Source organism: Streptosporangiales bacterium, from assembly GCA_009379825.1.
In the GTDB taxonomy this organism is placed as follows: domain Bacteria; phylum Actinomycetota; class Actinomycetes; order Streptosporangiales; family WHST01; genus WHST01.
Genome location: WHTA01000030.1, coordinates 1 through 57,671, shown reverse-complemented (window position 1 = coordinate 57,671; position 57,671 = coordinate 1). Strand labels below are relative to the sequence as shown.

Below are 57,671 nucleotides of genomic sequence, written 5' to 3'. Positions count from 1 at the left end.
CGGCCACCCGTTCCGGCCCGAACCGGTCGAGCAGCCCGCCGGTGGTCTTGAACACCCCGCCGGCCGCGGCGACGTCCTCGCCGAGGAAGACGACCCGCTCGTCGCGCTCCAGCTCCTGGGCGATGCCGCGCGCAACCGCCTCCCGGTAGGTCAGTTCCGCCATGCCGCGCCTCCGTCCGCCCACACGTCCTGCTCCACCAGCGCGACATCGGGGGCCGGCGCCGCCTTCGCGGCCTCCGTCGCGGTGTCGATCTCGCGGGTGGCGTCGTCGTCGATCGCCGCAACCGTTTGCTCCGGTACGCCCGTGTCGAGCAGGTGCTGCCGGTACGTCGGCACCGGGTCCCGGTCGAGCCAGGCCTGGATCTCCTCGGCCGGCCGGTACCTCCCCGGGTCGGCACGGGAGTGCCCGCCGTGCCGATACGTCTGCGCCTCGATCAGGCTCGGCCCGTTGCCCGCCCGCGCCCGGCCCAGCGCCGTGGTGGCCGCTTCGTACATGGCCGTGACGTCGTTGCCGTCCACGGCCACGCCGGTCAGGCCGTACGACCCCGCGCGGTCGGCCGCCGGCCGCGGCACGGCGGTGATGTCGCCGATCGCCGTGTACTCCATCCACTGGTTGTTCTCGCAGACGAAGACGACCGGCAGCCGCCAGATCACGGCGAGGTTCAACGCCTCGTGGAAGGCACCGATGTTCGTGGTGCCGTCGCCGAAGAAGCAGACGGCGACCTGGTCGGTACCGCGCAGCCGCGCCGACCACGCCGCACCGTTCGCGATGGTGAGGTGGGCGCCGACGATTGCGTACGAACCCATCATCCCGTGCTCGACGCTGGTCAGGTGCATCGAGCCGCCCTTGCCGGCCAGCAGCCCGCTGCCCCGGCCGAGCAGCTCCGCCATCACCGGCGTCATCTCCGTGCCGCGCGCCAGCGTGTGGGCGTGCCCGCGGTACGTCGCGAACGTCCAGTCGTCGGCGCGCATCGCCTCGCCGAACGCGGCCGCGACTGCCTCCTGGCCGAGCGAGAGGTGGCTGGTGCCCTTCACCAGGTTCTGCATGAACAGGTCGTACGCGCGCTTCTCGAAGCGCCGCAGGCGCACCATCAGGGTGTAGAGACGGAGCCCCGTCTCGGCGTCGACGTGATGCGCGAACGCGGGGGTCGCTGGCAGACCCAGCTCAGTAGGCGTTGGCAACGAACAACTCCTCTGCAGGGAACAGGGTGAGCACACGGCAGCCGTCTGCGGTCACGACGACCTCCTCCTCGATGCGCGCGGCGGAGTAGCCGTCCGTGGCGGGACAGTAGGTCTCCAACGCGAAGACCATGCCCTCCTCCAGCTCCACCGGATGCTCGAGCGAGTTCAACCGGCTGATGATCGGACGCTCGTGCAGCGCCAACCCGAGACCGTGCCCGAACTGTAGCCCGAACGCGGCCATCTCGCTGGGGAAGCCGAAATCCTCGGCACGCGGCCACAGCCGCGCGATGTCGTCGGTACCTACGCCCGGCTTCACCATTTCGATCGCCGCGTCGATCCACTCCCGTGCCTTGACGTACGCGTCGCGCTGCATCTGCGTGGAACGGCCGACCGCAAACGTGCGGTAGTAGCAGGTGCGGTACCCGTTGAACGACTGGATGATGTCGAAGTACACCTGGTCGCCCGGCCGGATCAACCGGTCGGTGAAGTTGTGCGGGTGCGGGCTACAGCGTTCGCCCGATACCGCGTTGATCGCCTCCACGTCGTCGGAGCCCATCTCATAGAGGCGCTTGTTGGCCAGCGCCACCACTTCGTTCTCCCTGATCCCGGGCTTCAGCGCGTCGACGATCGTCTGGTACGTGCCGTCGACCATCGAGGCGGCGGTCGAAAGCAACGCGATCTCGTCCGGCGACTTGATCTGCCTGGCGTCGAGCATCACCTGCTGCCCGTCGCGGACGTCCAGACCCAGCCGTTGCAGCTCGAAGATCATCGGCGGTTCGCCGACGTCCACACCGACGGGCATGTCTGCCACGCCGGCCTGCTCGAGCAATTCCTTGATCTCACGGGCGGCGAGCTCGAAGAGCCCGGCGGGGGGTGCGACGGAGCCGCGCAAGCCGAGCATCCCCGCCCGTGAGTTCTCCGGTCGCAGCCACGGCGCGTACAGCTGGTGGTGCTTGGCCGCGGAACCGAAGTCCCACACCACCGGCTCGGCCTCGCGCGCCAGCAGCGCGTAGCGGGCCATCTTGTCGCGGGCCCACTCACCGATCATGGTCGACGTGAGGTAGCGGATGTTGTTCACGTCGAACACCAGGAGCGCACCGAGCTCGGACGCGTCCAGCGCGGCACGCGCCCGGCCGAGACGGTAGTCGCGCAGTCGCCCGAAATCGACGCGCTCCTCGAAGTCGACACTCATGCGTCCGGGCGAGGGTGTGAGCGCAGTCGCCGGAACAATCATGCGATCGCCTCCTTAGTCGCTTGCGAGGCCGTCGTCGACGTCGCCTTCCTCGGGTTTCAGGTCGAGCCCGGCGCTGGCGGCCTGCTGGTCCAGCAGCACGGCGAAGTCCTCGTCGGCCCGCCCGCGGCCGATGGTGCCCTGCACCAGCTGCTTGGTCAGCGCGGCGAGCGGCATCGGTACACCGAGCTCGTTCGCCGCCGCCAAGCCGAGGTCGAAGTCCTTGCGGAGCAGCACGGGCGTGAAGGTGGGCGTGTAGTCGAGCTTGATGAACTGCGGTGACTTGTACCTGGTGAACGTCGAGCCCATGACGCTGTTGTTGAGGAAGTCGAGGAACGCCGTACGTGAGACGCCGCCCTTCTCCGCCAGCACTGTGATCTCGGCCATCGACTGCGTGACCACACCGAGGAAGAGGTTGTGGCAGATCTTCACCAGATGCGCCGCCTCGTCCTCCCCGACGTACGTCGCCGCCCGGCCGATGCACTCGAGCAGCGGCTGCACGCGCTGGAACACGTCCTCAGCGCCCGAGGCGACGAGGCTGAGCTTGCCCGCCTCCACGACCTTGCCGTTCCCGCTCACCGGTGCGGCGAGGAACTCGACGCCCCGGTCCCGCGCGGCGACGCGCATCGCCGCGGCCGTCTCGATGGAGACGGTGGAGCAGTCCACGACGATGTCGGGCTTGGCGTCGGCGTCGGTCAGCAAGCCACCTTTGCCCGTGAGCACCTGGGCGAGGTCGTCCGAGGCGGCCACCATGGTGAACACCACGTCGCGGTCGGCGAGGTCGAGGACGTCGTCGACCACGGTGGCACCGTCGGCCTGCAACGGCTCGGCCTTGCTACGGGTGCGGTTCCAGACCGTAATATCCACCCCGCGGCGAGCGAGCCGACGCGCCATCGGCGCGCCCATCCGGCCGGTGCCGATCCAGCCGACCCGTAGCGGCGGCAGCGTTCGGTCGGCCATCGAGTCCACCTCTTGCCCCGTTCGTTCGCACGATGATGAATGCAATCGATTGCTACGACGGTAGACGAGACGCGACGAGAGCGTCAAGTGGCCTGCAACCGAGTGGCCAGCCAGTCCGCCGTCTTCTGGCGATGTTTCGCCGCAACGTTCATGCAGCCGTGGTTGCCGTCGTCGAGCAGGAGTAGCGTGGTCGGCCCCGCGGCTTCCGCGGCGAGCCGCTGCGCATGTTGGTACGGAATCAGTCGGTCAAGCTTCCCGGTGACGATCAGCAGCGGGCACCTGATCGACGACGTACGGCCGGCGAGGCTGAGCCCGTGCGCCGCCTCACGCGCCGCCCCGTCGTCCGCCGATCGCGACCGCACCCGGAACGCCTCCCTGGTCAACGCGGGCAACACCGGCCAGCAGGCACCGAAGTCGTACGGTCCGGCCAGTGCGACGCACGCCCGCACCCGGTCGTCACCACTGGCGATGCGGGGCGCGTAGTAGCCACCGAGGCTCACGCCCCAGACGCCCATGCGCTCCTGGTCGACCTCGGCCAGAGCGGCGACCGCATCGAGGATCGCTTCGCCCGGCACCTCCCAGTCACCCTGGATCGGCAGGTCGTACTCGGCTTCGCCCTGCCCGGGCCCGTCCACGCTGAACGTCGCCAGTCCCCGCTCCAGGAACAGCGCCTCGGTCGACCTGAACTCCTCCTTCGCCGAGTCCAGCCCGGGTACGAGCACTACCAACGGTTGCGGGCCGTCGGCGCCGGACGGCAACCGCAGGATCCCCACCAGGTTCGACCCGCGGTACGGAATCTCGATCCGCCGCCCGGGCGGGTCCAGGTAAGGTAGCGCCACGTCCAGGCACCGCACGGCCGCCTGGTGCGCCTCGCGCAGCTGCGCCCGGTCGTGCACGAAGAGGTACTTGGCGAAGTGGTAGTAGACGGCGGCCCGCGCGTAATGCTGCCCGGCCGAGCGCAACCGCTGCTCGTGCAGCGCTTCCGCGGCGAGCGCCTCGTGTTCGGCAGCGACGGCGCTCCATGCGGAACACCAGTCGTCCCACCGTCCGACGCTGCGGGTCACCCGCTCGAAGTCGCTGACCGCCACACCGTTCGTGGTGAACCGCGGTGCCCAGTTCGCGATCGCCGACGCCACCCGGTCGTCCATGACACACCCACCTATTGCAATCGTGTGCATAGTCGCCGATCATCGACGTTGTGTCAACGACGTCCCAACTGCCGAGCGCACCTCCGCCGTTCAGCCGCGGCGAGTTGCTCGCTCGCCGGCGCCGGCTCGTCGAGGCTGCGGCCGCCGCGGGAGCCGACACAGTGGTCGCGTACGGCGCCAACCGCTCCGGTACGGCGATTCCGTGGTTGACCACCTGGCCGGTCACCAGGGAGGCGGTGGTGGTGCTGCATCCCGACCTGACGGCCGACCTGCTCGTCGGCTTCCCCAACCACGTGCCGGACGCCCGCAGGACGGCCGCAGCCGCGGGCCTCGGCGACCGCGTGGCGCAGCTGGACGGCAACACCCCCACGGCGACCGTCGACGCGCTCACCCGCGGCAGGCAACCATGCACAGTGGCTCTGGTCGGGCCGCTACCGCGGCCGGTGCGCGACGCCGTCTGCGTCTGGGCCACCGACGTCGTCGGCCTCGACACCGCGTACACCAGGCTCCGGATGACCAAGTCGACAGAAGAGCTCGGCTGGCTGCGGCATGCGGCCGCGTTGACCGACCACGCCGCCACCGCACTGCTCGACACGGCCGCGGGCGGCGCCAGCGAACAGGAGATGGTCGCGGCAGCGGAGTTCGCGTACCGGCGCGCCGGTGGCACGCACCACATCTGCTACGTCACCACGACCGCCATGGACGCGCCGGATCGGTGTGTGCCGGCGCAGTGGCCGTCCGCGCGCCGCGCCCGTCCAGGCTCGGTGGTCGTCTTCGAGCTCAGCGCGGGATGGGGCGCCGACTACCCGGCACAGCTGCTGCGTACGGCAACCATCGCGGCGCCACCCACACCGCTCTACGACCGACTGCACGAGGTTGCTGAGGCAGTGCGCGACGAGGCACTGGCGCGGCTGCGCCCGGGCGCTGTGCCGGCGGAGTTGCTCGCCGCCCTGGCACCCGTACGGTCGGCGGGTCTCGTGACGGTCGACGACCTAGTGCACGGGCTCGGCGGCGGCTACCTGCCCCCGGTGCTCAGCGAACGCCACGCCGAGCCGGCGGGACTGCACGCGGAGCCGTTGCGGGTGGGCACCACTCTCGTGGTGCAGCCGAACGTGTGCACACCCGATCTCAAGGCCGGCGTCCAGACCGGCGAGATGGTCGTCATCACGGAACATGGTTACGAATCGCTGCACCGGTTCCCAACCGGCCTCGTCGCCTTGGGAGCCACATCATGACCGCGGCGGATGCGGAGATCGTGGTGATCGGCGGCGGCCACAACGCGCTCACGTGCGCGGCATACCTCGCGGAGGCAGGCCTGCAGGTGCTCGTCGTCGAAGCGGGCGCGCAGCTCGGCGGCGACACCATCACCGAGGAGCTCACCTTCCCCGGCTGGCGGCACGACTCGTGTTCCAGCGCCCACGTCGTCGTCCAGTCGAACCCACTGATCCGCGACGACGAGCTGGGGCTGCTCGCCCGCTACGGACTGCAGTACATCCACACCGATCCAGCGGTCGTCATGCCGTTGGACGAAGAAGCGGTCGTGATGCACCGCGACGTGGACGCCACCGCCGACGAGCTGGCGCGCTGGTCGACTGCCGACGCAGCCGCCCTGCGCACGATGATGGCCGACTGGCGCGACTGCCTCGCCGGCCAGCACGCCCGGTGGTCCGCCGGCCTCCCGCCGACCGGCGACGCCGGCCGCCGTTACGAGGAGCTGCGCAGGCGAAGCGCGTGGGACGTCGTGCACGACACGTTCAGCCATCCGGTGAGCCGCGCGCTCATGACCTGGCTGGCGTTCGCCACCATCCAGCCGCCGCAGCGCCCAGGGACGGGCGCATTGCCCGCCGCCATCACCGGTGGCCGACTGCAGTACGGGTGGGCCACACCGGTAGGCGGGTCGAGTGCGCTCCCGGACGCACTCGCCCGGCATCTCGCCGACCACGACGGCACGGTGGTGACGTCCGCACAGGTCGCGCGGATCCTCATCCACGCCGGCCGCGCGGTCGGCGTGGAGACCACCGACGGGCGTAGGTTTACGGCTTCGGTCGGCGTGGTGTCGTCCGCGCACCTGGCACACCTGCCCGAGCTCTTGCCGACACCGGTGCCGGCGCCCCTACAGCAGGCGGCCGCAACTTGGCGTCCTGGACTGGCGCTGTTCGCCGTGCACGTCGCGTTGCGTACCGACATCCGCTACCGCACGGCAGACGGAGCTACCACAGCCGTGGCTGGTGCGCTCGGCACACCGGCGGGGCTGCGACGACAGGTCGACGGCTGCTACGCGGGGCACGCGGAGACCGACGACCCCTGGCTGCTACTCGTCTCCGCCACGGCCGTCGACCCGGCACGCGCACCTGGTGGCGTGCTCAAGCTGCTCACCGCTGCGCCGTCCCGACTGTCCGACGACCGGCCGTGGGACGACGACGCCACCGAGGCGTACGCCGAACGGTTGCTGACCGTCGCACGGAAGCGGGTGATCGGGCTGCAGTCGTCCGACGTCCTCGCGGTCGTACCCGAGTCGCCCGCGAGCCTCGCCAGGCGCAACCCGCACAACGTCGGCGGTTCCTGCCACGGCGGCGAGTTCGACCTCGGCGACGACGGCATCGTCCCGGGCTGGCCGACGCACCGTACGCCGATTCCCGGGCTCTACCTCACCGGCGCCACGACGCATCCGGGCGGCTCGGTCTCCGGCCGCCCCGGCCGCAACGCCGCGCGCTGCGTCCTCGAGGACCTCGGCATCGAACCGGCCACGGTCATGCCCGCACACTGACCGACATCGGCCGGTCACGTGGGAGGTTCGTGGACCCACTGCACTGCGACGTCGACATCCGCGTCCCGTACGAGGTTGAAGACCGGGCACCTGGCCTCGGTCTCCTCGACCACCTCGGCCAACCGTTCGATCGGTTCCTCGGTGACGACGATGGCGCGCACCCGTACGGTACGGAAGTGCGGCCGCACGGCGCGGTCACCGGACCGGCCTCGGATGTCGATGGTGAACGAGCCCTCGAAGTCGATCGACGTATAGCTGAAACCGTACTCGGCCGCGGTGCGGTAGAAGGTCACCGCCTCGCAACCGCACAGCGCGCCGAGCACCGTTTGCAGCGGCGAAGGACCGGCGCCGGTGCCACCGTGCGCTTCTGGTTCGTCCATCGTGAACGTGCCGTACTCACCGGCGTCGACGACGGTCCGCATCGTGGCGTCGTTGTGTGCGATGAGCGCCTTGCGCCTGATGAAACCTTCGTCCGTGTCAGCGCGCCCAGCGACTGCGCTGCTCATCGGTCGCACCGCCTCTCGTCTCGTAGTTGGCTACGTCGAGTCCGTCGTCGCAGCTGCCGGTGCTCCACCGAGGTAGAGCGTGGCTATCTCAGGGTTGGCCGCGACCTCGCCGGCCGGACCGGTCAACCGCACCCGACCGCCTTCCATCACCACACCGTGCGACGCGAAGCCGAGGCCCAGCCGCAGGTTCTGCTCCACCAGCAGCATCGTGGTGCCCGCTTCGTTCAGGCGCCGGATCAGCTCGGTGACGGCCGCGAGACTGCGCGGATCGAGGCCGAGGGACGGTTCGTCGAGGAGCAACAGCGTGGGCTCCAGCATCAGGCAGCGGCCGATCTCGACCATCCGGCGCTGTCCACCGGACAAGTTGCCCGCCGGCTCGCCGCGGCGCTCCTTGACCAGCGGCACCAGTTCCTCCACCGCCGCGTAGCGGCTGCGCAGGAGCGCCCGCTCGCGGCGGATGAGGAAGCCACCCATGAGCACGTTCTCGCGCACCGACATGGAAGGGAACAACGCCTGTGCCTGCGGCACCTGGGCGACGCCAAGCCGCAGGATCTCGTCGGGCTTGCCGCCACCGATGGCACGTGTACCGAGCCGCACCTCACCGGATCGCGGCGACAACAGCCCGGAGATCACGCGCAGCACCGTCGACTTGCCTGCCCCGTTCGGCCCCACGATGCAGGTGATCGAACCTTCGGTGCAGTGGAAGTCGACGCCCTGCAGGACGTCACCACCGCCGTACCCCGCGTACACGCCTTCGAACGTCAGCATGACCGCACCGATCCCTGCTCGGCCGAGTAGTCCTCGCCCAGGTACGCATCCAGCACCGCCGGATCGTTCCTGATGGTGTCCGGCGGCCCGACGGCGATCGGCGCACCGCGCGCGAAGACGACCACCGGGTCGCAGAGTTCGAGCACCATGGGGATGTTGTGCTCGACCACGAGGAAGCTGACGCCCTGCTGGTTCAGGTCCCTCACGATGTCGGCCAGCCGGGCGACAAGGCTCGGGTTCACCCCACCGGCGGGCTCGTCGAGCAGGATCAGCTTCGGCTCCATCATGAGCACCTGCACCAGCTCGACCAGCTTCTGCTGGCCGTAGGAGAGCGACCCGGCCGGGTCATCGGCCAGCCCTTCCAGGCCGACGAACGCGAGCAGCTCGCGCGCTCGATCGACGGCCTTGCCACCGCGCGCTCCCGCGTACATGGTGCGCCAACGCCCGTCCGGAGGTGGAGCGACGACGTTCTCCAGTACGGGCATTTCCTTGAACAGGCGGGTGGTCTGGAAAGTTCGGCCGAGCCCGAGGTGACCGCGGGCCCACGGCCGCAGCCGGTCGATACGGCGCCCGTCGAACCAGATCTCACCGGCGTCCGCGCGCATCGCACCGGTGACCAGGTTGAACAACGTCGTCTTGCCCGAGCCGTTCGGACCGATGACCGCGGTGATGCTGCCCCTGGCGACGGTCAGGTCGGCATCCGCAACCGCACTGAGACCGCCGAAGCGCTTGCTGACTCCCCGCACCTCGAGCAACGGACGTTCCGACGCAGCGTCCGCGTCCGTACGCGGCGAAGCCGCCACCTCCAACCGGGTCGGCGCCAGCGCCTCGCTCTGCTCGATGTACTTGACCTCCGCCGGATGCCTGGCACGCCACCAGCGTTCGATCGTCGGCAGCAATCCGGCCGGCAGGAAGAGAACGACCACGACGAGCAGCACGCCGAACATCAGCACCCGGGCGTTCGAGCCGCCACCGGTCACCGTGGCGAGCTCGTTCACGCCCTGCACGATGAACGCGCCGATTACCGGCCCCCACAACGTCCCACGCCCACCGACGAGCGCCGCCAGCACGATCATGACGCTCGCCAGGATGTTGAACGCTCCGATCGGGTTCAGGAACGTCTGGAAGTACGCGTATCCCGAACCGGCCACCCCGATGAAGAACGTACTCACGCAGTAGGCGAGCACCTTGTAGCGCGTCGTGTTCACGCCGATCGCGGCAGCCTTGCCCTCGTCTTCACGTATCGCCACGAGTCCCGCACCGAACCTGGAGCGTCTGATCGCAGCGCTCACGGCAATCGTTGCGAGCAGCAACACGAAGAAGAAGTAGTAGAACGGCAGGTTCTGGATGTCGCTCGACCAGAACGGCATCTCCAGCGTGATGCCCTCGGAGCCGCTCGTCAGCCCCGACCAGTTCAACGCAACGATCTGTGCCGCAAGCAGCACGGCGATGGTGATGATCACGAACGCAGGGCCACGAGTCCGAAGCACCACAATGCCCACCACGAACGCGGTCACGACGGCCACCAGGCCGGCCACCGGCGCGACGATGAACGGGTTCACACCGGTGTGCAGTCCGACGATGCCTGTGGTGTAGGCACCGATGCCGAGATAGGCGCTGTGCCCGAGCGAGATGTAACCGGCGTAGCCGGAGATGATGTTCCAACTGACAGCCTGGATCGCCAGCAGGAAGGCCAACAGCAAGACGGCCTGCGGGTAGCTGTCGTACGGCCGGATGACGGGGAACAGTCCGAGCACGACGAGGGGCGCGGCGACGAGGATCCGCCGCGAGCGCAGGAGCCGCCGCAGGGACGTCACGTTGCCATGTCCTCCCGCAATCGAGTACCGAACAAGCCCTGCGGCCGCACCAACAACACGAGCATGATCACGATGTAGAAGACCAGCGTGGACCACCGCAACGACCAGTACGTCGCGGTCAGCGTCTCCGCCATGCCCAGGATCAGCGCACCGACCAACGCACCCGGCAACCTGCCCATGCCGCCGAGCACGATGATGCCGAGCAGCCGCGCGATCCAGTCGTAGTGCGACGCGGGGAAGAACGGGTACAGCACGGACATGATCGAGCCACCGACGCCCGTCGTGGCCGTACCCAACGCGAACGCCAGGGTCGCGGTCGTCGTCGCGCCAACTCCGACGAGCGCGGCGCTGGACGGATTCTGCGCCGTCGCACGCAACGCCCTGCCGGTCCAGGTCACCGACAACATGACGTAGAAGATCGCCAACACCACAACAGCAGCGAGGAAACCGTAGACCTGCGCCTTCGGCAGTGCGATGCCCGCCACCCGGAACGACTCCTCGAAGTACGACGGGGTCGCCGAACGGAACCTGTTGCCTGCGGTCACGTTCAGGGCACCTTCGATGGTCAGCGCCAGACCGAACGTGAGCAGCACGTACATCGACGGCGAAGAACCCGTCAGCCGCAGGACGAGGGTGCGGTAGACGAGCCAACCGAAGCCGAACATCAGCGGGGTGGTGATCACCGCGCCGAGGATCGGGTCGAGCCCCGTCATCCGCCACATCCACCAGGTGAGCATGGCGACCAGCACCAAGAACGCGCCGTGTGCCACGTTGACGATGCGCATCACGCCGAATATCAGCGTCAACCCGGCAGCGAGCAGCGCGTAGACACCGCCGATCAGCAGGCCGAGCACCACCGTCTGGACGAGCTGCGCCACGGACGATCACTTCCAGCCGGGCTTGGGATGCACCACTTTCTCCGTGGTGGCCCGACCGGACGGCGCCACGATCTGCACCTTTCCGCTCTGCCACTGCGCCAACAGGAACTTCGACTGCGGTGCACCGGTCTCGTCCCAGTTGAGCTTGCCGAGAATGGTCTGCACCGAGTTCGCGTGCAGCCAGTCGGCAAGCGCCTTCTGGTCGATCTTGCCGACGTTCTCCACGGCCGCCTGCAACACCTGCGCCGCGGAGAACGCGTCTGCGGCGTCCTCGGCCGGCGTGGCGTTGTCGTACATCTTCGCGTACTGCTCGACGAACTCCTTGTTCTTCGGGGTGGTCGCCTTCTCGTTCCAACTCACCGTGTAGAAGACGCCCTCGGTGTTCTCGACGCCCACGCCGTCGCTGTACTGCCCCGCGTTGCTCGGCGCAGAGGTCTGGAAGAGGAGATCCGGCGAGTAGTCGAGCTGCTTGAGCGACCGGACGAGACCGACACCGTCCTCGAAGACCGCGCCCTGCGCGATCATGTCGGGCTTCTTCGCCGCTATCGAGTTGGCGATGCTCTGGAAGTTCGTCGCGTCCGGCGGATACACCGTGTTGTAGACGGTACGGACGCCGAGATCCTCGAGCTGCTTGCGCATGGTGTCGATCACCGGCTTGGTGAACGGGTCGTCCTGCGTGGCGTACGCAACCGTCTTCGGCCGCTCCGCCTCCGGCAGCGACTTCACCCAGTCCACCAGTACGTCGGCCTGCTTCGGCGCGATGGCTGGCTGCGCATAGATGAGGTACTTGAAGCCGCGCTTGAAGATCTTCGGATCACCGCCGGCCGGCTCCACGTAGAGCATCTGGTTCTTCTCCGCCACCGCGGACGCCGGGTAGTTCAGCAGCGAGGAGAAGGTGCCGAGCAACAGGTCGACCTTGTCCTGGTTGATCAGCCTGGTGTAGTCGCTGACCACGGTGTCCTGGTTGCTGGCGTCGTCGGTGATCTTCAGCTCGACCTTGCGATCGAGCAGTCCACCGTTCGCGTTGACCAGCTTCGCCCAGACTTCGTAGCCACGCCTCGCCTCCTTGCCCGGCTGAGAGAAGTCGCCGGTCAGGGGGAGCGAGATGCCGATGGTGATCGGCTTGTCGGAGTCGTTGGCCCGCTCGCTCTGCGGCGTACCGCATGCGGCGAGCACCACCATGCTGGCCGCGCCGGCCGTCCCGGCCCGCAGCACGTCGCGCCGTGTCAGTGGCATGGGGTGGCCTCCTTCGTTGGCTAACCGCCCGACAACCGAGACTCATTGCAATCGATTGCGTTCCCCGTATCATGTGACGGACCTCATCGTCTGTCAAGGCCGTCGCCCCGGTACGCGCTGTCGGTTGCACCGACGCCGACCGATTACGATGCCGGACGTGGGAAGGCCAACACTGCGAGACGTGGCGGACCGTGCCGGAGTGCACCCCGCGACGGCGTCGCGCGCCCTCAACCCGAACACCCGCCACCTGGTCAACGCAGAGACGGCGAACCGGGTCAACAACGTCGCCGAGACGCTCGGCTACCGGCCGAACCCGATCGCACGCAGCCTGAAGACGTCCCGGTCGGCGAGCATCGGCCTGGTGGTGCCCGACCTGACCAACCCGCTGTTCCCACCCATCGTCCGCGGCGTCGAGGACGTGCTCGCGACGGTCGGTTACAACGCCTGGATCGTGAACACCGACAACGACAGCGAACGCGAGATCGGTGTCGTGGAGTCGCTGCGCGACCGCAACGTCGACGGCTTCGTCTTCGCGACCGCGCGGCTTGACCACCCGCTGCTCGAAAAGCTCGCCGACGCGCGTACGCCGATGGTCCTGGTGAACCGCAAGGTCGCCAAGGCCGGCATCCCTGCGGTCACCGCGGACGACGCGACCGGTGTGGCGTTGGCGATGCGCCACCTGGTCGAGCTCGGCCACCGCAAGATCGCCCACCTCGCCGGCCCGCAGAGCCTGTCCACCGGGGTCGAACGGCTGCGCGCGTACCGCCAGGCACTCGACGACCACGGCTTGGAACACTCGGCCGACCTCGTCGTGGAATGCGAGTCGTGGACAGAGTCGGCCGGCGCGGCGAGCCTCTCCGCGCTGCTCGACTCCGGCGCCGACTTCACCGCCGTGCTCGCCGGCAATGACCTCATCGCACTGGGTTGCTACGACGTGCTCGCCGACCGGGGGCTGCGCTGCCCGGCCGACGTGAGCATCGTCGGCTTCAACGACATCCCCGTGATGGACAAGCTGAAGCCGCCGCTGACCACCGTCCACATCCCGCAGTACGAGATCGGCGCCGAGGCCGCGCGGCTGCTGCTCGAGGAGCTACGCGAACCTGACCGACCCCCGCGGTCGGTCACCCTGCCGCTGACACTGGTCGTGCGCGCGTCCACGGCAGCACTGTCGAAACGCAACAGCAGTCGTTCGCGCCGCAGCTGAAGCTACGGCGACGCAGCATGCTGGCCGGCGGCGCCCGGTAGGTGGGCGAGGAGGCGGTCGACGTTGCCCTGCATGATCAGGTTGCGGTCACCGGCAGACAGCCCGGGTATCGCGTCCACGGTCGCGACCGGGTCGGGGTCGCCCATCTCGAACGGGTAGTCGCTGCCCATCACGACGTGCTCCGCACCGACGAAGTCGACCAGGGCGGCCAGCAGCGCCGGCGCGTGCATGACCGTGTCGAAGTACAGCCGCCGCAGCCACGCACTCGGGGGACACGTCAGGTTGCCGGCCGTACGTCCCGCAGCAGCCGTATACCCGCGGTCGAGCCGACCGCTCTGGTACGGCAGGAAACCCCCGCCGTGCACCACACAGACCCGCAGGTCGGGATGGCGCTCGAGCACGCCACCGAAGATCAGGTGCGCAACGGCGATCGTGGTCTCTGCCGGGTTGCCGACGAGGTTGTTGAGGAAGTAGCGCGACACCTCACGCCCGGCAAGCGCGTTGTACGGATGTACGACGACGAGGCAACCGAGCTCCGCCGCGGTCGCCCAGAACGGGTCCAGCGACCGGTCGTCGAGCTCCCGGCCGTCGACCGTCGTCGCGATCTCTACGCCCACCGCGTCGAGCCTGTCCACGGCATACCGGAGCTCCCTGCCCGCGTCCGCCGGCGACTGCAACGGCACCGTGCAGAGCGCACGGAAGCGGGTCGGGTGCGCAGCCACGGTCTGGGCGAGCAGCTCGTTGAACAGCCGCGCGTAGCGCGCGCCTTCATGCGCCAGCAGGGCATACGCACTGAGGTCGATCCAGCTCGAAAGGAACTGGGTCTGCACGCCAGCTCGATCCATGGCGGCGAGCCTGGCGTCGACGTCGGCGAAGTCGGCGCGCAGTGGTCCCGCGTCCACGCGTCCGGCGATGCGCACCGTGGTGCCCGCCTCGGCGTCGAGCACCTCGACGCCGTAGCGGTCGCCCTCGCCGCGCAGTGCGTCGAGGAACCCGAGTGGCACGCAGTGCGCGTGCACATCCGTCGTCATAGGGCAGCCGTCCGCAGGCGCGCGGCGAGCTCGTCGTCGGGCGCGAGCACGTAGACGCCGCCCGACACCCGGTCGGAGACGAAGATGCGCAAGTCGGCGGTGACGAACACGTCGTTGATCTGCGCCGCCCGCTGGCCCGCCGGGGTCGCCGGCACCCAGTGTGCGATCTCGACCGGGTTCGCCGGATCGGCGAGGTCGTAGACGCGAAGCCCTGCGTTGAAGTACGTCGTGAACACCACCTGCTCACTGCGGTAGCTGCCGGGCTGGTTCTCGTGCAGGTTGTGCGGCCCGAACCGCAGGCCCCTGGTGGCGAAGTCGCCCTCGGGTACCGGGCACGTACCGACCACGGCAGGCGCACGCTCGTCGCCGATGTCGACGACGTGCACGTAGTGCGGTTCGCCGGCCGTGCCGTCGTACGTCACCTCGTCGGTCACGACGGCCAGACCACGTCCGGGCAACGGCATGACCGTATGTGTGTCCCCGCCGGGCGACCAGTTGAGCCTGGACACTTCCTTCGGTGCAGTACGGTCACCGATGTCGAGGATCACCATGCCCGCGTCCCCGTAACCGAGGTACGCGCGGTCGCCGTCGACGAGCGCATGGTGTGCCGCGTAACGCTTCCCCTCCGGTACGTCGGCATGTTCGCCGCCGCCGCGCCATGTTCCCGGCCACCACCAGCGGCCCGCCTCGCGCGGCTGCTCCGGGTCGCGCATGTCGACGATGACCCAGATCCGGTCGTCGAAGCCGTCCGGGATCGCCGAGACGTACGCGTAGTCGCCGCCTGTCCAGACGATCCTGTGCACGCCGAGACCGGTCGACCTGAAGTAGCCGATCTGCCGCGGGTGCAACGGATCGGCCAGCGAGTAGACCGCCATCCCGGCCGCGTACGGATCGCCGCCGCGGAAGCGTTCCTGGTTCACCAGGAGCAACCCGTCGCCGACTTGCACCTTGTGCGTGTGGGTGCCGGTCGGCGACGGCCACTGCTCCACCACCACGGGCGCCGAAGGATCGCTGACGTCGAGCACCGACGTACCCATTCCCGTCGGGCCGAAGTGACCGACGTAGAGCACGTCGCCGACGCAGCTGACCTGCATGCCGTCGCCGTACCCACAGAGGTCGCTGTGCCCGATGGTCCGCAATCCGCTGGCATCCGCGGTGTCTGTCACTACTTCACCTCGTCCCGCGCGGGGTTCATCTTCAGATCGAGCTTCTTCTGGGCTTGCCACAGGCAGCTGAAGTCGACGTGGTCGGTCCACTCGTAGCTCTTCGGCACATCGCCCGCTTCGATCATGTAGTCCGTCCACTCGTCGAACGTGTCCGCGGGAGCGCCGCCGTCGAGTGACCAGTTCTTGGTCATCTCGTTCTCCCATTCTTGGATCTCACCCTGGGAGGGCTCGCGACCGTACTCCTTGCCGAGCTCGATGGCCTTCTCCCGGTTGGCGTCGTGGTTCTTGCCCGCAGACAGCCACTGCTTGGCTCCGACCCTGCCCTCGACGTAGGCGCAGACGGCGTCCTTGTTCTCCTTCAAGGTCTTCGCCGTGACGACCCAGGCCTCCTGGGGCACGACGTTGTACTCCTCGTAGATCATCTCGCCGCCGGCCTTCTCCAGCTCCGCGACGTGCCGCGGCTGGAGCACGGCAGCGTCGATCTTCCCGGCCAACAACGTCTGGAGGCGCTCGTCGGAACCGCCGGCGACCGACTTCCAGTTCATCTTGTCCGGGTCGACGCCCATGTCGTCGAGGATCTCTCTGCCCACGGTGATGTTGCGGTCACCTGGTGGCCCACCGCTGATCCGCTTGCCTTCGAGGTCGTCCTCGCTGACGCCCTTGCGAATCCCGAGGAACCAGGCCTCGGTGTCCTTCTCGACGCCGACGATCTTCAGGTTCACGCTGCCTTCCGCGGTCGCCGGCCAGATGTCGGAGCTCTCGCCCTGTGCCACCCAGACGTCACCGCCGATCAGACCGGCCATGTAGTCGGACGTCGCCACCACATGTGCCTTCTCGCTGAACCCGGCCTTCTCCCAGTACCGCTTCTCGGCTGCCATCCAGCCGATCTGGTTCATGTAGTCCTCGTTGTCCATCGCCATCCGGACCTGGTCCAGCGACAGCTCCCCTTCCTCGTCGGAACCACCACCGCCACACGACGCCCCGAACAGGGCGACCACGAACGCCAATCCGATGACTCTCAGACTCTTGCTCCCGGGCATGTCGACCTACCTAGTCCACTGGTCTTGTATGAGTCACGTCGATCGCCACAACGACGCCTTGCCTTCCAGCCATTGGGTGAGACCAACGACGGCGACGCTGAAGCCGACGAAGATGAACAGCATGAGGTAGACCCGAGCCGAGTCGAAGCTCCTTCCTGCCGTCACCATGATGTAGCCAACCCCGTTTGCCGCGGTGAACAGCTCACCGATGAAGAGGCCGATGAGCCCCCGCGAGACACCCATCCGTATCCCCGTTGCGATGAACGGGACCGTGGCAGGCATCGCCACGTGAGTCAGGACCTGTAACCGATTCGCGCAGAACGAACGGGCGGCACGTAGCAGGCTGCCGTCGACGGTCTTCACGCCGTCCATCACGACAACCACGATTGCCGGGACGGCGCTCAACACGATCAACGTCACGCGCGCCGCGTCGTTGATGCCGACCCACAGCAGGATGAGGGGCATCAGGATCAGTCGCGGCAGCGTGTACAACGCCCACATGTACGGAGCGAGCAACCGGTCGATCACCTGTACGCCACCGATGATCAGCCCGAGAGGCACCGCGGCCACGATGGAGATCGCCATCCCGAACAGGTACAGCTTCAGGCTGATCCAGATGTTCGGGAGCAGGATCCCCTGGCGTTGCATCTCCGGGATCTCGGCGAGCACCGCGCTGAACTTCGGCACCAGCAGGCTCGGCATTCCCGTGACACGTACGAAGACCTCCCATGCGACGCAGAACAACGCGAGGTTCGCGACCGTCAGCAGCACCTTCTGCCTGCGCGTGAACTTGCGCGGGCTCAGCATCTTCGCAGCGCGCGGAACCCGTCGCTCCTCGTTGCGCACGGCCGTCACAGCGACACCTCCTCACGCCACCTGGAGGCGTAAGACTCCAGCCGCTTGGAGATCGTGATGAGCACGACCGCGATCGCGACGAGCACGATGACGAACGCGAACATCCGTGCCGTGTTGAACTGGCGCATCGCGTACATGACCTCGCGACCGAGACCTGTCGTACCCACCGTCATCTCGACGACCAGCACACCGACGAAACCGCGCGAGATGCCGTTGCGTATCCCGGTGGCTATCGAGGGGATCGTGCTCGGCATGATCACCTTGACGAACACGTCGCGGCGGTTGGCGCAGAACGACGCCGCCGCACGAAGCAGCGACTGGTCGATCATCCGCACGCCGTCCTTGCAGTTCAACGCCAACGGGATCGTGACCGCGAGGAACACCATGCCGATCTTCGTCGTGTCACCGAAGCCGAACCACAGGATGACGATGGGCACCAACGCGATGTCCGGCGTGGAGAACAGGCCCCACATGTACGGCGAGGTCGCCAGGTCGACGCGCGGGAGGAGGCCGATGAGCAGTCCGAGCAGGATGCCCGCCACGACACCGAGCAGCAGCCCGACCCCCAACGCGTACATGGTGGAGACGAACGCGCTCTGCAACAGGCCGACCTGCCATACCTCGCCGAGCTGCTCGACGACCCCAGCAGGCCCGGGTAACAGCGTCGGGTTGATGTCGCCGACCGTCACCACCAACTGCCAGGACACAGCGATGGCGACGAGCAGGACGAGGCTGGGCAACCGGACGGCCGCGAGGCGGCGCCAGCTGGCACCGCTCCGCATCGGACGGGCCCGCAACCTTTCCGGCGCCGTGACCACAGCTACACGCCTGCTTCCACCTGAGGGTCGCTGGACGGCGTGTCGTTCCCCAGCAACGACCAGATCCGTTCGCGCAACTTCGTGTACTCGTCGAGGTTCCTGATGTCCCGGCCTCTGGGGCGCCGGATGTCTACCGCCAGCGTTTCCTTGATCCGACCGGGCCGGTCCGTCACGACGGCGATCCGGTCGGCCAGCGTGATCGCCTCGTCCACGCTGTGCGTGATGAACATGACGGCGGGCCCGGCTTTGGCGACGATCTTCGCCAGCTCGTCCTGCATGAGCTCGCGGGTCATCGCGTCGACGGCGGCGAGCGGCTCGTCCATCAACAGGATGCGGGGATCTGTAACAAGCGCCCGCGCCAGGCCGACGCGCTGCCGCATGCCGCCGGACAGCTCACGTGGATACGCGCGCTCGAAGCCGCTGAGGCCGACCATGGAGATGAAGTGAGCGATCTTCTCGGGCGTCGACGCGTCGACACGTCGCTGCATCTCCAGGCCGAAGCGTACGTTCGCCTCTACGGTGCGCCAGGGCATCAAGGCGTAGTCCTGGAACACCACCGCGCGCTCAATGCCGGGGCCGCGGACGGCCTCACCCTCCACGTACACCTCGCCGGCCGCCGGGGACACCAGCCCGGCGACGACGTTCAGCAACGTGCTCTTGCCACAGCCACTCGGCCCGAGGATCGCGAGGAACTCGCCCGCCTGGATGTCGAGGTCGAGATCCTGCAGGGCAACCAGGGTGTCCTTCTCGCGGGCCCGCTCGAACTCGACCGTCACACCCCGCACCCGTACAGCGGGCGGCGTCTCCTGCATGTCGTCCGGCAAGGACCTCACCCCTCCTCCCGGCGGCGTTGCTCGGGATGATGGGCCCCAAAAGGGCAATCGTTTGCATCGGAGTATAGGAACGACCCAGGCAGGTGTAAAGACCGCCGACCGCCACGCGCACCCGCCCCCACCGTGCGCCACCGCGGCCGGCCGGGGCCGAGACGCGTGCGCGCAGGTCAGCCATCCGGGACACGGCCGAGGGCGCGACTCAGTGGCGGGATGATCAAGGCGGAAGTGGGCGGGCTCAGGGGCGGGGTGATCAGGGCGGAAGTGGGCGGGCTCAGGGGCGGGGTGATCAGGGCGGAAGTGGGCGGGCTCAGGGGCGGGGTGAACAGAGCCGAGGCGGCGGCTCAGGGGTGGGGTGGCGCGGTGGACTTGCGGACGACGAGTTCGGGGCGTAGGGAGACCGAGCGGGGTGGGCGGTCTCGGTTCGCAGTCAGTTCGAGGAACAGGTCGGCCGCGGTGACGCCGATGTGGTACTGCGGCACCTGCACGCTGGTCAGCGGCGGTGAGAACTTGTCGCAGAACGGGATGCCGTTGTAGCCGACGATCGACACGTCGGTGGGGATGGACAGGCCGCGGGCGGTCAGCACGTCGTAGCCGCCGAGTGCGATGAGGTCGTTGCCGCACACGACTGCAGTGAACTTTGCGCCCCGGTCGAGCAGCTGCTCGAACGCCGCCACGCTGCGTTCCTCCTGGAACTCCTCGGCGAAGCAGATCCGGCGGTCGTCGAGCTCCAGGTTCTCGTTGTGCAGGGACGACACGAACGCCTGGTACCTGTTCAGGCCCGTCGACAGGGTCCGGGGTCCGCCGACATAGGCGATCTCGCGATGTCCGAGGCGAACCAAGTGGCCGACCGCAGCACCGATGCCCGCGTAGTCGTCCGGGGTCACCGAGGACGCGGACGGTCGCTCGCTTGTCCGGTTCACGAGCACCAGCGGCAGGCCGGTCTCGAGCACCTCGTCGAGCAGCGGGTAGTCGCGGCGTGCCGTCGCGAGGATCAGGCCGTCGACGCGCTGGGCGAGCATGTTGCCCAACAGCTCGCCCTCCTTCTCCTCGTCGTTGTCGGTGTTGGTGATCAACAACGTCCAGCCGGCTTCCCGCAGCCGATCCTCGATCCCCCTGACGATCGGCGGGAACAGCGGGTTCGTCAGGTCGGGGATCAGCATGCCGACGGTGGACGTGCTGCCGACCTTCAGCCCCCGCGCGAGCGGGTTCGGCTGGTAACCCAGCTGCCGGGCGGCCTCGAGCACCCGGCTGACCGTGGCCGGGCTGACCTTGCTCTGCGCGTCCGGGTTCAGCGCGCGCGACACCGTGGACGGGTGCACGGCAGCCAGCGTGGCGACGTCGATGATGGTCGGCTTGCCGCGGCGGCGGCTCGCGTCGACCGGCGTCTGGCGGCGCGTCATGGACCTGTCTCCCGGGTGGGACGGCGCAGCCGTCGCACGAGTGCAGCGGACACAGCCGTGGGTCACGGTCGTGTCACGAGCTGAGAGTACGGCCGCTGCAACAGAACTGCAATCGTTTGATCAGCTCTCCGCCTGCCGGGTCCTCACCTGCTGCAGCCCCGCCGCAGCGGCGACGGCGACCGCTGCGGGCAGCGCGGCCACGACGAGCACGGCGACCGCCTGCCCGTGGACGCTGTAGAGCCAGCCGCCGAGTACCGGGCCGATGATCATCCCGATGTCGCCGAAGAACCGGAAGCTACCCAGCCTGCGCCCGACGGCGCCGTAGCGGCTGCGGTCGGCGAGGATCGTCGCGGCCACCGAGACCCCGAACGAGCCCACCGACATCAGCGCGATGCCGGCCAGCCACATCACCACAGACTCGGGTACGGCGACGAGGGCGATGCCCACCGCCATCGTCGCCAGGCCGGGGATGAGGGCCATCTTGCGGCCGAACCGATCGCTCACGTAGCCGCCTATCAGGGTGCCCACCAGGCGACAGACCCCGCCCACGCCGAGCGCAAGCCCGACCACCCCGGCGCTCAGCCGCAGCGACTCAGCACCGATGATCGGCACCAGCGTCTGCGGCATCGCCGCGAGCATGAAGAAGACCACGAACGGCACCGCGTAGAGGATTAGCAGCTGCACGAACGGGATCGGCGTGCCGCCGCCCGTCGCGGACTGTCGCGCCTCCCGCCGCACCGCACGCTGGCTGGCCGACCGCACGTTGACGACCACGAACGCGAGCACCCCGAGCACGCCGAGCGCGCCGGCAACGCCCTGCGCCACCCGCCAGGACGAATCACCCGCAACCAGGGCACCGCCGAGCACCGGACCGAACGACTGACCGCACAGCAGGCAGGCGGAGAAGATCGCGAGCGCCCGCCCGCGGCGCTCGCTCGGCACCCCGGAGAAGGTCGTCATACCTGCGGTGTTGGACAGCGCGGACCCCGTCCCGAGCACGAACGCCGCGACGTAGGCCTGCGCGCCCTGCCCAGCGGTGGCCAGTAGCCCACAACCAGTCGTTACCAGCCCGCACGCGAGCGCGAACGCGGTGGCCGCAGACACCTTGCCCGCAAGCACGCCGGCGGGCAGGTCGGCCGCGAGCCTGCCGACGCCGAAGGCCATGGTGAGCAGGCCGAGCTCGGTCGCGGACAGCGACAGCGTGGTGCCGATCGCGGGCAGCAGCGGGATGCGGGAGAACGCCATCACGGAGACGAGGAACACCCCGACACCGGCGGCGACCAGCGACGGAGTGGCGTAGCGGGTCCAGGACCGCCAAACGTTTGGAGGCACTCGTCCCACCCGCCACCGCTTCGGCATCAGGTCGAGGATAGCGCCCGCGACATGCGGCGCCAGCTATCGAGCGACCGCCGGACATTGACAGCCACGACGGCTGGTCTTACCGTGACTGCAAATTCATGCAGTCGTTTGCATCGCATCGGAGGCCCGATGCCCACGACCCGGCGGAACGCGGCGCAACCACTGGTCGCCGTACTCGGCACCCGGTACGCCGACTTTGCCATCGAGGAGGAGCTGTTCCACCCGTTCGGGGCCCGGCTGGTCACCGATCCAGGTAGCAGCAGCGACCGGATCGTCGCGGCTGCCCGCGACGCGGCGGTGATCCTCGTCGGGTCACTGCCCAAGCTGGACGCCGACGTGCTGGCAGAGCTCAACTGCCGCGGTGTGGTCCGCAGCGGGATCGGCACCGACAACATCGACCTGGCGGCCGCGGAGCGGCTGGGCATCGCGGTCGCGCGCGTGGCCGACTACGGCACCGAGGCGGTGGCCTTCCACGCGGTGAGCCTCGCCACCGCCGCGCTGCGCCGACTCGTCGAGGCCGACCGCGTGGTGCGCGGCGGGAGCTGGGGGGTGTCGTCGTTGCGTCCGCTGCACCTGCCGAGCGCCATGACCGCGGGTGTGGTCGGCTACGGCCGGATCGGTACCCAGACGGCGCGGAACTTCGCCGGGCTCGGCTTCACCGTGCAGGCGTACGACGAGTACGTACCGGTGCGCGGCGTCCGGGCGGTGGGCCTCGACCAGCTACTCGCCACCAGCGACGTGGTGTCGCTGCACGTGCCAGGCGAGCCGACAGGCGCCCCGTTGCTCGGGTCCGCTGAGCTCGCCGGGATGAAGTACGGGTCCGTGCTCGTGAACACCGCGCGTGGCTCGCTCGTCGACACCGACGCACTCACCGCGGGCCTGCGCGCGGGGCGTCCGGCGTTCGCCGCGCTCGACGTCTTCCCCACCGAGCCGCCGGACCTGGCGCCGTTCGCCGACGTGGCCGATCGGCTGATCACCACGCCGCACATGGCCTGGTACACCGAGGAGTCCGAGGCGGACCTGCGACGCAAGGCGGCGCAGGAGGCCCTGCGCATGCTGCGCGGCGAACCCTTGCGCGAGCCGGTCGTCGAGCCAGCTCCGGCCGGGCGAGGAGGGGCCGATGCCTGACCAGCACGACGAGCTGGCGTCGGCAGGCAGGCGGCTCGTGGAGCTCACCTCGCCGGAGACCGAGGCGCTCGTACGGCGCAGCGGCACCGCGGTCGTCGGGCTCGGCAGCGTCGAACAGCACGGCCCACACCTGCCCAACGGCACCGACATCATGGCCGCCAACCTCGTCGCGGACGCGGTGGCCGAACGCCTCGACGCACTGCGGGTACCGTTCGCGCCGTACGGGGTGACGCCGCTGCACGCCGGCTGGCCGGGCACCATCAGCCTCCGCCAAGAGACGTTCGACGCACTGCTCACCGACATCTGCCGCGAGCTGATCGGCCACGGCGTGCACACGGTCGTGTTGGTCAACTGGCACGAGGGCAACATCCCGTCGATGAACGCCGTCGCCATCAGGTTGCAGGCGGAGCACGACACCACGTTCGTCGCCGTCCAGGCGTGTTACGTGGCACAGCGCATCTACCGCGAGCTCGGCGGCGAGCTGACCCATGGCGGCGGCATCGAGACACTCGCCGTGCTCGCACACGACCCCGCGCTGGCGAAGGTCGACCGGGCGGGCCAACCGTCCCGGCCGCCGGGCGCGGCCGAGCTCGACCAGATGCGTCGTTCGCACGAGGTCTACGGGTTCGTCACCGACGTCGCCGAGCTCACCGAAGCCGGTTGGTACGGCAACCCCGACTGGGCGGACGCGGGGTTGGCGAAGAGCTTCGCCGGCACGGTCGCCGCGGAGGTGGTGAGCCAGGTGCAAGCAGTCGTACGTGCCAGGCAGGGTACGGAGCAGAAGTGAGGCAGCGATGGACAACCGGGTGCGGCTAGCCCCTGTGGGGCTCGGGCGATGGGCGCGGGTGCTGGCGCGCGGCGCGCAACGCGGGGACGTCGTCGAGCTGGCGAGTTGCTTCAGCCGCGACGAAGAGCGTAGGGCGGCGTTCCAACAGGACTTCGGCATCCCACGCTCCGCCGCTTCGTACGAGGAGCTGCTCGCCGACCCCGAGATCGAGGGCGTCATCATCACCACGCCGAACGACACCCACCGCGACGTGTGCGTGCAGGCGCTGGAGGCGGGCAAGGCCGTGTACACGGACAAGCCGATCGCGCACACCCTCGAGCACGCGAACGCGATCGCGGCGGCCGTCGAAGCCACCGGCAAGGTGTTCGCCGTCGGGCACAGCGCCCGCCGGCTCGCCGGCCACCGCGAGATGGCCCGCTGGGTAGCCGACGGCCGGCTCGGTGACGTCTCGCTGACGGAGGCGAACTTCTCCAACGAACGCGGGCTCGAGCTCACGCCGAAGACGTGGCGCTACTTCGCGGCGAAGAGCCCGGGCGGCGCGTTCATCCAACTCGGCGTGCACCACGCGGACACCCTGCAGGCGATGCTCGGCCCGGTGAAGAGCGTCACCGCACAGGTGCGCAGGCTCTACACCGCGGCCGAGGTGCCGGACGCGGTGATGGCGATCTGCGAGTTCGAGTCCGGCGCGCTCGGCTACCTGGGCACCGGGTGGGCGTCGCCGGGCATCTACCGGATGAGCGTGCTCGGCACGAAGGCCGCGCTCAACTACGACCTCGACTTCACCAAGTGGGACGAGTCGCACCAGGCCGACGACTGGGCGCAGCTCGAGGCGCAGTTCTACGGCGAGTCGGAGCGCACCGCACTCACGCCGCCGCGTACGGACATGTTCAGGGAGCAGCTGGACGAGTTCGCGCTGGCGATCCGCGGGCAGGCGAAGGTGGAGGTCGGCGCCGCCGAGGCGACCCGTGCCCTGGCCGTGGTGCACGCGGCGCTGCTGTCGTCAGAACGCGGTGGCACCGCCGTCACGCTGCAGGAGGTCATCGAGTCGGCATAGGAGTCACGTTGCCTGTCGTTTCCAGTGATTCGCTGCGGTTCGCCGAGCTGCCAGGGCGGAAGTCCGCGGACCCGCTGCCGGCCGGTACCGACGACGCCGGCAGCGTCCGCATTGTGCGGATAGCGCCCGGTGCCGTACGCACCCCGCACCGCCATCCCCGCAGCGCGGAGGTCATCTGGGTCGCCGCGGGGGCCGGCCACGCGTGGGAGGACGGCGTGACCACCCCCGTCACGGCCGGCGACCTGGTGGTCGTCGCGACCGGCGTGCCGCACGCCACGCTGCCGGGACCGGCCGGGCTGACCCTGGTCTGCTTCTTCCCCGACCCCGACCTGGCGACCAACAGGGAGGAGCTCGACCACCCGATCCTGCACGCACCCTGACCGCGAGCATGGAGACCGCAGTCACGGTACGGACGGGATGTGGCACGGTGTGCGTATGGCGTCGAACGAGCTGACCCTCACCGAAATCGCGCGCCGGATCGACGCCGGCGAGCTCCGCCCGACCGAACTCCTCGACGACTGCCTCGCCCGGATCGCCGAGCGCGAACCCGACGTGCACGCGTGGGAGTACCTCGACGACGGTCCAGCCAAGCAGCAGGCGGCCGCCTGCGACGGTGCGCCGCCGACCGGCCCGCTGCACGGGGTGCCGCTCGCGGTGAAGGACATCATCGACGTCGCCGGGCTGCCGACCAGGTGCGGCACCCCGGTACGCGCCGACCGGGTCGCCACCGCCGACGCGTGGTGCGTGCAACGGCTGCGCGACGCGGGCGCGGTGGTGCTCGGCAAGACCGTCACGACCGAGTTCGCGTACTTCTCGCCGGGCAAGACGCACAACCCGCACGTCCACGGCCACACGCCGGGCGGCTCGTCCAGCGGCTCCGCGGCCGCGGTGGCCGCCGGCATGGCGCCGTGCGCGTTCGGCACCCAGACCGCGGGCTCGGTGATCCGGCCGGCGTCGTTCTGCGGCGTCGCGGGGTTCGTCCCCACGTTCGGGCGGATCCCCTTGACCGGTGTGCAGCACCTGGCACCTGAGCTGGACCGGCTCGGCTTCTTCGCGCCCGCGGCCGCCGACCTGCACCTGCTGTACCGGGCGCTTGTCGACGGCGTCGGCCCGCTGCAGGCCAGGCCGCCCGCGCGGGTGCTGCTCACCGACGGCTCCGCGCTCGCCGACGTCCACCCGGCGATGCGCGACGCACTGCGCCGGGTGGCGGACGTGCTGACCGAGCAGGGCGTGCCGGTCGAGCCGCTGGACGAGCACGAGCTGGAACGCCGCTGCGTCACCGCCCAGCAACTGGTGATGGCGTACGACGCGGCGCAGACGCTGGCCGGGGAGGTCGCCGAGCACCGTGCGCAGCTCAGCGACGCCCTGCTCGAGCTCGTCGAGCGCGGCGCCGCCATGCCGGAGGCCGACTACCGCGGCGCACTCGAGGTGGCGGCGGCCGCACGGGACGAGCTGGACGGCCGGCTGGTGCACGACACGGTCGTGCTCGCGCCGGCCGCACCCGGGCCGGCGCCGGCCGGGCTGGCCAGCACCGGCGACCCGATCATGAACCGGCCCTGGCACCTGCTCGGGATGCCGGAGGCGACGCTGCCGGCGGGCACCGTCGACGGGCTCCCTCTCGGCGTCCAGCTCGTCGCGGCACACGGTGCCGACGAGACGCTGCTCGCCACCGTCGCCTGGCTCGGCGAACAGCTCGGCAGCTGACCCGCGGCTAGGCCGTCCGCAGTGCCATGGTCAGCGACTCGATCGCCAGCAGCGGGTTGACGTTGCCGTCGATGCGTTCACGGCAGTGCATGATGGCTTCCAGCCGGCGCAGCGTGGCCGCCTGGGTGGACGACTCGGCGACGGAGCGTACGGCGTCGCGGATGTCCTCGTTGCTCAGCCCGACGTCCGCGCCCAGCTGCAGGATCAGCACGTCCCGGTAGAACGACACCAGGTCGAGCAGCGCGCGGTCGAGGCTGTCGCGCTTCACCCGGGTCGCGCGGGACTTCTGCTGCCGCTCCAGGTCGTTCAGCACGCCCTTGCTGCCGCGGGGCATCGCGCGGCCCTCGGTGCCCTCGCCGAGCGCCCTGCGTAGCGCCGCCGTCTCCGGCGCGTCCAGCTCCTCCGCCGTGACGGTGGCGTCGTCCTGCGCCGCGGTGACCAGGCTGGCGGCGGCCGTCAGGCTGCTGGCGACCTCGTCCAGCGAAAGCGGCAGCCGCAGCACGTCGGTACGCCGGTTCCTGGCCCGCTCGTCGGTCGCGAGCCGCCTGGCCCGGCCGACGTGGCCCTGCGCGACGCGGGCGGCGAACGCCGCCATCTCGCGGTCGACGCCGTCGCGGCGGACCAGCACCTCGGCCACCGCGGCGGCCGACGGGCTTCGCAGGGTGACCAGCCGGCACCGCGACCTGATCGTCACGACCAGGTCGTCGGGAGCGGGCGTACACAGCAGCCAGACGGTACGCGCCGCCGGCTCCTCGATCGCCTTGAGCAGCGCGTTCGCGGCCTGCTCGGTCATCCGGTCGGCGTCCTCGAACAACACCACCTGCCACCGGCGGCCGGACGGCGACATGGCCGCACGGTGGACGAGCTGACGCGCCTCGGCCACGGAGAACGAGAGCCCCTCCGGCCGTACCACCTCGACGTCGGCGTGCGTGCCGGTATGAACCGTACGGCAGGCTTCGCAGCTGCTGCAGCCGCCGCGGTCGCACTGCAGCGCGGCGGCGAACGCCCGTGCCGCCGTCGACCGGCCGGACCCCGGCGGTCCGGTGAACAGCCACGCGTGCGTCATGCCCCGGTTGTCGTCGCCGGCGAGCACGTCGGTGGCCGCGGCGACCGCGGCGCGCAGCTCCTCGACGGCGGGCTCTTGCCCGACGAGGTCGTCGAACACCCCGTGGTGCGCGGTCTCCGTGGCAGGCACCCGATCAGCGTAGCTGCGACCACCGTCACCGCCGACGATGGTCCATCCTCAGTCGCCGGCGGCGGTGCGGCCCGCACGGCCGGCGACGATGGCGAGCGCCGTCCGGCCGGCGCGGTCCACGGCCGACTCCACCGCGTCCTCGCCGCTACCGAAGAGACCGACCTGGAGCATGGCGGCGTGCCCGTGCGGCGACGGCCAACGCCTCCGCGGCCGCCTGGAACGCGTCCTTCGCGCCGGTTCTTCCCGTGCGCACGATGCTGCCCGCCGTACGCCCGAGCGGCGCCCGCTTGGTCGCGATGCCGACCTCGCCGACCCCCACGCCGAGCTCTTTCAACGCCGCGGTCGGAGCGACTGGGTGCGCGACCGGGTCGGGGTGCGCGGCTAGCTGGTGGGGACGGAGTGTGCGGTACCGGCGCGTGCCAGCAGCGGGCCCAGGCGGGTGCGGATCTGCTCGGCGACCTGCTCGGGTGGGTGGGTGGCGTCCACCACCAGGTACCTGTCCGGATCGCGGCCGGCGAGGTCGAGGAAGCTGCGGCGCACCCGCTCGTGGAAGTCGAGCGACTCCTGCTCCAGGCGGTCGGCGGCGGCCGTACGGCGGGACGCCGCGACGTCCGGGGGCAGGTCGAGCACGACGGTGAGGTCGGGCACCAGGCCGCCGGTCGCCCAGGTGGACAGGCGGCCGATGTCCTCCTCCGCCAGCTCCCGGCCGGCGCCCTGGTAGGCGCGGGAGGAGTCCGCGTACCTGTCCGTCACCACGACGGCGCCGCGCGCCAGCGCGGGCCGGATCACCTCGGCTACGTGCTGCGCGCGGTCGGCCGCGTAGAGCATGGCCTCCGCGCGTGCGTCCAGGCCGCCGTTACCCGGGTCGAGCAGCATCGCACGCAGCTGCGCGCCGATCGGCGTGTTGCCCGGCTCCCTGGTGGCGACGACCTGCTGGCCCTGGTCCTCCAGCCACCGGGTCAGCAGCTGCACCTGGGTCGACTTCCCCGCGCCGTCGCCGCCCTCGAACGCGACGAACACACCGGTACGCGGCGCGCCCTGCGGCCCGGTCAGCTTGCCGCGCAACGCGTCGGCGAGCTCACGCAGCACCGGCACCCCGGTCCGGTCATCCATCTGTCGAAACGACACGATCCCCATCACCAGCATCAGCACAGCAGCCAACAGGATGACCGCATGTGACCCGTCGAAGTGCAGCAGGAAGTCGAACGGACGCAGCTCGTGCGTCCCGATCGCACCGGCGATCAGCGGCGCGACGGCGAGCACGGCGATGAGCACTATGCGGACCATCATCTGCAGGAACGCGAACGTACGCCCGCGCACGGCGTCGTCGACCTCCAGGCCGATCAGGGTATAGCCGATCACCCAGGCCATCCCGGCGAACGAGCCGACGACGAGGGTGAGCAGCAGCACGAGCACCAGGTTCTCGATCAGCCCGATGCCGAGCAGCCCGACGCCGGCACCGGCCAGGCACAGCCCAAACAGCCGCCGCCGGCTGAACCCGCGCAGCAGCCGCGGCCCGGTGAACATGCCGACCGCCATGCCGACGAACACCGCCCCGAACAGCACGCCATACCCTGCGTCACCGGCGTACATGGACGCCACGAAGACCCGGCCCACGGCGATCACCGCGCCGCCGGCGGCGAACGCGCCGAGCATGCCGAAGATCAGCCCGCGCACCATCCGGGTGCGCCCGACGAACGCCCAGCCCTCGGCGATCTGCCGGAACACTCCGGGCTTCATGCTGCCGTCGGACGCGCCGCCTGGCGCAGGTATCCCCTTCAGCCGCAGCACGGTGTACGCGGCGAACAGGAACGTCACCGCGTTCACGTACATCGCCATGTGCAGCGGGTAGTCCTTGAAGAACTCCACCCAGGTGCGGCCGAGCAGGCTGCTCACCGTGGCCAGCAGGGTGAAGATGCCGGCGGCGATCGGCGCGGTGCCGTACGTCGTGACCAGGCCGAGCTGGTTCGCCGCCTCCAGCCGGCTGCGGGGCACGATGTTCGGGACGGTGGCCTCCTTCGCCGGCGTCCAGAAGATCGAGGCGCACTCGGTGACGAGGGTCGCGACGAACAGCCACCACCAGGTGTTGACCAGCGGGATCGACGCGTACATGCCGAACCGCACCACGTCCGAGACGACCATGGTGATCCGCCGGTCGAACCTGTCCGCCAGCGCCCCTGCGACCGGGCCGAGCAGCAGCGAGGGCAGCATGCGCAGGATCAGCACGCCGCCCACGGCGAAGTTGGCGAGCGCGTAGTTCTCGCCGCCGTACCTGGCGGCGAGCGCGGTGACGGCGAGGAACCCCAGCCAGTCGCCGAGGCTGGACAGCCCCAGCGCTACCCACAGCCGGCGGAACGGCGTGATGCGCAGCAGCCCACGCAGGTCGTGCGCGGCGATGACCCCCGCGCTCGGCCCGGCCGCTGTCTCGCTCATCCGGTCAGCGTATATACCGCCGGCCACGGGCCCACTACGTCTGGCGGCCGGCGGTGACCTCACCGTGTCGTACGGTTGCCGCCATGGACGCGACGACGGGTGGCGGCCGGGAGCCGGTCGCCGTCATCGGGCTGGGCGCCGTGGGAACGGTGCTGGCCGCCGAGCTCGCCGCGGCCGGCCATCCGGTGCTCGCCTGCGGCCGGCAGGCCGTCCACACCGTGGCCGTGACCGAGAGGGACGACACCCGCAGGTTCCCCGTCCAGTGCGTCACCGACCCCGCGAGCACCGGTCAGGTGCCGTGGGTGGTGCTGGCCACGAAGATGCACCAGACGTCGGCCGCGGCCGACTGGCTGCGGGCCACCACCGGCCCGGAGACCCACGTGATCGTCGCGCAGAACGGCGTCGACCAGCGGGAACGGGTGGCGCCCCTGGTCGGGCCCGCCACGGTGGTCCCCGCGCTGGTCTACCTCAACGCCGAGCGCACCGGCCCTGGTGAGGTGCGGGCCAGGCGCAGCCGCGGCCGCAACCTCGTGCTGCCGGACGACGCCGGCGGCCGGGCCGTCGCCGCGCTGTGCCGCGACACGTCGCTACGGCCGGAGCTCGCGCCGGACTTCCACACGGCCGCCTGGCGCAAGCTGCTCGCCAACGTCGCGGCGAACCCCATCACGGCGCTCACCGGGCGCCGGGTGGAGGTGCTCACCGAGCCGGCCGTCGCGGAGCTCGCGACCGCCGTGCTGTGCGAGACGGTCGCCGTCGGCCGCGCGGTCGGGGCCGACCTGACCCCTGAGCACGCCGCCGAGACACTGCGCTGGCTGCAGGGCCTGACCAGCGGCTCCACCACGTCCATGCTGCAGGACCGGCAGGCCGGGCGGCCGCTGGAGTACGACGGGCTGACCGGCATCGTCGTCCGCCTCGGCGACGAGCACGGGGTGCCGGTCAACGCCGACCGGGCCCTGCTCGCGCTGCTGTCCGCGCTTCCGCGGGCCGGTAGCTGACCCCGCATCGCCGCTGGCGAGGCCACGGAGGGCCGCCATGTCATGACGTAATGACTGCAACCGGCCGGTCGGGTGGTCGGGCCAGGTCACCGGGCACATACCATGGGCCGCTGGCGGGGGAATCGCGACCGAGCGAAGGAGCATCAGCACCGTGAAGCGGACCGTTCTCGCCGTCGCGGGCATCGCGGCAGCGTCCATGGCGCTGGCGTCCGCCTGTGCGCCAGGGTCGAATACGGAACAGCCCAAGGACAAGCCGAAGTCATCCATCTCGACCGACGTCGCCAAGGCCGGCGACGTCACGCTGACGGTCTGGGACCAGGAGGTCCGCGGCAGCCAGAACAAGGCGATGACGAAGCTGAACGAGGAGTTCCAGGAGAAGTACCCGAACGTCAAGATCAAGCGGGTCTCCAAGGAGTTCGGCAACCTCAAGGACACCCTGAAGCTCGCGCTGAGCGGCAAGAAGCCGCCGGACGTCGTGCAGGCCAACCAGGGCTACGGCGACATGGGCGCGTTCGTCGAGGCCGGCTACCTGGCGCCGCTGGACAGCTACGCGGACGTCTACGACTGGCGCGACAGGTACTCCAAGACGCTGCTCGAGCTGAACAGCTTCAGCGAGGACGGCAAGAACTTCGGCAAGGGCAACCTGTACGGCGTCAGCCAGACCGGCGAGATCGTCGGCCTCTTCTACAACAAGAAGAAGCTCGACCAGCTGGGCCTGGAGGAGCCGAAGACCTGGGCCGACTTCACCGCCCAGCTGAAGACCATCAAGAGCAAGGGCGAGCAGCCAATCGTCTTCGGCAACAAGGACCAGTACCCGGCGATCCACACCTACGGCATGCTGCAGAACCGCAGCAGCAGCAAGCAGGACGTGGTGGACACCGTCTTCAGCCGCGGGGACAAGAGCTGGGACACGCCGGCCAACGAGAAGGCCGCCGCGACCATGCAGGACTGGGCGAAGAAGGGCTACCTGAGCAAGGGCGCGAACGGGTACGGCTACGACCAGGCCGCCGCCGACTTCGGCAAGGGCAAGGGCGTCTACCTGAACACCGGCACCTGGCTCGCCGGCGACCTGATGGACTCGATGGGAAAGAACGTCGGCTTCATGGCACCGCCGGCCGCCGCCGGGGGCGACCCGTACACCACCGGTGGGCAGGGCCTGTCCTGGTCGATCACGGGGAAGTCGAAGAACCAGGACGTGGCAGCCGCGTACCTGGACTTCATCACCAACTCGCACGCGGCCGACGTGGTGACGGAGTCCGGCGGCCTGCCGGCCATGCCGCCGAAGTCCGCGGAGCCGGAGTCGGGCACCGCGCTGGCACAGATCTTCAGCGAGTGGGAGTCGCTCAACGAGTCGAACAACCTGGTGCCGTACCTCGACTACACGACGCCGGACTTCTACGACACGATGGCCGCCGAGCTGCAGAAACTGGTCGGTTCGCAGACCACGCCGAAGTCGTGCGTGCAGACCATCGACGAGGACTACGCCAAGTTCCAGGAGAGCAAGTAGGCAACCCGATGAGCAACGGCCCGGCGACGCGCTACCTGGTGCGTCGCCGGGCCGTTGCGCTTCCCAGCGTGACCTCGTCGTCACGGCGAGGCAGCACCGACGGCGCCAGCGGCCGCCGGTTGGGGTTCATCAGGCGCGATACCCTACGCTGGCGAGCGTTACCAGCTACCCGCGCTGACCGGCGGGACCGGATCCGGCGTGAACATCGACCTCCCCGCGAGCCGTCGAGCAGGACCGTCGAAGGAGTCTCGTCGTGGTTCGGATAGTCAGAACGACATCTGGCCACCCCCGACGCCTCCTCGCGGCCGTCGCGGGCGTCATGGCCGTCGTCCTCGCCGCGTCGTGCACGCCCGGCGGGTCCAGTGGCAACGACCCCACTCGGCAGCCGAAGTCCAGGGTCTCCACCGACCCGTCGAAGATGGGCAAGGTCACCCTCGAGGTCTGGGACCAGGAGGTCAGGGGCAGCCAGAACGAGGCGATGACCAAGCTCAACGCTGAGTTCGAGGAGAAGTACCCGAACGTCGAGATCAAGCGGGTGGCGAAGGAGTTCACCGACCTCAAGAACACCCTCAAGCTGGCGCTAACCGGCGGCAACCCGCCCGACGTGATCCAGGCCAACCAGGGCTATCCGGACATGGGCATCTTCGTCGACGCCGGCATGCTGCAGCCGCTCGACCCGTACGCGGAGGCGTACGACTGGCGGAAGAAGTACTCGAAGACGTTGCTCGGCATGAACAGCTTCACCCCGAACGGCCAGACGTTCGGCAAGGGCAACCTCTACGGCGTCAGCCAGACCGGCGAGATCGTCGGCATCTACTACAACAAGGAGAAGCTGGCCGAGCTCGGCGACGTGCCGAAAACGTGGGGCGAGTTCACCAGCCTGGTGAAGAAGGCCAAGGCCGCCGGTGAGCTGCCGATCGCGTTCGGGAACAAGGACCAGTTCCCCGCGATCCACACATACGGGATGTTCCAGAACCGCAGTACGAGCAAGCAGGACGTGGTCGACACCGTCTTCACCAAGCCAGGCAAGAAGTGGGACACCGGCGCCAACGCCAAGGCGGCCGCGACCATGCAGGACTGGGCGGAGAAGGCCTACTTCAGCCCCGGCGCGAACGGGCTGAGCTACGACCAGGCCGCCGCCGACTTCGCCAAGGGCAAGGGCGTCTTCCTGCTCACCGGCACCTGGATCACCGCCGACCTGGCGAAGGTGATGGGCAAGAACCTCGGGTTCATGCCGCCACCGCCCGTGCAGGCGGGCGACCCGCCGTTCACCACCGGCGGCCAGGGGCTGTCGTGGGCGATCACGTCGCGGGCGGAGCACTCGGACGCCGCCGGCGCGTACATCGACTTCATCACCAGCCACCATGCGGCCGACGTGGTCACGAAGGCCGGCGGGCTGCCGGCGATGGAGCCGGCCTCGGCGAAGCCGGAGTCCGGCACCGCGCTTGAGCAGATCTTCTCCAGCTGGCGCGAGCTCAACGAGACCAACAGCCTGGTGCCGTACCTCGACTACACCACGCCCGGGTTCTACGACACCATGACGGTGCAGCTGCAGGAGCTGCTCGGCGGCCGCACCTCGGCACAGGTATGTACCGCCGAGATCCAGAAGGACTACGGCGAGTTCCAGAAGAGCAAGAAGTAGCGGTACTCTTCCGATGGCCAACCGCGGTTCGCATCGCGCACGCGCGCGCACGGCGCCTGTCACGCCGTCCGCGACCCCGCCGGGCGAGCCCCGCAGGGTCGGCTACCTGTACATCCTGCCCGGCCTGGCGATCTACGGGCTCTTCCTGTTGTTCCCGCTCGGCCACAGCTTCTGGCTGTCGCTGTTCGACTGGGACGGGCAGACGCTCGGCACCTGGGCCGGCATCGACAACTACGTCGCCATCGTGCAGGACGACGAGCTGCGCGCGGCCTTCGGGCACGCCGCCACGTTGATCATGTTCTACTCGGTGATACCGATCGTGCTCGCGCTCGGCCTGACGGCGGCCATGTCGCGCGCCAAGGTGCGCGGGCTCACCTTCTTCCGTACGGCGCTGTTCATGCCGCAGGTGATCGCCATGGTGGTCGTCGCGACGGCGTGGAGCTCGATCTACTCGCCCGACGGCGTGCTCAACACCGTGCTGCGCGCCATCGGTCTCGACGGCATCACCCGTGCCTGGCTGGGTGACTTCACCTGGGCGCTGCCCTCGGTCGGCCTGATCGGCACCTGGGTGGAGATCGGCCTCGCCCTGGTGCTGTTCATGGCCGGTGTGCAGCGGATCCCGCGCGAGCTGTACGAGGCCGCCAGGCTGGACGGTGCAGGACCGGTGCGGGAGTTCTTCGCCATCACGCTGCCCTCGCTGCGCGGCGAGATCAGCGTGGCGCTGAGCCTGACCATCATCGCCGCGCTGCGTACGTTCGACCTGGTGTACGTGGCCACCCGCGGCGGCCCGGCGAACGAGACCAGCGTGCCCGCGTTCGAGGTGTACCACCGGGCGTTCGAGACCAACGAGGTCGGCTCCGCCTGCGCCATCGGCGTGACGCTCGCCGTGCTGATCCTGTTCGTGACGATCGTGGTCACCAGGCTCGCGGAGGGCAAGTCATGAGGACGTCCAGGCTCGAGCAGGTCGCCACCTACACCATCCTCGGTGTCTTCACGGTCTTCGCGCTGTTCCCGATCGTCGGCATCCTGTTGTCCGCCGTGGCCCCGCCCGAGGACGCGCTCGGTGGTTTCAGCCTGCCGAGCTCCGTCCGGCTGGCCAACTTCGTGGACGCCTGGCACCAGGGGCACTTCGGCCAGTACCTGCTGAACAGCCTGATCGTCGCGGCGTGCGTGGTGGGCGCCACCACCGTGCTGGCGACGATGACCGGCTACGCGTTCGGAAGCATGCGCTTCCGCTTCGCGCAGCCGCTGTTCTACCTGTTCCTCGTCGGCCTGATGGTGCCGCAGGAAGCGATCGTCGTGCCGCTGTTCTACGACCTTCGCGACGTTGGGCTCACCGACACGTACTGGGCGTTGATCCTGCCGCAGATCGCGCAGTCGCTGTCGTTCGGCACGTTCTGGATGCGCGCCTACTTCCGCAGCACGCCACGCGGCGTGGTGGAGGCCGCACGGCTGGACGGCGCGTCCAGCTGGACCACGTTGTGGCGGGTGCTGCTACCGATGGGCATGCCCGCGCTGACCACCATGGTGCTGCTCGTGTTCATGTGGACCTGGAACGAGTTCCTGCTCGCCCTGGTGATGGTGCCGAGCGCCGAGGACCTGCGTACGGCACCGCTCGGGCTGTCGTTCTTCCAGGGCCAGCACACCTCCGACTTCGCGCTGCTCTCGGCGGCGTCGGTGATCGTCGCGGCGCCTGTGGTGATCGCGTACGTGGCCCTGCAGCGCAAGTTCATCGCCGGCATGCTGTCCGGCGCTCTGCGCGAGTAGCCAACGGCTGTCGGTGGGCGGCCGTATCGTGCTGGTGTGGTCGCACACCAAGCGGCGTTGGGCATCATGCCGCGGAGCAGCTCCGCGGTGCTGGTGGCCGTCCGCGGACCTCGGGAGTCGCCGTGCCTGCTCGACCGCAGGCAGCTCGAACTCGTCGGGGAGCAGCTGCCGGCGCAGGCTTACCATGCGGCCGCCACGCTCGATCTCGACGAGGCGAGCCGGGTGATCCAACAGTGGGCGACCGCTGCCTCGACCGCAGCCGACCGCGGCATCACCGACGTCCTGTCGGGACCGGCGAAGGGGTACCGGGTCGTAGGTGTGGGCATCGTGGCCACCGTCCGAGAGGTTCCCGCGCTCGCTACCGTGCTGCGGTCACATCCGCTGCTGCACACTGCGGAAGGCCAACTCGCCCGTGAGGTGCTGGCGGAGGCGGCCGAGCGTGCCCGGCTGCCCGTGCACTATCTCGCGCCCAAGGGGCCACACGAACCCGAGCACGCCGAACTGGCCGAAGCGATGCGCCACGAGGCGGGCGCTGGCGCAAGGAACACAAGCTGGCAACCATCGCGGCACTTGCCGTGCTGAGTTCCCGGTGATCCGACCTGGGTGCCTGCCGGCGAGTACGAACCACGCCAGTCTACGGCCTGTGAACGTCAGTCGGCCGGCTCGTAGTCGCTTACGGCACCGGTGTCGCTGCCCAGGCGGAACGTCACCTGCTCGATCTCGCCGGTGAAAGGGAACTCCCCGCCGTACGCCGGGCTCACCGGGGACAGTGCGTCCCGCCCCAGGTCGAGGCCGGCCCAGGACATGAAGTACCGCGACGTCGCCGGCATCTTCACCTCGGCGACGGGCACGTCGTCGAGCACCAACCGGCCGACGCCGGCGAGCGTGCCGGTCTTCTCGAACGCGTAGCAGAAGACGTGCTCGCCGGCCGTCAGTCGCACCGGTGCGGCCACCCGGTAGATCTCGCCGTAGTAGTTGTAGTCGTGGTACAGGGTGGCGTCCTTCAGGTAGAAGGAGTAACCGCCGCCCACCGCGCCGCACGCGACGATGACGCCCTCGTCGCCCGCACCGCAGCGCACATGGGCAGTGAGCGAGTACGACCGGTCGAGCACGAACGGCGCGGCACCGCTCGGTACGTGCGTGAGCCCGCCCCAGTACCTAACCTCGTCGCGTGCGCGCGGGGCCTCGCGCCGGGTCACAGAGTCCGCGCGGCGCTCGGCGAAACCGCGGTCGTCGAGCGGCAGCACGTCGTACCTGCCCGCCTCCGCCCACCAGCGCTCGACCAGCTCGCGCAGCCGTTCCGGCTGCTCGGCGGCGAGGTCGCGGCTCTCGGCGACGTCGTCGTCGAGGTGGTAGAGCTCCCAGACGTCGTCGTCGTAACTGCTCCGGCGCTCGTGGTACGCGACGGCCTTCCAGCCGTCCGCCCACAGCGCCCGGTGGCCGAACATCTCGAAGTACTGCACGCCCTTGTGGGACGGCCCGTCCGCGTCGAACGTGTACAGCATGCTCGTGCCGTGCACGGGCAGCTGCGGCACGCCACCGATGGTCGCCGGTGCGGGCACGTCCAGTGCCTCGAGGATGGTCGGGACGATGTCCGTGACGTGGTGGTACTGGCGCCTGATCCCCCCGGCGTCACGGATCCGCCGCGGCCAGCTGATGATCAGCGGGTCGCGGACGCCACCCGCGTGGGTGTTCTGCTTGTACCTCTTCAACGGCGTGTTGGCGGCCATCGCCCACCCGAGCGGGTAGTTGTTCTGCACCCGCCAGCTGCCGATGTCGTCGATCCGCGCCAGGTTGTAGTCGAACGGGTCGGTCGCACCGTTCTCGTAGAACGCCATGTTCACCGACCCGTGGTGCTGGCCCTCCTGGCTCGCGCCGTTGTCGGAGAGCAGCACGAACACCGTGTCGTCCAGCTCGCCGAGGCGTTCCAGGTGTGCGACCAGCCGGCCGAGCTCGTGGTCGGTGTGTTCGAGGAACGCGGCGTACGCCTCCTGGAACCTGGCGTAGAGCCGCTGCTGCTCCGCGGACAGCTCGTCCCACGCCGGCACGCCGGGATTGCGCGGCGGTAGCCGGGTGTCCGGTGGCACGATGCCGAGCTCGATCTGCCTGGCGAGCTGGCGCTGCCTGGCGACGTCCCAGCCGTCGTCGAAGACGCCCCGGTACTTGTCCAGGTACGCCCGCGGCGCCTGGTGCGGCGAGTGCGCAGCGCCGGTGGCCAGGTAGAGCAGGAACGGCCGGTCGGGAGCGAGCGACACCTGGTCGGTCACGAACGACATCGCGTGGTCGACGAGGTCCTCGGTGAGGTGGTAGCCCTCCTCCGGGGTACGCGGCGGGTCGACCGGGTGGTTGTCGTACGTCAGCTCAGGGTAGAACTGATCGGTGGCGGCGTCGAGGAACCCGTAGAACCGTTCGAAGCCGCGGCCGAGCGGCCACTGGTCGAACGGCCCGGCGACCGACGTCTGGTCGGCCGGCGCGAGGTGCCACTTGCCGACGGCCAGCGTGCTGTAGCCCTCCTGCCTGAGCATCTCCGCGATCGTGCCCGCATGGTTGCTGACCGCACCGCGCTTGCTCGGGTAACCGCTGTCCGCGTTGGAGATGATTGACATGCCCACCGCATGGTGGTTGCGTCCGGTCAGCAGCGAAGCGCGCGTGGGCGAACACAGCGCCGTGGTGTGGAAGTTCGTGTAGCGCAGGCCGCGCTGTGCCAGGGCGTCCAGCGTCGGAGTCGCGACGGCGCCGCCGTAGCAACCGAGGCTGGCGAAACCGGCGTCGTCCAACAGCACGAGCACGACGTTCGGGCTGCCCGCGGGTGGCTCGTTGCGGGGTGGCCACCACGGCGTGGAGTCCTGGTACGTGCGGCCGATACGCCCTTCGAAGTGCGGTTCGCTGCTGCTCAACTGGTCCCCTGTCCGAGCTCTCGCTTCGAGGTCTCCGGTAGCCGATAGGTGCAACCGAGCGTCAGGACGGCGAGCACGACGACGAAGGCGCAGACCAGCCACGGCGTACCGCCACCGAGCACGTAGAGGGTCGCCGCGATGGCCGGCACGAAACCGGCTGCCAGCGCGGACAGCTGGAACACGACCGAGGTGCCGCTGAACCGCACGCTCGCCTTGAACAGCTCGGGCAGGTAGGCACCGACCGGCCCGAAGATCAAGCCGGTGCCGACGGGGAACCCGGTCATCATGGCCAGCCACACCAGCGACGGTTGTGCGGTGTTGATCAGCACGAAGCTGGGGAAGATCGCCAGCCCCACGATGACGGCGCCGGTCATCACCACCGGGCGGCGGCCGTAGCGGTCGGAGAGCGCCCCGGCTATGGGGATCATGATCAGCTGGATGGTCAACGCGAGCGCGACGCCGATGGTCGCGTCCGACTTGGCCATGCCGAGCTCGTCGGTCAGGTAGCCGATGCTGAAGACGACGAACACCGCCCACGTACCGGCGTCCGCCACCCTGGCACCCCACGCCTTGAGGATCGTCAGCGGGTACTGGCTGAACAGCTCCTTCAGCGGCACCTTCGTCTCGTCCTGCGACTCCTTCAGCTCCCGGAAGGCGGGCGTCTCGTTGATCCGCAGCCGCACGTAGAGGCCGGCGAGCAGGATGATCACGCCGAGCAGGTACGGCACCCGCCACGCCCACTGCAGGAACTCGTTGTCGGACACCGACGCGAGGACCGAGAACACCACGATGATGGATATCAGCTGCCCGGCCGGGTTGCCCATCCCCGCCCAGGTGCCCCAGAACCCGCGGCGCTTCGGCGGCGCGTGCTCCACGATCACCAGCGAGGCGCCGGCGAACTCGCCGCCGAGCCCGAAGCCCTGCAGCAGCCGGAAGAACACGAGCAGGATCGGCGCCCAGATGCCGATCGACTCGTACGTCGGCAGCAGGCCGGTCAGCACCGTTGGTAGGCCGACGATGAGCAGCGTGGCCAGCAGGATCGTCTTGCGACCGACCCGGTCACCGAGGTGTCCGAACACCAACGCACCGATGGGGCGGGCCACGAACCCGACACCGAAGGTGACCAGCGCCACCAGGGTGCTGATCCGCGGGTCGCCGGTTGGGGAAGAACAGCTCGTCGAACGCCAGCGTGGCCATCCACGCGTAGAGCTGGAAGTCGTACCACTCCAGGGTGGCGCCGGCCAGGCCGGCGGCCGCGACCCGCCGCATGGTGGCCGGCTTCGTGGGTGTCGTGGTGGTCTCGGCGGCGGTCGGTTCGCCGGGGCGTGCTGACGACATCGGCAGGTCCCCTCGGGAAACGCAGGATGAATGCCACCAAGGTAGGGAGCCGCCGTTGATCCGTCTAACACGTAAATCACATGAGAGTTATACGATCGGCGCATGAGCAAGCCCGACGATGTGCAGCTCGCCTGGCTGATGTCGTTCATCGCGGTGGCCAACCACGGCAGCTTCACCGCCGCGGCACGGGCGACCCACCGGTCGCAGCCGCGGGTGAGCGCCCACGTCGCGTCCCTCGAGGCCGCGCTCGGCGTGCGGCTGCTCGACCGCGACACCAGAGGCGTGGAAATCACCGAGGCAGGCAGCAGGTTCCTCCCGCACGCCCGGGCCGCGATCGCCGAGGTGCGCTCCGGCATGGACGGCGTGCAGTCGCTGTCCGGCCAACTGCAGGGCACGGTCGTCGTCGGCAGCTTCCCGGGGGCGAGCGGCGTGCTGATCGCACCGCTCATCAAGTCGTTCAAGGAGACGCACCCCGGCGTCTCGATCGAGCTGCACGAGGGCGACCCCGGTTGGCTCGAGGACGCGGTCGCGGACGTCAACGTCGACATCGCCGTCCGCTGCGCCGACACCCCGCAGCGCCATCCGCACGTCGCGTCCGAGCATCTCTTCGATGAGCAGGTGCTCGTCGTAGTGCCACAGGACGACCCGCTGGCGACGGTCAACCCAGTCGAGACCGCCGCGCTCGCCGGGCACGCGCTCGCCGGGCACGCGCTCGTCGTCACGGGGGCGCCGGCGGAAGGGTGGACGGACTTCCTCGAACGGCTGGAGTCCGCCGGCGTCCGACCACCACGGGTCGTCACCGTCGCCCAGCCGACCACGCTGATCGCGCTCGTCCGCGCTGGGCTCGGCGTCGGCCTGATCGGCGAGATGGCCGCCACCATCACCGCGTTCGGCGACGTCGTGACGCAACCGCTGGCCGACCCGATGTGGCACCGTGAGATCCGGGTGTACTGGAACAGCCGCCGCCAGCTCTCCACGGCGGCCCGCACGTTCCGCGAGTCACTCGCTGCCGGCCCCCAATGGCGCCAAGCCCGCGGCTTGCCGTTCCGGCAAAGTTAGTTGTCATCCTGGGGACGGTGTGGCCATGCTTGCCGTGGAGGTGACGGGATGGATGACAGGTACTGGGACGAGAGGTACGGCGCCGAGGAGCAGCTGTTCAGCGGCCACCCGAACGGCGCGTTGGTCGCCGAGGTGGCTGGGCTGACGCCGGGACAGGCGCTCGACGTGGGTTGCGGTGAGGGTGCGGACGCGCTCTGGCTGGCCGGGCAGGGCTGGCACGTGACGGCCGTGGACATCTCACGGGTGGCGCTGGAGCGGGCGGCCGCGCTGCCCGATGGCGACAAGGTGTCGCGGGTGCGCGCCGACCTGACCGTCGCTCCGCCGCCTGCGGGGGTGTTCGACCTGGTGTCGGTGCAGTACTACCCACTGCCGCACCAGCCGGACCATGCCGCGCTGCGCCGGCTGCTGGCCGCGGTCGCGCCGGGCGGCAGGTTGCTCTTCGTCAGCCACGACCTGGCGGCGTTCACCGAACACCACCACCACCCGGAGATCGACCCGGCCGACTACTACGGACCGGACGAGATCACGGCGCTGCTCGACGACGGCTGGACGATCGAGGTGGACGAGAAGCGCGCCAGGGCGAACCCGCCCGCGGCCGACGCCAGGAACGTACCGGACGTCGTGCTGCGCGCCCGCCGCGACGCGTAACCCACGGCGACCGGCTAGTTGGTGCTGGCCGTGGTGGTCTTCTTCGCCGCGGTCTTCTTCGCGCCGTTGGTGCTTGCGGTCGACTTCTTCGCGGCCGTCTTCTTCGCCGCCTTCTTGGCGGTCGACTTCTTGGTGGCCTTCTTCGCCGCGGTCTTCTTCGCGCCGTTGGTGCTTGCGGTCGACTTCTTCGCGGCCGTCTTCTTCGCCGCCTTCTTGGCGGTCGACTTCTTGGTGGTCTTCTTCGCGGCCGTCTTCTTCGCCGCCTTCTTGGCCGCCGTCTTCTTCGCCGCCCGCTTACGCGGCGCGGGGCCCTTCGCCCGCTTCTCCGCGAGCAGGTTGAAGGCCTGCTCGACGGTGATGCTCGCCGGGTCGTCGCCACGCGGCACGGTCACGTTCGTCTCGCCGTCGGTGATGTACGGACCGAACCTGCCGTCCTTGATCACCACCGGCTTGCCGGTGGCCGGGTCGTCGCCGACCTCACGCAGCGGCGGCGCGGCCGCGCGGCGACCACGGCGCTTCGGTTGCGCGAAGATGGCCACGGCCTCTGGCAGCGTGATGGTGAACAGCTGCTCCTCGCTGTCCAGCGACCGCGAGTCGCTGCCCTTGCGCAGGTACGGCCCGTACCTGCCGTTGAGCGCCGTGATCTCCTCGCCGTCGTCGGTCGTGCCCACCACCCGCGGCAGCGACAGGATGCGCAGCGCGTCGTCGAGCGTGACGGTGTCCGGTGTCATGTTGCGCAGCAGCGACCCGGTACGCGGCTTCTCCTTGGCGTCCTCGGGGAGCACCTCGGTGACGTAAGGCCCGTACCTGCCGCTCTTCACCACGATCGGCCGCCCGGTGTCCGGGTCGTTGCCCAGCTCCCGGCCGCTGTTGCCGACGCTGATCAGCTCCTCGGCCAACGCCTTGTCGAGCTCGTCAGGCGGCATGCCGTCGGGGATGTTCGCCCGCTCGCCGTCGCGCTCCAGGTAGGCGCCGTAACGGCCGACCCGCACGACGATGTCGGAGTCGGGGATCGGGAACGAGCTGATCTCCCGCGCGTCGATGTCGCCGAGGTCGGAGACCATCTCCTTCAGGCCCTCGCCGGCGTCGTCGTCGCCGAAGTAGAACTTGGTCAGCCACTCGACCATGCCGGCCTCGCCGCGCGAGATCTCGTCGAGCACGTCTTCCATCCGCGCGGTGAACGCGTAGTCGACCAGGTGCCCGAAGTGCTCCTCGAGCAACCGCACCACGGCGAACGCCAGCCAGTTGGGCACCAGCGCGGTGCCCTTCTTGAAGACGTACTCGCGGGCGAGGATGGTCGCGATGATCGACGCGTAGGTCGACGGCCGACCGATCTCGCGCTCTTCCAGCTCCCGGACGATGGTCGCCTCGGTGTAGCGCGCGGGCGGCTTGGTCTGGTGCCCCTCGGCGGCCAGGCCGACCGCGGTGACCGGGTCGTGCTCGGCGACGTCGGGCAGCCTGCGCTCGCTGGAGTCGAGGTCGGCGTTCGGGTCGTCGGAGCCCTCGACGTACGCGCGCAGGAAGCCGTGGAACGAGATCACCTTGCCGGACGCGCTGAACGCGCAGTTCTCCCCGGCACTGCTCGCTCCCTCGACACGCACCGAGACCGAGTGCCCGGTGGCGTCCTTCATCTGCGACGCGACCGTACGCTTCCAGACCAGCTCGTAGAGGCGGAACTCGTCGCCGTGCAGGCCGGTCTCCGCGGGGGTGCGGAACGAGTCACCGGCGGGCCGGATCGCCTCGTGCGCCTCCTGCGCGTTCTTCACCTTCGACTGGTATTTGCGCGGCTTGTCCGGCACGTACTCGCCGCCGTACAGCTCCGCCGCCTGCCGGCGGGCCGCAGTGATCGCCTGGTCGGCGAGCGTGACCGAGTCGGTACGCATATAGGTGATGTAGCCGTTCTCGTACAGCCGCTGCGCGACCTGCATGGTTCGTGCGGGGCTGAACCCGAGCTTGCGGGCGGCCTCCTGCTGCATGGTCGTCGTGCGGAACGGCGCGTACGGCGACCTGCGGTACGGCTTGCGCTCGACGCTGGCGACGTGGAACTGCGCGCCGGACAACCGCTCGGCGAGCTCGCCGGCGGCCTGCTCGTCGAGGTGCCGCACGCCGCTGTTCTTCAGCTGGCCGAGACTGTCGAAGTCGCGGCCGGTCGCCACCCGGTCACCGTCGATGGTCGCGAGCGTCGCCTCGAACGCGTGCAGCTGCTCGTCCCTGCCGGTGTCGAAGGTGGCCTGCAGGTCCCAGTACGAGGCCTCACGGAACGCGATCCGCTCGCGTTCCCTGTCCACGATCAACCGGACGGCGACCGACTGCACGCGGCCGGCGGACAGCCGCGGCATCACCTTGCGCCACAGCACGGGCGAGATCTCGTAGCCGTAGAGCCGGTCCAGGATGCGACGGGTCTCCTGGGCGTCGACCAGGCCCTGGTGGATCTCGCGCGGGTTCTGGATGGCCTCGTGGATGGCGTCCCTGGTGATCTCGTGGAACACCATCCGGCGCACCGGCACCTTCGGCTTCAGCACTTCCGACAGGTGCCAGGCGATGGCCTCGCCCTCGCGGTCCTCATCCGTCGCGAGATAGAGCTCGTCGGACTCCTTCAGCGCTTCCTTCAGCCGGCTGACCTGCTGCTTCTTGGCGCTGTTGACGACGTAGAGCGGCTCGAAGTGGTCGTCGACGTTCACCCCGAGACGCGCCCAGGACTCCTTCTTGTACTTGGCAGGGATCTCCGCGGCCGTGTCCGGCAGATCGCGGATGTGGCCGACGCTGGACTCCACGACGTAGCCCTCGCCGAGGTACCCGGCGATGGTCCGCGCCTTGGCCGGCGACTCCACGATGACGAGTCGCTGACCAGCGCCGTTGCTCTGGCCCGACGATGTCATGGGCGCCCGTTTCCTCCCGTGTCGTCGGCAGGCCGTACTGTCCCTGCCGCCGACTTGTCCGTCAGCTGCGCTGAACTGGCCACTCTCGCTCCTGTCCTGCTTGCCCGCTTCCCCGGCTGGCACCGAGACGGTATCTCGCGGAGAACGAATCCTGCCGCACCGGGGCACTACTGGCGGAACGTCACACTGCTGGCCAGGTGTTCCTGACGTCGGCGGATCCGGAGGTCATCCTGGATGGGGCGTGGCGGCCGGCGAATTGCGCGTCCACTCGCAGTGGAACACGGCCCGACCAGGATACCTTGTCCGGCGCTACTACCGCTCGCGACTGCGGCCGCCGACTCGTCGGGGTGACGAAGCTCACCTGACCGGCCGCACCGGGCACCCTATCCTGGCGTTGGGCGAGGTGGTAGTCCACCGGCCTCCGGACGAGGAGCGTCGTACCCGGTCACGACAAGACGACGCGGACCCGAAGGAGGTTGTCGTGGCCTGGCTCGTTCTCGTCGTCTCCGGGCTGCTGGAAACCGCATGGGCGACCGCGTTGTCCGCATCGAACGGCTTCCGCCGGTTGGTCCCGAGCCTGGTGTTCGTGGTGGCGCTGGCGTTGAGCATGGGCGGACTGGCCGTCGCCCTGCGTGCCATACCGGTCGGCACCGGTTACGCGGTGTGGGTGGGCATCGGCGCGGTCGGCACCGCGGTCGCGGGCATGACGTGGTTCGGTGAGCCGGTCAGCGCCGCAAAAATCGTCTGCCTCGGGCTGATCGTCAGCGGCATCGTCGGGCTGAAGCTGCTGCACTAGCTCATTGCGCGTCGCTGCCGAGGACCTCGGCACCGCAGCCCTCGCATCGCGTCGGCGGGTCGTCGTCGGCCAGCCGTCCGCAGTCCGGACACACCCGTTCGGCCCAGCAGGCGGGGTCGCCGCCCTCGTCGTCATCGACCATGACACCCAAGTTAGAGCGCTTCCCCGTGGTGCACACAAGACTCCGCGGAAGCGGTCAGCCGTAGAGGCGTCGCGTGTTCGGCAGGTGGTCCACGCCCCAGGTACCCAGCGCGTCGAGGACGGGGCCGAGAGCACGGCGACGCTCGGTGAGCCGGTACGCGTGTCGCGGAGGACGTTCGCTGTACTGTTCGCGCGCCACGATGCCGGCGTCGACCAACCTGCGCAACCGGGCGGCGAGGACGTTCGTGGGGATGCCCTCCTCCGAGGCGGCCAGCTCGCCGTACCGCAGCTGGCCGCCGAACAGCAGGTCACGCACGATCAACAGCGACCACCTGTCGCCCACCACGTCCAGCGTGCCGGCGATCGCGCAGTCGGAGCGCCGCCGCCCACCCGAGTTCTTCTCATGCATGGTCACTTGCATTACAAGCGACGTGCCTACAGAGGGGTGACGCGATGTCTCGGCAACGATCGGCGCGCGGCGACCTGGTCGCCGTGTCGCTCGCCCCTCGCCTGGCTCGCCGTGATCCTGCTGGCGAACCTCGCGGTGCGTTCGATGCGGACGCGCCGCCGGTGGCTCCTGCTTGCCGCGCTCGGACCACCGCTGCTCCTGCTTGCCGCGCTCGCCGCGTCACCCCGGCTGCGGACCTGGGCACGGGAGCTCGACCTGCGGTTCCTCACCCTCCTGCAGGCGTGGCGCGTAGCGGGGTTGGCGTTCCTCGGCCTGCTCGCGGTGGACGCACTGCCGGCCGGGTACGGGACGTACTCGTCGGCGTCACGGCGCCGCTGGTCGCGACCTACCTCGTCGGGCGCGGCGGCCCGGCCAGGCTCGGGCACCTCGGCTGGACGGCGTTCGGCGTGCTCGACCTGGTCGCCGCGGTGTCGTTGGGCGTGCTCCACTCGAACAGCCCGCTCGGGCTGCTCGCCGCCGGCGGCGACACCGATTTGATGTCGCAGCTGCCGATGAGCCTGGTCCCGACGTTCGGCGTCCCGTGCACGCTCGCCGTGCATTTGCTCTCACTGGCCGCGGCGGTAACCCGACCTGGTGGCAGGGTGCGACGACGAAGCCCCCGGCCACGCCGATCGGCGCAACCGGGGGCTGACGACGCGGAGCTGTCAGGCAGCGGCGGTCTGCTGCTCTTCCTCGCTGTCGTTGTCGGCGACCGACACCGAGCGCCGCTTGGCGATCACCACGGCGGCGACGAGCACCGCCACGGCGACGAGTGCCACGCCGATACGCAGCGGCACGTTGTCGGCGTACGCGACGACGGCCGGCGCGATCAGCAGCGACACCAGGTTCATCACCTTCAGCAGCGGGTTGATCGCCGGGCCCGCGGTGTCCTTGAACGGGTCACCGACGGTGTCACCGATGATCGTCGCCTCGTGCGCCTCGGAACCCTTGCCGCCGTGGAAGCCGTCCTCGACGAGCTTCTTGGCGTTGTCCCAGGCGCCACCGGAGTTGGCGAGGAAGACGGCCATCAGCGTGCCGGCCGCGATCGCGCCGCCCAGGTACGCACCCAGCGGCGCGTAGCCGAGACCGAAGCCGACTGCGATCGGTGCGAGCACCGCGAGCAGACCAGGCGTGGCGAGCTCGCGCAGCGAGTCCTTCGTGCAGATGTCGACCACGCGGCTGTAGTCCGGGCGCTCGCTGTAGTCCATGATCCCCGGGTGCTCGCGGAACTGCTTGCGCACCTCGTACACCACCTGGCCGGCGGCCCGGCTGACCGCCATGATCGCCAGGCCGGCGAAGAAGAACACCACCGCGGCACCGATCATCAGGCCGACGAGCACGTTCGGGTTGTCGATGGACAGACCGAACGTCTCGCCCTCAGGCAGCGCGCCCTCCACCGCCGACTTGAACGCCCCGAACAGCGCGGTCGCCGCGAGCACGGCCGTCGCGATCGCGATGCCCTTGGTGATCGCCTTCGTGGTGTTGCCCACGGCGTCCAGCCTGGTGAGCACCTCGGCGGCCTCGCCCTCGACGTCGCCGGACATCTCCGCGATGCCCTGCGCGTTGTCGGAGACCGGGCCGAAGGTGTCGGACGACACGATGACGCCGACCGTGGTCAGCAGGCCGGTGCCGGCCAGCGCGACGGCGAACAGCGCCACCTGCGCGTTGCCGTCACCGAGCAGGAACGCGCCGTAGACCGCGGCGCCGATCAGCAACGCGGTGTAGACGGCGGACTCCAGGCCCACCGAGATGCCGGAGAGTATCACCGTCGCGGGGCCGGTGCGTGAGCTCTCCCCGATCTCCCGCACCGGACGCCTGTTGGTCTCGGTGAAGTACCCGGTGAGCACCTGGATGACGCTCGCCAGCAGCAGACCGATGATCACCGCACCGATCGCGATGTAGCGCGGGTTGCCGTCGAAGTTGCTCACCTCGGAGCCGCTCAGCTGGTCGAAGCTGCTCGGCAGGAAGACGAACGAGGCGATCACGACGAGCACCGCAGAGACGATCGCGGAGACGAAGAAGCCGCGGTTGATCGCCGTCATACCGCTGCGGTCCTTCGTGCGTGGCGAGACCACGAAGATGCCGATCACCGCGGTGATCACACCGATCATCGGGACGATCAGCGGGAAGACCAGGCCCTCCGCGCCGAACGCGATCTTGCCGAGGATCAGCGCCGCGACCAGCATGACCGCGTACGACTCGAACAGGTCGGCGGCCATACCGGCACAGTCACCCACGTTGTCACCGACGTTGTCGGCGATCGTGGCGGCGTTGCGCGGGTCGTCCTCGGGGATGCCCTGCTCGACCTTGCCGACCAGGTCCGCGCCGACGTCGGCGGCCTTGGTGTAGATGCCGCCGCCGACCCGCATGAACATGGCGAGCAGCGCGGCACCGAAGCCGAAGCCTTCGAGCACGGTCGGGGCGTCGGAGTTGTAGGCGAGCACGACGATCACGGCACCGAGCAGGCCAAGGCCGACGGTGAACATGCCCGCGACGCCGCCTGTGCGGAACGCGATCCGCATCGCCTTCCGCTCGCCACCTGCCTCGCGCGCGGCCGCGGCGACCCGCACGTTGCCGCGCACAGCCAGCCACATGCCGGCGAACCCGGTGACAGCCGAGAACAACGCGCCCACGACGAAGAAGGCCGAACGCCCGATGCGTACGGTCATCGACTCCGCGGGAAGCAACGAAAGCAAGATGACGAGGAGCACCACGAACGGCGCCAGCGTCACGAACTGGCGTTTGAGATACGCAGCCGCACCCTCTTGCACCGCACCTGCAATGTTCTGCATGCGCTCGGTGCCCTGGCCCGCGCGGAGAACCTCGCGGGCGAGCGCGCCGGCGACGGCCAACGCGAGTAGGGCTACTACCCCGACGATTACGACTACGGTGACGTAAGCGCCGCTCAGGTCAAAGCTTTCGGCGCTGACGGTCAGGCCGGACATCCCGTCCTCCTTGGTAAGGCACTTCGTATCCCACCCCCGCCGACCTGTGGTGCACACCTAGCGCGTTCGGGTCACGAACGTGGTGCCAGGGCTTTGGTAGGCGTAGAGGCCGCACATACAGGCGGCTGCGCGGTGAGTGTAGCGGCCGAGCAAGATCAACTACCAACCGGGGATACCGACATACGCCCCACATCGCCTACCCGCACGGCGATGATCTCTGCGCCGCCAGCGCGGAGAGGGTTCCCAGGAGAGGAAGATCACATGGCCGACGAGTGCCAGTGGTGATCGCGCACGACCTCTCTCTCCGCGACCACACGCATACCTCACCGTGGGTGACGAGCGCGCCACCGTCAGGACTCGACGGTCAGAGCGTCGGCCAGGGAGCTGTGGATCGGGAACACCTTCGTGAGACCGGTCACCCGGAAGATCTTCAGGATCCGCTCCTGCGAGCAGACCAGCCGGAGCGTGCCGTCATGGGCGCGCACCCGCTTGAGCCCACCGACGAGCACGCCGAGACCGGTGGAGTCGAGGAACTCCACCTGTTCCATGTCGATCACCAGGTGGTACGCGCCCTGGGCCACCAGGTCGATGAACGCCTCGCGGAGCTTGGGCGCGGTGTAGACGTCGATCTCGCCGACGACCTCCACGACCGTGCGGTCACCCTCGGCCTTGGTCGTCAGTGACAGGTCCACAGATCCTCCATCGGTCGACGCCAGCGGTGCCACGCCGGGGATCGGCCACGGCCCCCGCCTGGCATTCAACCATGTGTCGGCGCGTACGGAGAGAATGGTTCCCACCGTGGAACCACAGACGACATCCGCCGACCCGGCCGACCTGATCAGGCAGCGGGCCGCCAGCCGGGGCACCGCCGAGCACCCGACGCTCACCCACCTGGAGGAGGTGCCGGCGCGCGCTGGCACCACCACCGGGTGGCCGGCCTGGCTGCCGGCGGAGTGCAGGGAGCAGTTCGTCGCGGCCGGCGTACCGGGGCCGTGGCAGCATCAGGTCGACGCCGCGGAGCACGCGTGGTCCGGCCGGTCGGTCGTGGTGGCCACCGGCACGGCGTCCGGTAAGACGCTCGCCTACCTGCTGCCGGTCAGCGCCACCGCGGCCGCGGACGCGGGTACCGGTCTCTACCTCGCCCCCACCAAGGCGCTGGCCCGCGACCAGCTGCGCTCCCTGCACGAGCTCGAGCTGCCCGGCCTGCGGCCGGCGGTCTACGACGGCGACACCAGCTACGAGGAACGGCAGTGGGTGCGGCGCCACGCGAACTACGTGCTCACCAACCCGGACATGCTGCACCACGGCCTGCTCGCCAGGCACGAGCAGTGGGCGGCGTTCCTGCGCCGGCTGCAGTACGTGGTGGTCGACGAGTGCCACCACTACCGCGGCGTGTTCGGCTCGCACGTGGCCCAGGTGCTGCGCCGGCTGCGCCGGGTGTGCGCGAAGTACGGCAGCGAGCCGGTGTTCGCCCTCGCGTCCGCCACCGTCTCGTCGCCCGCGCACGCCGCCGGCCGGCTCACCGGCGTCGAGGTGGCCGCCGTGACCGACGACGCCTCGCCGCGCGGCGCGACCTCGTTCGCGCTGTGGGAGCCGCCGCTGACCGAGCTCACCGGCGAGAACGGCGCGCCGGTACGCCGCAGCGCCACCGGCGAGGCCGCTGACCTGCTCGCCGACCTGGTCTGCACGGAGGTGCGCACGCTGGCGTTCGTACGCTCCCGCCGCGGCGCGGAGGTAGTGGCGATGGAGGCCAAGCGGCACGTCGGCGCCGCGGTGCCGCAGCTGCAGGGCCGGGTCGCCGCGTACCGCGGCGGCTACCTGCCCGAGGAGCGCCGCGAGCTGGAGCGGCGCCTCGCGAACGGCTCGCTGCTCGGCGTCTCGACGACGAACGCGCTCGAGCTCGGCATCGACATCGCCGGCCTGGACGCGGTGCTCATCGTCGGCTGGCCGGGCACCCGCGCGTCGCTGTGGCAGCAGGTGGGCAGGGCCGGCCGGGCCGGGCAGCGTGCCCTCGCGGTGCTCGTCGCCAGGGACGACCCGCTCGACACCTACCTCGTGCACCACCCGCAGGCGCTGTTCGGCCAGCCGGTGGAGGAGACCGTCCTCGACCCGGACAACCCGTACGTCCTCGCGCCGCACCTGTGCTCGGCCGCGGCCGAGCTGCCGTTGACGCCAGCCGGCCTCGCGGTGTTCGGCGACGCCGCACCCGAGGTGGTGGCGGAGCTGGAGCGCCGTGGCCAGCTGCGCCGCCGTAAGGCCGGCTGGTTCTGGACCGGCCGCGGTCGCGCCCACGACCTCGCCGACCTGCGCGGCTCCGGGGGTGTGCCGGTCAGCCTGGTCGAGGACGGCACCGGCCGGCTGCTCGGCACCGTCGACACCGCGGCGGCACACAACCAGGTGCACACCGGTGCGGTGTACCTCCACCAGGGCGAGACGTACCTCGTGCAGGAGCTCGACCTCGACGACGCCGCCGCGTTCGTGGAGCGCGCCGACCCAGAGTACACCACGACGGCCAGAGAGCTCACCGACATCAGCATCGTCGAGCAGCAGGCCGGCACCGACTGGGGCGACGCGCAGCTCTGTACCGGCACCGTCGAGGTCACCCAACAGGTCGTCGGCTTCCTGCGCCGGCACCTGGCCACCCGCGAGGTGCTCGGCGAGGAGCCGCTCGACCTGCCCGCCCGCACGCTGCGCACCCGCGCGGTGTGGTGGACGCTGCCGGCGGACGCGATAACCGCGGCGGGCATCGAACCGGCCGACCTCCCGGGCGCCGCGCACGCCGCGGAGCACGCGTCCATCGGCCTGCTGCCGCTGTTCGCCACCTGTGACCGCTGGGACGTCGGCGGCGTATCCACGGCCCTGCACGAGGACACCGGCCGGCCCACCGTCTTCGTCTACGACGGCCATCCGGGCGGCGCCGGCTTCGCCGAGCGCGGCTACGCGGCCGCCCGGGAGTGGTTGGCCGCCACCAGGGACGCCATCGCGGCCTGCGAGTGCGAAACCGGCTGCCCGTCCTGCGTCCAGTCACCGAAATGCGGCAACGGCAACGACCCGCTCGACAAGCGCGGCGCCGTACGGTTGCTCGACCTGCTGCTGGAGTCGTAGCCAGCTCCGCGGGCGACGGCTGGATTGCCATACTTGCGCCCGTGGACACGGTGAAAGGCGGACCTGCATGGTCATGCTCGGGCTCATCCTGGTCGTCATGGCGGCGGCGTTCGCCATCGGCTTCGTCACCGGGATAGGCGAGCCGACCCCGCAGTGGTACGGCCTCACCCTGGACACCTTCGACGGCCTCGACGGCTTCCTCGCCGGCCTGATCACCATGCTCGTCCTCGTCGTCGGGCTGCGGCTGGCGCGCCGCGGCTTCGCCCGGCTGGCCCGCGCCCGCAAGGCCAAGCAGGCCCGCAACAACGGCGGTCCGGCCCCGAGGCGTGCCTAGAGTGGTGCTATGGCGAAACCACCCGGCAGGGCGACCCGCGCGCTGATGCGCCTGATGATGCGGTTCGAGGCGGGAAGGTTCCGCCGGTCTGGCGGCAAGGCGCGCGGCCCGGGTAAGAACCCGCAGCTGCTGCTGACCACCGTGGGGCGCAAGTCCGGCCAACCGCGCACCGTCCCGCTGTTCTACGTAGCCGACGGCGACCGGCTCGTCGTCATCGCCTCGTACGGCGGCAGCGACTCGCACCCCGCCTGGTGGCTGAACCTCCGCGCGAACGGCCGCGGCACCGTAGAGCTGGACGGCGAGTCGTTCATCGTCACCCCGACGGTGCTCGAGGGCGAGGAACGCGACCGCTGCTGGCGCCAGATGACGCAGTTCTGGCCCAGCTACGACACCTACGCCACGAAGACCGACCGACAGATCCCCGTGGTCGCCCTCGCCAAGGCCTAGGTGGCGAGCTCGGCCCTACGGGCGCGTCCGGCGGCGAGCAGGCTGCCGGCGCCGACCAGGGCCGTCACGCCGGCGCCGACGAGCACCGGGGCGTAGCTGTCGAACGCGGCGTACGCGAGCCCGGCGACGAACGGTCCGGCGGCGCGAGCGCCGACGACGAACGTGGAGAGCACGCCGTTGACGCTGGGGAACTGCTCGGCGCCGTAGTAGTCGGCGACGAGCGTCCCGCGCAGCAGCTCGGACAGGCCGACGCCCAGCCCGAAGACCAGTACGAACACCCAGATGGCGACCGCGGCCGCCCGGTCGTGGCCGGTGGTCGCCAGCGGCAGCGCCATCACAAGCCCCTGGGCGACGAACACCGCGCACGTCGTGTGCGCCTCGGCGACCCACCGCCGCAGCAGCGTCACGAGCACCCGTCCGCCGACCTGCGTCAGGCCGATCGTGCCGGCGACCAGCGCCGCCCACTTCAGCGAGAAGCCGCGATCCACCAGGTACGCGACGAACACCACGGCGACCGCGACCCGTCCGGCGGTCGAGCAGGTCAGGCACACCGTGAGCCAGCGGAACGAGGCACTGCGCACGATGTCGGCGCGGCTCGCCTGCTGCCCGAGCGGGGCGGCGGTGGCCGGCTGCGCGGGCCGGCGTAGCGAAAGCGCGAGCACGGGCACGTTGAACGCCGCGACCCAGACCGCGAGCACGAGCAGCGCCTGGCGCCAGCCGAGCGTGGAGCTCAGCGCACCCGTCACGGGGATGAAGACGACGCTGGCGAAGCCGCCGAACACCGTCACGACCAACACCGCACGCGACCGCAGCTGCCGGAACCAGGCGGTCGTCACCGCGAACGCCACCTCGTACAGCGACATCGCCATGGCAACCCCGGCGAGCACGAACACCCCGAAGAACACGGGCACCGAATGCACTCCCGACCAGCTCGCCAACACCGCGGCGGCGAGCACGCTGCCGGCAACCATCAGCCCGCGGGCGCCGCGAGCCTGCAGCCAACGCCCGACCGGCACGGCCAGCACCCCCGAGGTGACCATCGCGACGGCGTATCCCGCGTTCAAGAGCGCCGGCGACCACCCGAGCTCGGCCCGCATCGGCACCACGAGCACGGAGAACGCGTAGACGAGCACACCCCACGACACGAGCTGGGTGACACTCACCCCGAGCACGAGCGTCCACCCCCGCGCAGTCGGCAGGTCGGGTCGCCAGCTGAGCGCCATACCCACCTCCGCACCCAGGCTAGGCCCGCACCACCCACCGACCGGCCAGGTGCGACGTAGCTCACCACCGCCAAGCCGGCTCAGCAACGCACGAGCCGACCCCGGCGCCGACCGCTCAAGCGACCCGCGACCATAACCAGGCACCGTGGGCTACCGGCGCAGCTTGACACCGCGCGCTGCCACGCGGGTTACCCGACCAGGCGTCGTGCAAGGCAGCGCAGCACGGACCGCCCCAGTCACGCCACGCCGGCTGACGACATACCAGCCAGCCAACGGCCGAGGGCGACACCTGGACCCTTCGACGGGCCCGCGGCCACGCGCGCTACCCGACCAGGCGTCGCGCAAGGCAGCGCAGCATGCCTCGACAGCCCCAGACCACTTGGCACGAACCGGCCAGGCGCGGGCGCCCGCCGCCCCGCGGACATGGCTTTAACGCCACACAGACCGCGCGTGGCTTGGCCGACCAGGCGCCGCGCGAGGCGACCCAGCGCGAGCCAGCCAGTCAGACGGCGTGGATCAGGCGACGGCCGCGGCATAGTTGGCGGCGTGCAGCGTGGGTCGGTGCGAGCAGCATGACGAAGCCGCCTGCAGCGGCGCCTCAGCGTGGGCCCCGGTGACCCGGTCCGCGTGAAGCAGCGCAGTACAGGCTGCGTGGTCAAGCGGTGTGCGGGGTGGCCCGGGTGTGACAACGTGACAAGGCACGTGCGCGGTCGCCCAGCGCGCCGGCACGGTCAGCGGCGTACGAGACAGTCCCCTGCGGGCAACGTGACCAAGCAGGCGCGGCCTGGTCAGGCGCGTGCGAGACACCTCAGGGCGGCCAACATGGCCAGGCAACCTCTGCGGTGTGGCTCGGCGCGGGCTGCGGCGACCAGGAATGGGTGGTCCTGCACAGCTCGGGCTGACGGGTCAGCGGCGGCTGTGTCGTCCGCGGGCTGCTCGGCGGACGCGGGCGAAGGCGGGGCGCAGCTTGCCGGCGCGGCTCCATAGCAACAGGTGCCAGCTGGCGAGCACCAGGACGAGAGCCAGGGCCACCGGCACCGCGACGTCACCGCGTGCCTGTCCGTACGCGACCGGCTCGCTCGCCCGCTGCTTCGTAGGCGAGGACTTCTTCACCGGCGCCACCTCCGGCCGTACCCCGAACGAGGGGTACGGATCGCTGGCCGGCGTCTCGCTGGTGGTGGGGAAACCGCCCTTCGCCGAGTCGCCGCCGATGCCCGGCTTGGGGAAACCGCTGCCACCGGGCTTGCGGGCGCCACTGCTACCCGCCTTGCCGCCAGTGCCCCTACGGTCGCCGGCCATCCGGGTCTTCGCAGCCGTCGGCACGGTCACCTTCGTCGCGGCGGCGCCGGAGGAGAGCTGGCCGTCTGCGCCGTCGCCGATGGCCACCACCTTCACCGGGGTGCGGCCGCCGCCACCCGGCGCCGGGAGCGACGCGGAGCAACTGCTGCCACCACAGGCGCGGCCGACGGCGACCTGCTCGCTGCGCCCGCCGACGGACACCTTGTACGCCGTGAGGTCGGGTTCCACGCCCTTGCGCCACTGCACCGCGACCTGCTTCGACGACGCGTCGGCGGAGACACCGCGCGGCGTCTGCGGCGGCGCGTCCACGACGAACGACGACTCGGACCCGCTGCCGAGCACGAGCACCTGGCTACCGAAGGTTACGGTCCACTTCCCGTTGCTCGCGGGGGTACGCCGGCCGTCCTCGACGCACGACCCGTCGTAGTCGGGACAGGACAGCGACATCGTGTACGAGAGCTTCTTCGGGCCGGTGCCTGAAGCCACCTCGACCGGCTTGCTGCCACCCGGCGGGGTGAGCCCCAGCTTGCCCTTCTCCAGGGGACCGAGCTGCACGCTGACCGTCACCTGCTGGCCGGTTGACGTGAACCTGGTGTCGGACACCTGCACCCGGCCGGCGTCCGCAGGCGGCGCCGTGGCGGTGCCGACTACCAGCGCGCCAGCCACTGCCGGCAGCGCAAGCAGCAACACGGCCGGCCGCGGGCGGCCAAGGCGCTTCGCGCGGTGCACGGGCGGCTCCTCGTCCTGTGGACCAACGGTGGTCCTGATCAACGAACCATCGAAGGGCGAGGTTACGCCACCATGACGCCCTGCCGGGCCCCGTCCACCCACCCACCGGCACGTACGGTGACATTGTCAGAACGCAGCGCTCCAATACCGGCACTGCGGGTGAGACACTGAGCAAGCGATGAAGCTGACCCCGGAGCTGGCGCGCGAACGCTTCCGTACGGCGCGGGTGGCCAGGCTGGCCACCGTGACCGCTGACGGCCAGCCACACCTGGTGCCGTTCACCTTCGTGGTCGACGGCGACCAGATCCTGCACGCGGTCGACGACAAGCCCAAGACGACCACCGCATTGCGGCGGATCGCCAACATCGTCGAGAACCCGGCCGTCTGCGCGCTGGTCGACAGCTACGCCGAGGACTGGACGAGCCTGTGGTGGGCACGCGCCGACGGCACAGCCACGGTGCACACCGACACCGACGAGATCGCCAAGGTGGGTGCACTGCTAGCGGCGAAGTACCCGCAGTACGCGGACCAGTATCCGGCCGGCCCGGTGATCGCACTCACCGTCGACCGCTGGAGCGGCTGGTCCGCCCAACCCATCGGCCAATGACGTGTTGAGGACGCGAACGCTTCGACCGGCCAGCTTGGGCCCCCCACCGGCCCGCGCAGCACACAGCCCACCCACGCACGCAGCCCCAACAGGGCACACCGCTCGCGCGCCGCATACCGGCCACGGAGCACACCGGCCCGCGCAGCGCACACGGCCCGCCCGCGCGCAGCCCACAGGACACACCACCCCGCGCCACACACCGGCCACGGAGCACACCGACCCGCTGTTGCCCGACGCTGTGGATGAGGACGATGGCGACGTGTTGGGTGAGGACGTCGCGTGGCTATGAGGAAGCCCCGCGGGCGGTTGCCGGCGGGGCTTGATGGTCAGGGTGTCGGGGTCGTGCTTACTCGGTCGTGACCTCG

The 57,671-nt window shown here is 69.9% G+C and carries 48 protein-coding genes and 1 pseudogene (1 of these 49 running past the window's edge); 21 read left to right on the top strand and 28 right to left on the bottom strand.

All coding sequences use genetic code 11. The features are described from left to right. From GEV07_16130 to GEV07_16110, 5 genes and pseudogenes are all read right to left on the bottom strand, one after another. Positions 1-163 carry the 5' portion of an alpha-ketoacid dehydrogenase subunit beta gene (locus GEV07_16130; GenBank protein MQA04184.1) on the bottom strand. The gene continues 812 nt to the left of window position 1, outside the view, so the window shows 163 of its 975 coding nt (coding positions 1-163); its start codon is at positions 161-163; the stop codon falls past the left edge of the window. Further along, a complete protein-coding gene (locus GEV07_16125; GenBank protein MQA04183.1) occupies positions 151-1,092 on the bottom strand; it encodes a pyruvate dehydrogenase (acetyl-transferring) E1 component subunit alpha in 942 nt (313 codons plus the stop codon). Before GEV07_16125 ends, GEV07_16130 begins: the two co-directional genes overlap by 13 nt. 73 nt (positions 1,093-1,165) lie before the next feature. Then, positions 1,166-2,416: a M24 family metallopeptidase gene (locus tag GEV07_16120; GenBank protein ID MQA04182.1), complete on the bottom strand. Its 1,251-nt coding sequence runs from the start codon at positions 2,414-2,416 to the stop codon at positions 1,166-1,168. A gap of 12 nt (positions 2,417-2,428) precedes the next feature. Beyond that, positions 2,429-3,349 (bottom strand): annotated as a pseudogene (locus tag GEV07_16115) (NAD-binding protein). A 107-nt stretch (positions 3,350-3,456) separates the two neighbouring features. Next, entirely contained in the window at positions 3,457-4,551 is a 1,095-nt protein-coding gene (locus tag GEV07_16110; GenBank protein MQA04181.1) for an alpha/beta hydrolase, read from the bottom strand. Positions 4,552-4,571: 20 nt separating this feature from the next. Here GEV07_16110 and GEV07_16105 point away from each other — a divergent pair, with 20 nt between their 5' ends. After that, on the top strand, positions 4,572-5,756 hold the full coding sequence (locus tag GEV07_16105; protein MQA04180.1) for a M24 family metallopeptidase: 1,185 nt from the start codon (positions 4,572-4,574) through the stop codon (positions 5,754-5,756). Beyond that, entirely contained in the window at positions 5,753-7,288 is a 1,536-nt protein-coding gene (locus GEV07_16100) for an NAD(P)-binding protein (protein MQA04179.1), read from the top strand. Before GEV07_16105 ends, GEV07_16100 begins: the two co-directional genes overlap by 4 nt. A 14-nt stretch (positions 7,289-7,302) precedes the next feature. Here GEV07_16100 and GEV07_16095 read toward each other — a convergent pair whose 3' ends face one another. The 5 genes from GEV07_16095 to GEV07_16075 are packed head-to-tail and all read right to left on the bottom strand — an operon-like array spanning position 7,303 to position 12,493. Next, positions 7,303-7,794, bottom strand: a complete 492-nt coding sequence (locus tag GEV07_16095) for an OsmC family peroxiredoxin (GenBank protein ID MQA04178.1) — start codon at positions 7,792-7,794, stop codon at positions 7,303-7,305. A gap of 30 nt (positions 7,795-7,824) precedes the next feature. Then, entirely contained in the window at positions 7,825-8,562 is a 738-nt protein-coding gene (locus tag GEV07_16090) for an ATP-binding cassette domain-containing protein (protein ID MQA04177.1), read from the bottom strand. Then, the gene (locus GEV07_16085) at positions 8,556-10,343 is read right to left on the bottom strand and encodes an ATP-binding cassette domain-containing protein (protein ID MQA04176.1); all 1,788 of its coding nucleotides are present in this window, start codon (positions 10,341-10,343) and stop codon (positions 8,556-8,558) included. The genes GEV07_16090 and GEV07_16085 overlap by 7 nt, the downstream gene beginning before the upstream one ends. A gap of 32 nt (positions 10,344-10,375) precedes the next feature. Next, positions 10,376-11,257: a branched-chain amino acid ABC transporter permease gene (locus GEV07_16080; protein MQA04175.1), complete on the bottom strand. Its 882-nt coding sequence runs from the start codon at positions 11,255-11,257 to the stop codon at positions 10,376-10,378. 6 nt (positions 11,258-11,263) lie between these two features. Continuing rightward, positions 11,264-12,493 carry an ABC transporter substrate-binding protein gene (locus GEV07_16075; GenBank protein ID MQA04174.1) on the bottom strand — a complete coding sequence of 410 codons (1,230 nt, stop codon included), beginning with the start codon at positions 12,491-12,493 and terminating at the stop codon, positions 11,264-11,266. Between the two features lie 148 nt (positions 12,494-12,641). Here GEV07_16075 and GEV07_16070 point away from each other — a divergent pair, with 148 nt between their 5' ends. After that, on the top strand, positions 12,642-13,697 hold the full coding sequence (locus GEV07_16070; protein MQA04173.1) for a substrate-binding domain-containing protein: 1,056 nt from the start codon (positions 12,642-12,644) through the stop codon (positions 13,695-13,697). Positions 13,698-13,699: 2 nt separating this feature from the next. Here GEV07_16070 and GEV07_16065 read toward each other — a convergent pair whose 3' ends face one another. The 7 genes from GEV07_16065 to GEV07_16035 form a co-directional block, all read right to left on the bottom strand. Next, positions 13,700-14,728, bottom strand: coding sequence for an amidohydrolase family protein (locus tag GEV07_16065; GenBank protein ID MQA04172.1), 1,029 nt, complete (start codon positions 14,726-14,728; stop codon positions 13,700-13,702). Next, entirely contained in the window at positions 14,725-16,098 is a 1,374-nt protein-coding gene (locus tag GEV07_16060) for a hypothetical protein (GenBank protein MQA04171.1), read from the bottom strand. Before GEV07_16060 ends, GEV07_16065 begins: the two co-directional genes overlap by 4 nt. 869 nt (positions 16,099-16,967) lie before the next feature. Next, positions 16,968-17,789 (bottom strand): ABC transporter permease subunit, encoded by an 822-nt coding sequence (locus tag GEV07_16055; protein MQA04170.1) that lies wholly within the window; start codon positions 17,787-17,789, stop codon positions 16,968-16,970. After that, positions 17,786-18,571, bottom strand: coding sequence for an ABC transporter permease subunit (locus tag GEV07_16050; protein ID MQA04169.1), 786 nt, complete (start codon positions 18,569-18,571; stop codon positions 17,786-17,788). The genes GEV07_16055 and GEV07_16050 overlap by 4 nt, the downstream gene beginning before the upstream one ends. A 38-nt stretch (positions 18,572-18,609) precedes the next feature. Next, positions 18,610-19,419 carry an ATP-binding cassette domain-containing protein gene (locus GEV07_16045; GenBank protein ID MQA04168.1) on the bottom strand — a complete coding sequence of 270 codons (810 nt, stop codon included), beginning with the start codon at positions 19,417-19,419 and terminating at the stop codon, positions 18,610-18,612. A gap of 362 nt (positions 19,420-19,781) precedes the next feature. Then, entirely contained in the window at positions 19,782-20,840 is a 1,059-nt protein-coding gene (locus GEV07_16040; protein MQA04167.1) for a LacI family DNA-binding transcriptional regulator, read from the bottom strand. A gap of 120 nt (positions 20,841-20,960) precedes the next feature. Next, positions 20,961-22,199, bottom strand: coding sequence for an MFS transporter (locus GEV07_16035; protein MQA04166.1), 1,239 nt, complete (start codon positions 22,197-22,199; stop codon positions 20,961-20,963). 24 nt (positions 22,200-22,223) lie between these two features. On the opposite strand from GEV07_16035, the gene GEV07_16030 reads away from it, so the two are divergent. From GEV07_16030 to GEV07_16010, 5 genes are read left to right on the top strand one after another with little or no spacing between them, the layout of a single operon-like run. Further along, complete coding sequence (locus GEV07_16030) at positions 22,224-23,327, top strand: C-terminal binding protein (protein ID MQA04165.1); 1,104 nt, start codon at positions 22,224-22,226, stop codon at positions 23,325-23,327. After that, on the top strand, positions 23,320-24,114 hold the full coding sequence (locus GEV07_16025) for a creatininase family protein (protein ID MQA04164.1): 795 nt from the start codon (positions 23,320-23,322) through the stop codon (positions 24,112-24,114). Before GEV07_16030 ends, GEV07_16025 begins: the two co-directional genes overlap by 8 nt. Positions 24,115-24,121: 7 nt before the next feature. Beyond that, positions 24,122-25,168 (top strand): gfo/Idh/MocA family oxidoreductase, encoded by a 1,047-nt coding sequence (locus GEV07_16020; GenBank protein ID MQA04163.1) that lies wholly within the window; start codon positions 24,122-24,124, stop codon positions 25,166-25,168. After that, positions 24,781-25,548 carry a cupin domain-containing protein gene (locus GEV07_16015; protein MQA04162.1) on the top strand — a complete coding sequence of 256 codons (768 nt, stop codon included), beginning with the start codon at positions 24,781-24,783 and terminating at the stop codon, positions 25,546-25,548. Before GEV07_16020 ends, GEV07_16015 begins: the two co-directional genes overlap by 388 nt. A 55-nt stretch (positions 25,549-25,603) precedes the next feature. After that, entirely contained in the window at positions 25,604-26,872 is a 1,269-nt protein-coding gene (locus GEV07_16010) for an amidase (protein ID MQA04161.1), read from the top strand. Between the two features lie 7 nt (positions 26,873-26,879). Here GEV07_16010 and GEV07_16005 read toward each other — a convergent pair whose 3' ends face one another. Continuing rightward, the gene (locus GEV07_16005) at positions 26,880-28,037 is read right to left on the bottom strand and encodes a DNA polymerase III subunit delta' (protein MQA04160.1); all 1,158 of its coding nucleotides are present in this window, start codon (positions 28,035-28,037) and stop codon (positions 26,880-26,882) included. A gap of 411 nt (positions 28,038-28,448) precedes the next feature. Beyond that, positions 28,449-30,500, bottom strand: coding sequence for a dTMP kinase (locus GEV07_16000; GenBank protein ID MQA04159.1), 2,052 nt, complete (start codon positions 30,498-30,500; stop codon positions 28,449-28,451). A gap of 83 nt (positions 30,501-30,583) precedes the next feature. Between GEV07_16000 and GEV07_15995 the strand changes: the two genes are divergently transcribed. The 6 genes from GEV07_15995 (at position 30,584) to GEV07_15970 (ending at position 36,993) form a co-directional block, all read left to right on the top strand. Then, positions 30,584-31,495, top strand: a complete 912-nt coding sequence (locus GEV07_15995; GenBank protein MQA04158.1) for a 2-dehydropantoate 2-reductase — start codon at positions 30,584-30,586, stop codon at positions 31,493-31,495. A 196-nt stretch (positions 31,496-31,691) separates the two neighbouring features. Next, a complete protein-coding gene (locus GEV07_15990; protein MQA04157.1) occupies positions 31,692-33,002 on the top strand; it encodes an extracellular solute-binding protein in 1,311 nt (436 codons plus the stop codon). Positions 33,003-33,321: 319 nt separating this feature from the next. Beyond that, on the top strand, positions 33,322-34,644 hold the full coding sequence (locus GEV07_15985) for an extracellular solute-binding protein (GenBank protein ID MQA04156.1): 1,323 nt from the start codon (positions 33,322-33,324) through the stop codon (positions 34,642-34,644). Between the two features lie 13 nt (positions 34,645-34,657). Further along, positions 34,658-35,587: an ABC transporter permease subunit gene (locus GEV07_15980; GenBank protein ID MQA04155.1), complete on the top strand. Its 930-nt coding sequence runs from the start codon at positions 34,658-34,660 to the stop codon at positions 35,585-35,587. Then, the gene (locus GEV07_15975; GenBank protein MQA04154.1) at positions 35,584-36,411 is read left to right on the top strand and encodes an ABC transporter permease subunit; all 828 of its coding nucleotides are present in this window, start codon (positions 35,584-35,586) and stop codon (positions 36,409-36,411) included. Before GEV07_15980 ends, GEV07_15975 begins: the two co-directional genes overlap by 4 nt. Positions 36,412-36,447: 36 nt before the next feature. Next, on the top strand, positions 36,448-36,993 hold the full coding sequence (locus GEV07_15970) for a hypothetical protein (GenBank protein ID MQA04153.1): 546 nt from the start codon (positions 36,448-36,450) through the stop codon (positions 36,991-36,993). Between the two features lie 68 nt (positions 36,994-37,061). Here GEV07_15970 and GEV07_15965 read toward each other — a convergent pair whose 3' ends face one another. Both GEV07_15965 and GEV07_15960 read right to left on the bottom strand, forming a co-directional pair. Then, the gene (locus GEV07_15965) at positions 37,062-39,308 is read right to left on the bottom strand and encodes a sulfatase-like hydrolase/transferase (protein MQA04152.1); all 2,247 of its coding nucleotides are present in this window, start codon (positions 39,306-39,308) and stop codon (positions 37,062-37,064) included. After that, positions 39,305-40,795 carry an MFS transporter gene (locus GEV07_15960; GenBank protein ID MQA04151.1) on the bottom strand — a complete coding sequence of 497 codons (1,491 nt, stop codon included), beginning with the start codon at positions 40,793-40,795 and terminating at the stop codon, positions 39,305-39,307. The genes GEV07_15965 and GEV07_15960 overlap by 4 nt, the downstream gene beginning before the upstream one ends. Here GEV07_15960 and GEV07_15955 point away from each other — a divergent pair. Together GEV07_15955 and GEV07_15950 are read left to right on the top strand one after the other, a co-directional pair. Next, positions 40,749-41,705, top strand: coding sequence for a LysR family transcriptional regulator (locus GEV07_15955; protein MQA04150.1), 957 nt, complete (start codon positions 40,749-40,751; stop codon positions 41,703-41,705). The genes GEV07_15960 and GEV07_15955 overlap by 47 nt on opposite strands. Before the next feature lie 48 nt (positions 41,706-41,753). Next, complete coding sequence (locus GEV07_15950; protein ID MQA04149.1) at positions 41,754-42,353, top strand: methyltransferase domain-containing protein; 600 nt, start codon at positions 41,754-41,756, stop codon at positions 42,351-42,353. Positions 42,354-42,367: 14 nt separating this feature from the next. On the opposite strand, the gene topA is transcribed toward GEV07_15950, so the two are convergent. After that, positions 42,368-45,232 carry a type I DNA topoisomerase gene (gene topA, locus GEV07_15945; GenBank protein MQA04148.1) on the bottom strand — a complete coding sequence of 955 codons (2,865 nt, stop codon included), beginning with the start codon at positions 45,230-45,232 and terminating at the stop codon, positions 42,368-42,370. A 481-nt stretch (positions 45,233-45,713) separates the two neighbouring features. Here topA and GEV07_15940 point away from each other — a divergent pair, with 481 nt between their 5' ends. Beyond that, positions 45,714-46,028, top strand: a complete 315-nt coding sequence (locus GEV07_15940) for a ligand-binding protein SH3 (GenBank protein MQA04147.1) — start codon at positions 45,714-45,716, stop codon at positions 46,026-46,028. A 196-nt stretch (positions 46,029-46,224) separates the two neighbouring features. On the opposite strand, the gene GEV07_15935 is transcribed toward GEV07_15940, so the two are convergent. From GEV07_15935 to GEV07_15920, 4 genes are all read right to left on the bottom strand, one after another. Beyond that, a complete protein-coding gene (locus GEV07_15935; protein MQA04146.1) occupies positions 46,225-46,533 on the bottom strand; it encodes a transcriptional regulator in 309 nt (102 codons plus the stop codon). Between the two features lie 430 nt (positions 46,534-46,963). Beyond that, a complete protein-coding gene (locus tag GEV07_15930) occupies positions 46,964-47,164 on the bottom strand; it encodes a hypothetical protein (protein MQA04145.1) in 201 nt (66 codons plus the stop codon). Positions 47,165-47,282: 118 nt separating this feature from the next. Beyond that, positions 47,283-49,562: a sodium-translocating pyrophosphatase gene (locus GEV07_15925; GenBank protein MQA04144.1), complete on the bottom strand. Its 2,280-nt coding sequence runs from the start codon at positions 49,560-49,562 to the stop codon at positions 47,283-47,285. Positions 49,563-49,912: 350 nt separating this feature from the next. After that, a complete protein-coding gene (locus GEV07_15920; GenBank protein ID MQA04143.1) occupies positions 49,913-50,254 on the bottom strand; it encodes an anti-sigma factor antagonist in 342 nt (113 codons plus the stop codon). A 94-nt stretch (positions 50,255-50,348) separates the two neighbouring features. On the opposite strand from GEV07_15920, the gene GEV07_15915 reads away from it, so the two are divergent. The 3 genes from GEV07_15915 (at position 50,349) to GEV07_15905 (ending at position 53,448) form a co-directional block, all read left to right on the top strand. Further along, positions 50,349-52,667, top strand: a complete 2,319-nt coding sequence (locus GEV07_15915; protein MQA04142.1) for a DEAD/DEAH box helicase — start codon at positions 50,349-50,351, stop codon at positions 52,665-52,667. 67 nt (positions 52,668-52,734) lie between these two features. Continuing rightward, positions 52,735-53,001 (top strand): hypothetical protein, encoded by a 267-nt coding sequence (locus GEV07_15910; protein ID MQA04141.1) that lies wholly within the window; start codon positions 52,735-52,737, stop codon positions 52,999-53,001. A 9-nt stretch (positions 53,002-53,010) separates the two neighbouring features. Continuing rightward, positions 53,011-53,448: a nitroreductase family deazaflavin-dependent oxidoreductase gene (locus GEV07_15905; GenBank protein MQA04140.1), complete on the top strand. Its 438-nt coding sequence runs from the start codon at positions 53,011-53,013 to the stop codon at positions 53,446-53,448. Here GEV07_15905 and GEV07_15900 read toward each other — a convergent pair. Beyond that, entirely contained in the window at positions 53,445-54,671 is a 1,227-nt protein-coding gene (locus GEV07_15900) for an MFS transporter (protein ID MQA04139.1), read from the bottom strand. The genes GEV07_15905 and GEV07_15900 overlap by 4 nt on opposite strands. Positions 54,672-55,577: 906 nt before the next feature. Next, positions 55,578-56,699 carry a hypothetical protein gene (locus GEV07_15895; GenBank protein MQA04138.1) on the bottom strand — a complete coding sequence of 374 codons (1,122 nt, stop codon included), beginning with the start codon at positions 56,697-56,699 and terminating at the stop codon, positions 55,578-55,580. A gap of 178 nt (positions 56,700-56,877) precedes the next feature. On the opposite strand from GEV07_15895, the gene GEV07_15890 reads away from it, so the two are divergent. Beyond that, the gene (locus GEV07_15890; GenBank protein ID MQA04137.1) at positions 56,878-57,306 is read left to right on the top strand and encodes a TIGR03668 family PPOX class F420-dependent oxidoreductase; all 429 of its coding nucleotides are present in this window, start codon (positions 56,878-56,880) and stop codon (positions 57,304-57,306) included. The last annotated feature ends 365 nt before the right edge of the window (positions 57,307-57,671 follow it).

Coding starts and splice junctions, on each gene's coding strand:
- GEV07_16075 (MQA04174.1), bottom strand. CDS start 12,493: ATGCCACTGACACGGCGCGACGTGCTGCGGGCCGGGACGGCCGGCGCG.
- GEV07_16090 (MQA04177.1), bottom strand. CDS start 8,562: ATGCTGACGTTCGAAGGCGTGTACGCGGGGTACGGCGGTGGTGACGTC.
- GEV07_16120 (MQA04182.1), bottom strand. CDS start 2,416: ATGATTGTTCCGGCGACTGCGCTCACACCCTCGCCCGGACGCATGAGT.
- GEV07_16050 (MQA04169.1), bottom strand. CDS start 18,571: ATGCGGAGCGGTGCCAGCTGGCGCCGCCTCGCGGCCGTCCGGTTGCCC.
- GEV07_16010 (MQA04161.1), top strand. CDS start 25,604: ATGGCGTCGAACGAGCTGACCCTCACCGAAATCGCGCGCCGGATCGAC.
- GEV07_15955 (MQA04150.1), top strand. CDS start 40,749: ATGAGCAAGCCCGACGATGTGCAGCTCGCCTGGCTGATGTCGTTCATC.
- GEV07_15900 (MQA04139.1), bottom strand. CDS start 54,671: ATGGCGCTCAGCTGGCGACCCGACCTGCCGACTGCGCGGGGGTGGACG.
- GEV07_16025 (MQA04164.1), top strand. CDS start 23,320: ATGCCTGACCAGCACGACGAGCTGGCGTCGGCAGGCAGGCGGCTCGTG.
- GEV07_15950 (MQA04149.1), top strand. CDS start 41,754: ATGGATGACAGGTACTGGGACGAGAGGTACGGCGCCGAGGAGCAGCTG.
- GEV07_15915 (MQA04142.1), top strand. CDS start 50,349: ATGGTTCCCACCGTGGAACCACAGACGACATCCGCCGACCCGGCCGAC.
- GEV07_15905 (MQA04140.1), top strand. CDS start 53,011: ATGGCGAAACCACCCGGCAGGGCGACCCGCGCGCTGATGCGCCTGATG.
- GEV07_16100 (MQA04179.1), top strand. CDS start 5,753: ATGACCGCGGCGGATGCGGAGATCGTGGTGATCGGCGGCGGCCACAAC.
- GEV07_16125 (MQA04183.1), bottom strand. CDS start 1,092: ATGGTGCGCCTGCGGCGCTTCGAGAAGCGCGCGTACGACCTGTTCATG.
- GEV07_16035 (MQA04166.1), bottom strand. CDS start 22,199: ATGCCGAAGCGGTGGCGGGTGGGACGAGTGCCTCCAAACGTTTGGCGG.
- GEV07_15890 (MQA04137.1), top strand. CDS start 56,878: ATGAAGCTGACCCCGGAGCTGGCGCGCGAACGCTTCCGTACGGCGCGG.
- GEV07_15995 (MQA04158.1), top strand. CDS start 30,584: ATGGACGCGACGACGGGTGGCGGCCGGGAGCCGGTCGCCGTCATCGGG.
- topA (MQA04148.1), bottom strand. CDS start 45,232: ATGACATCGTCGGGCCAGAGCAACGGCGCTGGTCAGCGACTCGTCATC.
- GEV07_15925 (MQA04144.1), bottom strand. CDS start 49,562: ATGTCCGGCCTGACCGTCAGCGCCGAAAGCTTTGACCTGAGCGGCGCT.
- GEV07_16040 (MQA04167.1), bottom strand. CDS start 20,840: ATGACGCGCCGCCAGACGCCGGTCGACGCGAGCCGCCGCCGCGGCAAG.
- GEV07_15910 (MQA04141.1), top strand. CDS start 52,735: ATGGTCATGCTCGGGCTCATCCTGGTCGTCATGGCGGCGGCGTTCGCC.
- GEV07_16045 (MQA04168.1), bottom strand. CDS start 19,419: ATGCAGGAGACGCCGCCCGCTGTACGGGTGCGGGGTGTGACGGTCGAG.
- GEV07_15975 (MQA04154.1), top strand. CDS start 35,584: ATGAGGACGTCCAGGCTCGAGCAGGTCGCCACCTACACCATCCTCGGT.
- GEV07_15960 (MQA04151.1), bottom strand. CDS start 40,795: ATGAACGACATCAGCCAGGCGAGCTGCACATCGTCGGGCTTGCTCATG.
- GEV07_16000 (MQA04159.1), bottom strand. CDS start 30,500: ATGAGCGAGACAGCGGCCGGGCCGAGCGCGGGGGTCATCGCCGCGCAC.
- GEV07_15980 (MQA04155.1), top strand. CDS start 34,658: ATGGCCAACCGCGGTTCGCATCGCGCACGCGCGCGCACGGCGCCTGTC.
- GEV07_16095 (MQA04178.1), bottom strand. CDS start 7,794: ATGAGCAGCGCAGTCGCTGGGCGCGCTGACACGGACGAAGGTTTCATC.
- GEV07_16065 (MQA04172.1), bottom strand. CDS start 14,728: ATGACGACGGATGTGCACGCGCACTGCGTGCCACTCGGGTTCCTCGAC.
- GEV07_16030 (MQA04165.1), top strand. CDS start 22,224: ATGCGGCGCCAGCTATCGAGCGACCGCCGGACATTGACAGCCACGACG.
- GEV07_16070 (MQA04173.1), top strand. CDS start 12,642: ATGCCGGACGTGGGAAGGCCAACACTGCGAGACGTGGCGGACCGTGCC.
- GEV07_15985 (MQA04156.1), top strand. CDS start 33,322: ATGGCCGTCGTCCTCGCCGCGTCGTGCACGCCCGGCGGGTCCAGTGGC.
- GEV07_16020 (MQA04163.1), top strand. CDS start 24,122: ATGGACAACCGGGTGCGGCTAGCCCCTGTGGGGCTCGGGCGATGGGCG.
- GEV07_15990 (MQA04157.1), top strand. CDS start 31,692: ATGGCGCTGGCGTCCGCCTGTGCGCCAGGGTCGAATACGGAACAGCCC.
- GEV07_16060 (MQA04171.1), bottom strand. CDS start 16,098: ATGGGAGAACGAGATGACCAAGAACTGGTCACTCGACGGCGGCGCTCC.
- GEV07_16110 (MQA04181.1), bottom strand. CDS start 4,551: ATGCACACGATTGCAATAGGTGGGTGTGTCATGGACGACCGGGTGGCG.